Annotated in this window: 46 protein-coding genes (1 of these 46 only partly in view); 17 read left to right on the forward strand and 29 right to left on the reverse strand. The window is 66.2% G+C overall.

The genetic code is table 11. From position 1 onward, the window contains the following. Positions 1–490 carry the 5' end (the start) of a CehA/McbA family metallohydrolase gene (locus GTP41_RS14770; RefSeq protein ID WP_229502869.1) on the reverse strand. 1,175 nt of this gene lie to the left of the window's left edge, so only the first 490 of its 1,665 coding nucleotides appear in the window; the start codon lies at positions 488–490; the stop codon falls past the left edge of the window. Positions 491–572: 82 nt separating this feature from the next. Here GTP41_RS14770 and GTP41_RS14775 point away from each other — a divergent pair, with 82 nt between their 5' ends. The 4 genes from GTP41_RS14775 to recD are packed head-to-tail and all read left to right on the forward strand — an operon-like array spanning position 573 to position 12,708. After that, the gene (locus GTP41_RS14775; RefSeq protein ID WP_229502871.1) at positions 573–3,668 is read left to right on the forward strand and encodes a CHASE domain-containing protein; all 3,096 of its coding nucleotides are present in this window, start codon (positions 573–575) and stop codon (positions 3,666–3,668) included. A 60-nt stretch (positions 3,669–3,728) separates the two neighbouring features. Further along, the gene (gene recC / locus GTP41_RS14780) at positions 3,729–7,145 is read left to right on the forward strand and encodes an exodeoxyribonuclease V subunit gamma (protein WP_161026326.1); all 3,417 of its coding nucleotides are present in this window, start codon (positions 3,729–3,731) and stop codon (positions 7,143–7,145) included. Further along, the gene (recB, locus tag GTP41_RS14785; RefSeq protein WP_161026327.1) at positions 7,142–10,780 is read left to right on the forward strand and encodes an exodeoxyribonuclease V subunit beta; all 3,639 of its coding nucleotides are present in this window, start codon (positions 7,142–7,144) and stop codon (positions 10,778–10,780) included. The genes recC and recB overlap by 4 nt, the downstream gene beginning before the upstream one ends. Next, entirely contained in the window at positions 10,777–12,708 is a 1,932-nt protein-coding gene (gene recD / locus GTP41_RS14790) for an exodeoxyribonuclease V subunit alpha (protein ID WP_161026328.1), read from the forward strand. The genes recB and recD overlap by 4 nt, the downstream gene beginning before the upstream one ends. A gap of 4 nt (positions 12,709–12,712) precedes the next feature. Here the strand turns inward: recD and GTP41_RS14795 are convergent, their stop codons facing one another. The 3 genes from GTP41_RS14795 to GTP41_RS14805 all read right to left on the reverse strand — a co-directional run bounded on the left by GTP41_RS14795 (position 12,713) and on the right by GTP41_RS14805 (position 17,133). Beyond that, complete coding sequence (locus GTP41_RS14795; protein ID WP_161026329.1) at positions 12,713–15,067, reverse strand: histidine kinase dimerization/phospho-acceptor domain-containing protein; 2,355 nt, start codon at positions 15,065–15,067, stop codon at positions 12,713–12,715. A gap of 30 nt (positions 15,068–15,097) precedes the next feature. Beyond that, a complete protein-coding gene (locus tag GTP41_RS14800; RefSeq protein WP_161026330.1) occupies positions 15,098–15,967 on the reverse strand; it encodes a serine hydrolase in 870 nt (289 codons plus the stop codon). A gap of 155 nt (positions 15,968–16,122) precedes the next feature. Then, entirely contained in the window at positions 16,123–17,133 is a 1,011-nt protein-coding gene (locus GTP41_RS14805; protein ID WP_161026331.1) for a sulfate ABC transporter substrate-binding protein, read from the reverse strand. A gap of 164 nt (positions 17,134–17,297) precedes the next feature. Here GTP41_RS14805 and GTP41_RS14810 point away from each other — a divergent pair, with 164 nt between their 5' ends. The 3 genes from GTP41_RS14810 (at position 17,298) to GTP41_RS14820 (ending at position 20,924) form a co-directional block, all read left to right on the forward strand. Beyond that, a complete protein-coding gene (locus tag GTP41_RS14810; protein WP_161026332.1) occupies positions 17,298–17,816 on the forward strand; it encodes a GNAT family N-acetyltransferase in 519 nt (172 codons plus the stop codon). An 83-nt stretch (positions 17,817–17,899) separates the two neighbouring features. Further along, positions 17,900–19,393, forward strand: coding sequence for an ATPase domain-containing protein (locus GTP41_RS14815; RefSeq protein WP_161026333.1), 1,494 nt, complete (start codon positions 17,900–17,902; stop codon positions 19,391–19,393). After that, positions 19,386–20,924, forward strand: coding sequence for a hybrid sensor histidine kinase/response regulator (locus tag GTP41_RS14820; RefSeq protein WP_161026334.1), 1,539 nt, complete (start codon positions 19,386–19,388; stop codon positions 20,922–20,924). The genes GTP41_RS14815 and GTP41_RS14820 overlap by 8 nt, the downstream gene beginning before the upstream one ends. Here the strand turns inward: GTP41_RS14820 and GTP41_RS14825 are convergent. After that, a complete protein-coding gene (locus tag GTP41_RS14825; protein WP_161026335.1) occupies positions 20,921–21,142 on the reverse strand; it encodes a 2-hydroxymuconate tautomerase family protein in 222 nt (73 codons plus the stop codon). The genes GTP41_RS14820 and GTP41_RS14825 overlap by 4 nt on opposite strands. After that, positions 21,130–22,524, reverse strand: a complete 1,395-nt coding sequence (locus GTP41_RS14830; protein WP_161026336.1) for an MFS transporter — start codon at positions 22,522–22,524, stop codon at positions 21,130–21,132. Before GTP41_RS14830 ends, GTP41_RS14825 begins: the two co-directional genes overlap by 13 nt. 93 nt (positions 22,525–22,617) lie before the next feature. On the opposite strand from GTP41_RS14830, the gene GTP41_RS14835 reads away from it, so the two are divergent. Beyond that, entirely contained in the window at positions 22,618–23,472 is an 855-nt protein-coding gene (locus GTP41_RS14835) for a LysR family transcriptional regulator (RefSeq protein ID WP_161026337.1), read from the forward strand. 97 nt (positions 23,473–23,569) lie between these two features. On the opposite strand, the gene GTP41_RS14840 is transcribed toward GTP41_RS14835, so the two are convergent. Continuing rightward, positions 23,570–25,798, reverse strand: a complete 2,229-nt coding sequence (locus GTP41_RS14840) for an NADP-dependent isocitrate dehydrogenase (protein ID WP_161026338.1) — start codon at positions 25,796–25,798, stop codon at positions 23,570–23,572. 161 nt (positions 25,799–25,959) lie between these two features. Beyond that, positions 25,960–26,475 carry a DUF1697 domain-containing protein gene (locus tag GTP41_RS14845; RefSeq protein WP_161026339.1) on the reverse strand — a complete coding sequence of 172 codons (516 nt, stop codon included), beginning with the start codon at positions 26,473–26,475 and terminating at the stop codon, positions 25,960–25,962. Positions 26,476–26,485: 10 nt separating this feature from the next. On the opposite strand from GTP41_RS14845, the gene GTP41_RS14850 reads away from it, so the two are divergent. From GTP41_RS14850 to GTP41_RS14860, 3 genes are all read left to right on the forward strand, one after another. Beyond that, positions 26,486–26,761: a 2Fe-2S iron-sulfur cluster-binding protein gene (locus GTP41_RS14850; RefSeq protein ID WP_161026379.1), complete on the forward strand. Its 276-nt coding sequence runs from the start codon at positions 26,486–26,488 to the stop codon at positions 26,759–26,761. Positions 26,762–26,782: 21 nt separating this feature from the next. Beyond that, positions 26,783–27,244, forward strand: a complete 462-nt coding sequence (locus GTP41_RS14855; RefSeq protein ID WP_161026340.1) for a hypothetical protein — start codon at positions 26,783–26,785, stop codon at positions 27,242–27,244. Between the two features lie 82 nt (positions 27,245–27,326). Then, a complete protein-coding gene (locus tag GTP41_RS14860) occupies positions 27,327–27,938 on the forward strand; it encodes a YcbK family protein (protein ID WP_161026341.1) in 612 nt (203 codons plus the stop codon). Positions 27,939–28,001: 63 nt separating this feature from the next. On the opposite strand, the gene GTP41_RS14865 is transcribed toward GTP41_RS14860, so the two are convergent. After that, entirely contained in the window at positions 28,002–28,187 is a 186-nt protein-coding gene (locus GTP41_RS14865; protein WP_161026342.1) for a DUF3460 family protein, read from the reverse strand. A 35-nt stretch (positions 28,188–28,222) separates the two neighbouring features. Between GTP41_RS14865 and GTP41_RS14870 the strand changes: the two genes are divergently transcribed. The 5 genes from GTP41_RS14870 to GTP41_RS14890 all read left to right on the forward strand — a co-directional run bounded on the left by GTP41_RS14870 (position 28,223) and on the right by GTP41_RS14890 (position 33,267). Continuing rightward, entirely contained in the window at positions 28,223–28,627 is a 405-nt protein-coding gene (locus tag GTP41_RS14870) for a hypothetical protein (RefSeq protein ID WP_161026343.1), read from the forward strand. A 10-nt stretch (positions 28,628–28,637) separates the two neighbouring features. Beyond that, positions 28,638–29,408 carry a transporter substrate-binding domain-containing protein gene (locus tag GTP41_RS14875; protein WP_161026344.1) on the forward strand — a complete coding sequence of 257 codons (771 nt, stop codon included), beginning with the start codon at positions 28,638–28,640 and terminating at the stop codon, positions 29,406–29,408. Positions 29,409–29,410: 2 nt separating this feature from the next. Continuing rightward, entirely contained in the window at positions 29,411–30,073 is a 663-nt protein-coding gene (locus GTP41_RS14880) for an amino acid ABC transporter permease (protein WP_161026345.1), read from the forward strand. A 39-nt stretch (positions 30,074–30,112) separates the two neighbouring features. Beyond that, positions 30,113–32,314 carry a putative bifunctional diguanylate cyclase/phosphodiesterase gene (locus GTP41_RS14885; protein ID WP_229502875.1) on the forward strand — a complete coding sequence of 734 codons (2,202 nt, stop codon included), beginning with the start codon at positions 30,113–30,115 and terminating at the stop codon, positions 32,312–32,314. 86 nt (positions 32,315–32,400) lie between these two features. Further along, positions 32,401–33,267, forward strand: coding sequence for a transposase (locus GTP41_RS14890; RefSeq protein WP_161026346.1), 867 nt, complete (start codon positions 32,401–32,403; stop codon positions 33,265–33,267). A gap of 45 nt (positions 33,268–33,312) precedes the next feature. On the opposite strand, the gene GTP41_RS14895 is transcribed toward GTP41_RS14890, so the two are convergent. The 12 genes from GTP41_RS14895 to flgB form a co-directional block, all read right to left on the reverse strand. Beyond that, positions 33,313–34,350, reverse strand: a complete 1,038-nt coding sequence (locus GTP41_RS14895) for a hypothetical protein (RefSeq protein WP_229502877.1) — start codon at positions 34,348–34,350, stop codon at positions 33,313–33,315. Between the two features lie 5 nt (positions 34,351–34,355). After that, on the reverse strand, positions 34,356–35,270 hold the full coding sequence (gene flgL, locus GTP41_RS14900) for a flagellar hook-associated protein FlgL (protein ID WP_202419739.1): 915 nt from the start codon (positions 35,268–35,270) through the stop codon (positions 34,356–34,358). 11 nt (positions 35,271–35,281) lie between these two features. Then, positions 35,282–36,652: a flagellar hook-associated protein FlgK gene (gene flgK, locus GTP41_RS14905; RefSeq protein WP_161026347.1), complete on the reverse strand. Its 1,371-nt coding sequence runs from the start codon at positions 36,650–36,652 to the stop codon at positions 35,282–35,284. An 86-nt stretch (positions 36,653–36,738) separates the two neighbouring features. Further along, the gene (locus GTP41_RS14910) at positions 36,739–37,137 is read right to left on the reverse strand and encodes a rod-binding protein (protein ID WP_161026348.1); all 399 of its coding nucleotides are present in this window, start codon (positions 37,135–37,137) and stop codon (positions 36,739–36,741) included. Then, positions 37,137–38,243 (reverse strand): flagellar basal body P-ring protein FlgI, encoded by a 1,107-nt coding sequence (locus GTP41_RS14915; protein ID WP_229502878.1) that lies wholly within the window; start codon positions 38,241–38,243, stop codon positions 37,137–37,139. The genes GTP41_RS14910 and GTP41_RS14915 overlap by 1 nt, the downstream gene beginning before the upstream one ends. A 97-nt stretch (positions 38,244–38,340) precedes the next feature. Further along, complete coding sequence (gene flgH, locus GTP41_RS14920) at positions 38,341–39,000, reverse strand: flagellar basal body L-ring protein FlgH (protein ID WP_161026350.1); 660 nt, start codon at positions 38,998–39,000, stop codon at positions 38,341–38,343. Further along, positions 39,000–39,791 (reverse strand): flagellar basal-body rod protein FlgG, encoded by a 792-nt coding sequence (gene flgG / locus GTP41_RS14925; protein ID WP_202419740.1) that lies wholly within the window; start codon positions 39,789–39,791, stop codon positions 39,000–39,002. The genes flgH and flgG overlap by 1 nt, the downstream gene beginning before the upstream one ends. Positions 39,792–39,804: 13 nt before the next feature. Beyond that, positions 39,805–40,533: a flagellar basal body rod protein FlgF gene (locus tag GTP41_RS14930; RefSeq protein ID WP_161026351.1), complete on the reverse strand. Its 729-nt coding sequence runs from the start codon at positions 40,531–40,533 to the stop codon at positions 39,805–39,807. A 12-nt stretch (positions 40,534–40,545) separates the two neighbouring features. Further along, positions 40,546–41,802 (reverse strand): flagellar hook protein FlgE, encoded by a 1,257-nt coding sequence (locus tag GTP41_RS14935; RefSeq protein WP_161026352.1) that lies wholly within the window; start codon positions 41,800–41,802, stop codon positions 40,546–40,548. A 15-nt stretch (positions 41,803–41,817) separates the two neighbouring features. Beyond that, on the reverse strand, positions 41,818–42,486 hold the full coding sequence (locus GTP41_RS14940) for a flagellar hook assembly protein FlgD (RefSeq protein WP_161026353.1): 669 nt from the start codon (positions 42,484–42,486) through the stop codon (positions 41,818–41,820). Next, a complete protein-coding gene (gene flgC, locus GTP41_RS14945) occupies positions 42,486–42,902 on the reverse strand; it encodes a flagellar basal body rod protein FlgC (RefSeq protein WP_161026354.1) in 417 nt (138 codons plus the stop codon). The genes GTP41_RS14940 and flgC overlap by 1 nt, the downstream gene beginning before the upstream one ends. A gap of 34 nt (positions 42,903–42,936) precedes the next feature. Continuing rightward, positions 42,937–43,299 carry a flagellar basal body rod protein FlgB gene (flgB, locus tag GTP41_RS14950; protein ID WP_161026355.1) on the reverse strand — a complete coding sequence of 121 codons (363 nt, stop codon included), beginning with the start codon at positions 43,297–43,299 and terminating at the stop codon, positions 42,937–42,939. Between the two features lie 54 nt (positions 43,300–43,353). Here flgB and flgA point away from each other — a divergent pair, with 54 nt between their 5' ends. Continuing rightward, positions 43,354–44,070, forward strand: coding sequence for a flagellar basal body P-ring formation chaperone FlgA (gene flgA, locus GTP41_RS14955; protein ID WP_202419741.1), 717 nt, complete (start codon positions 43,354–43,356; stop codon positions 44,068–44,070). On the opposite strand, the gene GTP41_RS14960 is transcribed toward flgA, so the two are convergent. The 8 genes from GTP41_RS14960 to GTP41_RS14995 all read right to left on the reverse strand — a co-directional run. Then, the gene (locus GTP41_RS14960; protein WP_161026356.1) at positions 44,030–44,791 is read right to left on the reverse strand and encodes a glycoside hydrolase family 73 protein; all 762 of its coding nucleotides are present in this window, start codon (positions 44,789–44,791) and stop codon (positions 44,030–44,032) included. The two genes, flgA and GTP41_RS14960, sit on opposite strands and share 41 nt — an antisense overlap. Then, complete coding sequence (gene flgN / locus GTP41_RS14965) at positions 44,778–45,221, reverse strand: flagellar export chaperone FlgN (protein WP_371867359.1); 444 nt, start codon at positions 45,219–45,221, stop codon at positions 44,778–44,780. The genes GTP41_RS14960 and flgN overlap by 14 nt, the downstream gene beginning before the upstream one ends. After that, positions 45,218–45,490, reverse strand: coding sequence for a flagellar biosynthesis anti-sigma factor FlgM (gene flgM / locus GTP41_RS14970; RefSeq protein ID WP_161026357.1), 273 nt, complete (start codon positions 45,488–45,490; stop codon positions 45,218–45,220). Before flgM ends, flgN begins: the two co-directional genes overlap by 4 nt. A 22-nt stretch (positions 45,491–45,512) precedes the next feature. Beyond that, positions 45,513–46,499, reverse strand: coding sequence for a flagellar motor protein MotB (locus GTP41_RS14975; protein WP_161026358.1), 987 nt, complete (start codon positions 46,497–46,499; stop codon positions 45,513–45,515). Then, positions 46,483–47,397, reverse strand: a complete 915-nt coding sequence (gene motA, locus GTP41_RS14980) for a flagellar motor stator protein MotA (protein ID WP_161026359.1) — start codon at positions 47,395–47,397, stop codon at positions 46,483–46,485. Before motA ends, GTP41_RS14975 begins: the two co-directional genes overlap by 17 nt. 42 nt (positions 47,398–47,439) lie before the next feature. Then, on the reverse strand, positions 47,440–48,159 hold the full coding sequence (locus tag GTP41_RS14985) for a FliA/WhiG family RNA polymerase sigma factor (protein WP_161026360.1): 720 nt from the start codon (positions 48,157–48,159) through the stop codon (positions 47,440–47,442). 10 nt (positions 48,160–48,169) lie between these two features. Then, entirely contained in the window at positions 48,170–48,631 is a 462-nt protein-coding gene (locus GTP41_RS14990) for a flagellar basal body-associated FliL family protein (RefSeq protein WP_161026361.1), read from the reverse strand. A gap of 7 nt (positions 48,632–48,638) precedes the next feature. Continuing rightward, the coding region (locus tag GTP41_RS14995; RefSeq protein WP_161026362.1) for a flagellar hook-length control protein FliK at positions 48,639–49,280 on the reverse strand (642 nt) is incomplete at its 5' end.

Raw genomic sequence — 49,280 nt, forward strand, 5'->3', positions numbered from 1 at the left:
GCGGGACGCGGGTGGCGGTGCTTGCCAGCAGCGTTGTCGGGCCGATGGCGAGCGGGCGGCGCTGGCGGATCTCGCCGGCCTGCAGGCGCAACTCGTAGATGCCGTTGGGCATCGCCGCGGTGGCGCGCCAGGGCACTTGCACGCGGCCATGGCCATGCTGCAGGACGTGGCGCCCGCGCCACTGGCGCACGAGCCGGCCATCCGGCCGGTGCAGGCTCAGTTGCCAGCGGACGGCGCGCGCCGCCTGGACGCCCGGCCGAGTAAAGTGCAAAATGAAAGTTCGCGCCTGGCCGGCCGCCGGGGGCTGGAATGCAGCCTCCAGCATGGCGTCGAACTCGCGGTGCTCCAGTGCTGGCGCCGCCACCGGCCGCGCTGGCGGTGCGGCCGCCGCGCCTGCCATGTGGAGCAGGCTGGTGGCCAAAGCTTGCGTGCAGGCCACAAAAACACCGCGCAGCCGGGATGCCGTTAAGATGTGGGATTCGTTTTTCATGATTTGCCCTCCTGTGGTGCTTTGGATCAGGGGGGCAAGGATTTGGTTCCGTTCCGGGCTGCTTTAATAGTATGCTGCTCAAATGCAAGACTTTTCTCAATGGATGCGGCGCAAGCTGAGGACCCTGACCGGCGGTCGGGTCTTGTTGTGGCTGCTTGGCCTGTCGCTGGCGGGGGCGGTGGGCACCACCTTGTACGCCACGGCCGCCCACACGGTGGAAGAGGAGGCGCACCAGCGCTTCGATAATATGAACCGCGCCACGCAGTACAGCATTTCGGCGCGGGTGAAGGCGTATTCGGACGTGGTGCGCGGCCTGGTGGCGCTGTTCCAGACGTCCGACCATGTGAGCCGGCTGCAGTTCCGCCAGTACGTGGCGGCGCTCGACGTGGGCAAGCATTTTCCCGCCATCGAGGCCATCAACTTCGCCCCCAATGTGCCGCAGGAGCAGCGCGAAGCCTTTGTGGCGGGGGTGCGGGCCGATACCAGCCTGGCGCCGGACGGCTATCCTAAATTCGACATCCGCCCGCCCGGCCAGCGCTCGCACTATTCGCCGCTGACCTACCTGGAGCCGATGGGGCAGTTGATGGAGAAGTTCGGTGTCGACATCACCGCCAATCCGAACATCGACCGCGCCATGCAGCTGTCGCGCGACACGGGCCAGATCAGCGCCTCGGGCCAGCCGGTGGTGGTCAAACAGCCGGTGCCGCATATCGGACTGGGCATGCGCCTGCCGGTGTACAAGCGCGGCATGCCGGTGCACGACGTGAGCAGCCGGCGCGCGGCCTTCCTGGGTTCGGTCGGCATCGGCTTCTCGGTCTCAAAGCTGATCCAGGGCGCCATTGATGAAATGGCGGACCGCCAGGTGCACATGATCCTGTATTCCGACGCGTCCACCGATCCGGAGAAGCGCAGCCTGATCATCGAGAACGACGACCGCCTGCTGTTCAACGATAACGGCTCGATCGACAAGCCGGCCGCGCTGCCGGGCAATCCGGAGGACTATTTCGTTTCCGTGCTGCCGATCGATTTCAACGGCAGCCTGTGGAAGGCCCAGTTCTACGCCCGCAAGGCCGATATGATCGTGGGCTTCGACCGCACCTTCCCGTTCCTCGCGCTGGTGACCGGTTTTGCCGGCACGCTGCTGATTTACGGCTATTTCTTCACCATGTACTCGCAGCGGCGCAACGCGCTGGAGCAGCGCCGCCTGCTGGACAGCGTGCTGGATAACGTGGACGCCCACGTGTATATGAAGGACCAGGACCGGCGCTATGTGTACGTGAACGCCAAGATGGCGGAGATGATCGGCCTGCCGGTGGACGGTATTATCGGCAAGCTCGATCGCGAGGTGATGCCGGCGCGCGAGGCCGACGAGGCCTGGCGCGAAGACCGCGTGGTGCTGGCGGACGGCCAGAAGCGCTCCGGCGAGGAAAGCTATACCGACCACCACGGCGTGGTGCATCACTTGTGGACGGTGAAGGCGCCGGTGCGGCTGGACAAGGAGGTGTCGGTGGTGATCGCCCTGTCGACCGATGTGACCGAGCTGCACATGCTGAAAGAGCAGGCGCGCGCGGCCAACCAGGCCAAGAGCGATTTCTTGTCGAATATGAGCCACGAGATCCGCACGCCGATGAATTCCGTGATCGGCATGGCGCACCTGGCGCTGAAGGGCGCCACCAATCCGAAGCAGAAGGATTACCTGCAAAAGATCTATCATTCGGGCCAGCACCTGCTGGGCATCATCAACGATATCCTCGACTTTTCCAAGATCGAGGCCGGCAAGCTCGACCTGGAAGTGCTGGATTTTGCGCTGGAGTCGCTGCTGACCAATATCTCCAGCCAGCTGGGCGACGCGGCGGCGCGCAAGCAGCTGGAGCTGGTGTTCGAGATCTGGCCCGGCCTGGCGCACCAGCTGCGCGGCGATCCGCTGCGGCTGGAGCAGGTGCTGCTGAACTTCACCAGCAACGCCATCAAGTTCTCGGAGAACGGCAAAATCTTCATCCGCGCCCGTCCGGTCGAGGACCGCGACAACTACACCGTGGTGCGCTTCGAGGTGCAGGACAACGGCATCGGCATGACGCCGGCCCAGGTCTCCAGCCTGTTCCAGTCCTTCCACCAGGGCGACACGTCGACCACCCGCAAATACGGCGGCACCGGCCTGGGGCTGGTGATCAGCAAGCAGTTGGCGGAGCTGATGGGCGGCACCGTGGGCGTGGAGTCGGAGCCGGGCCACGGCTCGACCTTCTGGTTCACGGCCAAGCTGCAAAAGGGCACGCACCTGCTGCAGGCCACCGACAGCAACGCGCTGCAGCCGGACTTGCTGGCGCCGATCCACGGCGCCTCCATCCTGCTGGTGGAAGACAATATCTTCAGCCAGCAGGTGGGCCAGGAACTGCTGGAGGATGCCGGCGCCACCGTGGTGGTGGCCAACAACGGCAAGGAAGCCATCGACCTGCTGATGAAAGAGCATTTCGACTGCGTGCTGATGGACGTGCAGATGCCGGTGATGGACGGTTACGAGGCGACGCGCCTGATCCGCGCCCATCCGAAACTGGCCGGCACCCTGATCATCGCCATGACGGCCAACGCCGGCAAAGAGGACCAGGCGCGCTGCCTGTCGGCCGGCATGGACGAATTCGTGACCAAGCCGATCGCGCCGAACCTGCTGTTCTCGGTGCTCTCGAAGTGGATGAGCCAGCGCGCGGCGGAAGGCCGCCTGGCCCAGGTGCGCAGCACGACCACGCCGGGCCAGGGCGCTGCCGTGGCGGCGCCGGTGCCGGCACCGGCGCACGCCGCCGCGCCGGCGGCGGTGGCCGAGCCGCCGGGCGAAGCCGAGCTGTTCGACCTGCGCGCCCTGGCCCAGACCTTCGGCAACAAGCCGGAGAAGATGCGCAAGTACGCCAACATGTTCATCGACTCGGCGCAGGACGGCCTGCGCGAGGTCGATGCGGCGCTGGCGGCGGGGGATATGGTGCGCCTGTCCGAGCTGGGCCACCGCATCAAATCCTCGGCGCGCGCGGTGGGGGCCATGAGCTTTGCCGACTTGTGCCTGGCGCTGGAGAAGCTGGCGCCGGCCGACGGCATTGAACGCGCCCGCGCCATCGTGCTGCAGATGCAGCCTTTGCTGGACCGCCTGCGCGAGCATATTGCGCAGGAAATGAACGCGAATATTCCGGGTTAGCGACACACTTTGTCGCAGGAGCGGCGATAATAGCAATCCTTGCTCATTCGCTGCTCTTACATGGCCCCAAGCATCCAACCCGGACTTCTTATCCTGCACGGCAACCAGCTGGAACAGCTGCGTAGCGCGGTTTTCCAGTGGCTGCGCAGCCATCCGCTGGCGCCGCTGGAGCAGGAGATCTTCCTGGTGCAGTCGAACGGCGTGGCCGAATGGCTGAAAATCGCCCTGGCCGAGGAAACGGGCCTGTGCGGCGCCACCCGCGTGGCGCTGCCGGCGCGCCTGTTGTGGGAGATCTATCGCGGCATGCTGGGCCACGCCAGCGTGCCGCCCATCTCCGCCTTCGACAAGGGCCCCCTGACCTGGCGCCTGATGCGCCTGTTGCCGCAGCTGCTGGCGCAGGACGTGTTCGCGCCGCTGCGCCATTTCCTGCGCGACGGCGACCCGGAGCGCCGCCTGCAGCTGGCCGAGCGCCTGGCCGACCTGTTCGACCAATACCAGGTGTACCGCGCCGACTGGCTGGAGGATTGGGCGGCCGGGCGCGACCAGCTGCGCAATGCGCGCGGCGAGCCGGTGCCGCTGGCGCCGGAGCAGCGCTGGCAGGCCGAGTTGTGGCGCGCGGTGGCGGCCAGCGTGCCGGAGCAGGAGCGCGGCCTGGGCCGCGCCAGCGTGCACGCCGCCTTTGTCGAGGCGGTGCAGCGCGGCGATGAGCCGCTGGGCCGCCTGCCGCGCCGCATCGTGCTGTTCGGCGTGTCGGCGCTGCCGTACCAGACCTTGCAGGCCATGGCCTCGCTGGCGCGCTTCACCCAGGTGGTGATCGCGGTGCCCAACCCGTGCCGCTACTACTGGGGCGACATTATCGAAGGGCGCGACCTGCTGCGCGCGGCGCGCCACCGCCACGCGGCGCGCAAGGAGATCGACCTGTCGGCGCTGCCGCTGGAGGCGCTGCACGCGCACAGCCATCCCTTGCTGGCGAGCTGGGGCCGGCAGGGGCGCGACTACATCCGCATGCTGGACGAGTTCGACACCGCCGCCGACCTGGCCGGGCGCGACGACAAGCTGCGCATCGACCTGTTCAGCGACGACGCGGGCGAAACCCTGCTGGCGCAGGTGCAGGCGGCCGTGCGCGATATGCTGCCGCTGGCCGAGCATCCGGCGGCGCAGGGCGCCGCGCCGCCCGCCGCGCACGACCGCTCGATCGAGTTCCACGTGGCGCACAGCGTGCAGCGCGAGGTGGAAGTGCTGCACGACCAGCTGCTGGCCATGTTCGCCGCCGACCCGGGCCTGCGCCCGCGCGACGTGGTGGTGATGGTACCGGATATCGACGTCTTCACCGCCTCGATCCGCGCCGTGTTCGGCCAGCACCGGCGCCATGACCCGCGCTTCATCCCGCATGAAATCGGCGACGTGAACGACCGCAGCGTGAACCCGCTGCTGGTGGCGCTGCAATGGCTGCTGCGCTTGCCGCAGCAGCGCTGCCGCCAGAGCGAGGTGCGCGACCTGCTGGACGTGCCTGCGCTGGCGCGCCGTTTCGGCCTGGCCGAGGACGACTTGCCGACCTTGGGCCAGTGGATCGAGGGCGCGGGCGTGCGCTGGGGCCTGGATGGTGGCCACCGCGCCGGGCTTGGCCTGGCGCCGGCCGGCGAGCAGAATGCCTGGATGTTCGGCGTGCGGCGCATGCTGCTCGGCTATGCGGCCGGCAACGGCGGCGCCTTCAGCGGCATCGAACCGTATGCGGAAGTGGGCGGGCTGGATGCCGCGCTGGCAGGTTCGCTGGCGCAACTGATCGAGGCCTTGCTGGCCTGGCGCGAGCGCCTGGGTGTGGCGCGCCGTCCGCTGGAATGGGCGGCCCAGGCGCGCCTGCTGCTGGCCGGCTTCTTCAGCGACCGCGACGAGGCCGACCGCCTGACCCTGGCGCGCCTGGACGATGCGCTCGACAAGTGGCTGGAAACCTGCGAGGACGCCGGCTTTGACGAGGAGGTGCCGTTGGCCACCCTGCGCGACGCGTGGATGGGCGGCCTGGACGAGCCGTCGCTGGAGCACCAGTTCGTCTCCGGCGGCGTCACCTTCTGCACCCTGATGCCGATGCGCGCGGTGCCGTTCCGCGTGGTCTGCCTGCTGGGCATGAACGACGGCGACTTCCCGCGCCGCGCCAGCCGCGCCGATTTCGACTTGCTGGTGCTGCCGGGCATGGCGCGTCCGGGCGACCGCTCGCGCCGCGACGACGACCGCTACCTGATGCTGGAGGCGCTGCTGGCGGCGCGCGACAAGCTGTATATCAGCTGGGTCGGGCGCAATGTGCGCGACAACAGCGAACAGCCGCCGTCGGTGCTGGTGGCGCAGCTGCGCGACTACCTGCGGGACGGCTGGCGGCTCGACCTCGATGCGCGCACCACGGCGCACGCGCTGCAGCCGTTCAGCCGCGCGTACTTCGAGCGCGGCGGCCTGCTGACCTATGCCGGCGAATGGCGCGCGGCGCACGATGCGGGCGAAGGTGGCGATGCGGCCGCCGCGCCGGCGCTGGCGCGGTACGAGCTGGAAGACGGCTTCCGCCTGCGGCTGTCGACCCTGGCGGCCTTCCTGCGCCAGCCGGTGCGGCATTTCTTCCGCCAGCGCCTGGGCGTGTTCTTCGGCGAATCGGCGGTGGTGGGCGAGGACGAGGAACCGTTCCAGCTGAATGGCCTGCAGCGCTACACGCTGGAAGACGCCATGCTGGCCGACAGCGGCGAGCTGGAAGCGCTGGACGATGTGCGCGCCAGCCTGCGGCAGCGCGGCCTGCGCCTGCGGCGCCAGGGCATGCTGCCGATCGGCCTGATCGGCGAGCGCGTGCTGGACGAGCTGGTGGAGGAGCTGGTGCCGGTGCGCACCGCCTGGCTGGCCTTGTGCGGCACCTATTGGGAGGCGGCGCCAAAACTGGCGATCCACCTCGACCTGGACGGCTTGCCGCTGGAGGACTGGATCGACCAGTTGCGGCGCGCGGGCGAGGCAACGGCCTGGCTGGCGCAGATGTCGTCGCGCGTGTGCGACAAGTCGGGCGCGCCGCGCGGCGAGAAGCTGATCCCGATGTGGCTGCGCCAGCTGGCGGCAGCGGCCCAGGGGCAGTCGGTGACCGGTTTCCTGGTGGCGCGCGACGCCATCGTGATCATGGAGCCTTTGGCGCAGGACGAGGCGCTGGCGACCTTGCGCGCGCTGGCCGCCCTGTGGCGCGCCGGCATGGACCAGCCCTTGCCCGTGGCCTGCAAGACCGGCCTGGCGCTGGTGATGGAGGGCGATCCGCGCAGTACTTATGATGGAGGTTTCGAACTGTCCGGCGAAAACGATGACCCCTGCCTGGCCCGCCTGTGGCCGGACTTTGCCGCGCTGTCGGCGCAGGATGGCTTTGCGGCCAACAGCCGCGCCCTGTACCAGCCGCTGGCCGACTGGCTGGCGCAATCCGTGACCGTGCAGCCGATTGCCGGCGAAGGGGAGGGCGAGCAATGAGCATCGCACTGAACCCGCTCGACTTCCCGCTGCACGGCTCGCGCCTGATCGAGGCCAGCGCCGGCACCGGCAAGACCTGGACCATCGCGGCCTTGTATGTGCGCCTGGTGCTGGGGCACGGCAGGGAGAACGCTTTCGCGCGTCCGCTGATGCCGTCCGAAATCCTGGTCATGACCTTCACCCGCGCCGCTACGCGCGAGCTGTCCAACCGCGTGCGCGAACGCCTGGTGGAGGCTGCGGCCTACTTCCGCGCTGAAGGCGGGCATGAGCCGGACTCCTACCTGGACGCCTTGCTGGAAGAACTGCCCGACGCGGGCGCGCGCCTGCAGGCGGCGCACCGCCTGCAACTGGCGGCGGAGACGATGGACGAAGCGGCCATCTTCACCATCGACGCCTGGTGCCAGCGCATGCTGCGCGAGCACGCCTTCGACAGCGGCAACCTGTTCGACGAGGAGTTGCTGAGCGACGAGGGCGCGCTGTATGAAGACGCGGCCCACGACTATTGGCGCCAGCAGGTCTACCCGCTGGGCGAAGACGCGCTGCAGGTGCTGCTGTCGGCCTGCCGCGACGTCGAAGCGCTTAAACGCAGCGTGCGCGAGCTGGCGCGCCGGCCCGACGCCGCCGCATGCGCTGGACCGTCCGCCATGGAAACGCTGGGCGCCATGATCGCCCGCGTGCGGCGCGAGCAGATGTCGGCACTGGCCGCGCTGAAAGACGGCTGGGCCGAGCGCGCCGACCGCATGGAGGGCTGGATCGCCGCCCAGCGCGAAGACAATCCCAAGTGCTTCAACGGCACCAAGCTGCGCGCCGATTCCGTAGTCAAATGGTTCGCCGCCCTGCGCGACTGGGCCAGCGACCCGGCGCAGCACGCGCCGGACATGAACGACACGCCCTGGTTCCGCCTGACCCCGGCCGGCATGGTGGACGCCTGCGCCAAGAATTTCGTCCCCGAGATCCCGGACGACTTCGAGGCCATCGCGCCGCTGCGGCGCGCGCTGGACGCCATCGAGCCGCTGCGCCACCACGTCTTGCGCCACGCCGCCGCCACCATCGCCGCGCGCATGCAGGCGCTGAAAGCGCAGCAGCGCCAGTTCGGCTTCGCCGACATGCTGGAACGGCTGCGCGGCGCGCTGGAGGGCGGCAACGGCGCCGCGCTGCGCCAGCGCATCATCAGCCAGTACCCGGTGGCGATGGTGGACGAATTCCAGGACACCGCGCCCAGCCAGTACCGCATCTTCAACCTCTTGTACCGCGTGGCCGACAACGCCCGCGAGCTGGGCCTGTTCCTGATCGGCGACCCGAAACAGTCGATTTACGGCTTCCGCGGCGCCGACATCCACAGCTACCTGGACGCCCGGCGCGCTACCGCGGGCCGCCATTACCAGCTGGGCACCAACTTCCGCTCCACGGCGCAGGTGGTGGCTGCGGTCAACCAGGTCTTCCTGCATGCCGAAGGCGTGGCCGGGCAGGGCGGCTTCGCGCGCGGCGCCTTCCGCTTCCGCACCGGCGAAGGCAACCCGCTGCCGTTCGACGCGGTGGGGGCGCGCGGCCGCGAAGAACGCCTGGTCGGGCCGGACGGCGACATCCAGGCCCTGACCGCCGGCTGCACCCTGGAGCAGTTGGGCGCCGACGCTTACCGCGAGTATTTCGCCGAGCAGTGCGCCGAGCATATCGCCTGCCTGCTTAACGACGAAGCGACCGGCTTCCAGTCGCCGGCGGGCTTCAAGCGCCTGCAACCGGCCGATATCGCCATCCTGGTGCGCGACCGGCGCGAGGCGGCGGCCGTGCGCAAGGCCCTGCAGCGGCGCGTGGTGCCGAGCGTCTACCTGTCCGACAAGGACTCGGTGCTGTCCAGCGAGGAAGCGGCCGACATGCTGCGCTGGCTGTCCGCCGTGGCCAACCCGCTGGATGGCCAGCTGGCGCGCACCGCCTTCGCCACCCGCAGCGCCAACCTGCCGCTGGCCGAGCTGGCGCAGTTCTCGGCCGATGAACTGGCGTGGGAGCGGCGCGTCGAGCAGCTCAAGGAATGGCATGTGGTGTGGCAGCGCCAGGGCGTGCTGGCCATGCTGCGCCGCTTCATCCACGACCTGGGCCTGCCGGCGCAGTTGCTGGCGCGCCCGGGCGGCGAACGCAGCCTGACCAATATGCTGCACCTGGCCGAACTGCTGCAGCAGGCCAGCCGCCAGCTGGAAGGCGAGCAAGCCCTGATCCGCTGGCTGGCCGAGCAGATCGAAGACGAAACCGATGGCGGCGATGAGCGCGTGCTGCGCCTGGAATCGGACGCGGAGCTGGTCAAGGTGGTGACCGTGCACAAGTCGAAAGGCCTGGAGTATCCGCTGGTCTACCTGCCGTTCGCGGTCTCGGTGCGCAAGGTCGATAAGCGCAACCGCATTTTCTTCGAATACACCGATGCCAGCGGCGCGCGCCGCATCGATATGCAGTTGTCCGACGCAGGCCAGGAGGCCGCCGAGGCGGCCCGCCTCGAAGAAGACCTGCGCCTGCTCTACGTGGCCTTGACGCGTGCGCGCCACTTCCTGTGGCTGGGGGTGGCGGCCCTGCCGGCCCGCAAGAAGGATGAAAACACCCTGCACGAATCGGCGCTCGGCTACCTGCTGACCGGCGGCGAAGCGCTGCCGGCCGGGCAGTTGCTGGAAACCTGGCAGCGGCTGCGCGGCGCATGCGACGCCATCGCCGTCGCCACGCTGGCGCCCAGCGTGCCGGTAACGCGCCTGGCGCGCGCCGTGCAGCGCCCGCCGCTGGAAGCGCCGCTGGCCTACCACGGCGATTTTGAGCGCGACTGGTCGGTCGGCAGTTTCAGCTCGCTGGCGCGGCGCAGCGGCGAGGCCCTGCCGGCGCCGATGCGCGCCGCCCAGGAAACCCTGATGGAGGGCGAGGACGCCGCCAGCAGCCTGCGCATCGAGGACGCGGTGTGGCACCGTTTCCCGCGCGGTTCGATGCCGGGCAATTTCCTGCACGAGCAGCTGGAGGCGCTGGCGCGCGAAGGGTTTGCCGCCATCCACCAGGAGCACTACGCCGAACGCGCCGCCCGCCAGATCAAACGCTCCGGCTGGGGCAACCGGGAAGCGGAAACGCTGGAATGGCTGCGGGTGATTGCCAGCACCGCGCTGCCGCCCCTGGGCAGCGCGCTGGACGGCATCACCCGCTTGCTGCCCGAGATGGAGTTCTGGTTTCCCAGCGAACGCCTGGATACGGCGCAGCTGGACCGCCTGTGCCGCCAGCACCTGCTGGAGGGCATCGCGCGCCCGGCGCTGCCGCAGCGCGAGCTGCACGGCATGCTGAAAGGCTTCTGCGACCTGGTGTTCGAGCACGACGGGCGCTATTGGGTGCTGGACTACAAATCGAACGCCCTGGGCGGCGGCGACGCGGCCTACCACAAGGCCGCGCTGTCGCACGGCATGGCGGCCCACCGCTACGACGTGCAGGGCGCCATCTACATGCTGGCCCTGCACCGCCTGCTGCGCACGCGCCTGGGCCAGGCCTACGACCCGGCCACGCAACTGGGCGGCGCCATCTTCTACTTCCTGCGCGGGGTGGGCAATGCACAGACGCGCGGCTGCTATGTGCTGCCGCCGGAGGCGCAACTGCTGGACGGACTGGACGGACTTTGCACATGAGTTTTTACGAACATATCGATATGCTGGCCGAAGGCGGCATGCTGCGCCGCCTGGGCCCCGTGTTCGCGCGCTTCGTCACATCACTGGCGGCGCAGGGCAGCGATGCGGCCGGCACGCCGCTGGCCCTGGCCTGCCTGCTGCTGTCCGAGCTGGAAGGCCGCGGCCACAGCTGCCTGCAGCTGGCGGCGCTGGCCGACGACCCCTCGCCCATGCTGGGCTGGAGCGACGACGACTGGCCCGCGCTGTGCGCCGAAGCGGGCGCGCTGCCGCAAGGCGCCGCCGCCTGGCAAGCCTACCTGCAAGCCTGCCCGCAAGTGCTGTCCTGGCCCGGCGGCGCCGACCACGGCCAGCCGCTGGTGCTGGCCGGCGGCCGCCTCTACCTGCGCCGCTACTGGTCGGACGAGAACACGGTGGCCGATGCGGTGCGCGGGCGCACCGGCGCCGGCAGCGCCGGGCCGGCGCCGGCGCTGCTGCGGCAATGGCTGGACCGCCTGTTCACCCACGCCACGCGCGAAGGCGGTGTCGATTGGCAGAAGATCGCCTGCGCCGTGGCGGCGCGCGGCGGGCTGGCGGTGATCACCGGCGGTCCCGGCACCGGCAAGACCTATACCGTGGCGCGCCTGCTGGCACTTTTATTCGCGGTGGAGGGCGAGCAGGCCGGCAACCTGCGCGTGGCGCTGGCCGCGCCGACCGGCAAGGCTGCCGCGCGCCTGAAGCAAGCCATCGACGATGCATTGGAAAAACTGGAGGTGGGGCTGGACGGCGCCTTGCCCCTGCGCGCCCTGGCCGAGCGCATGGGCGGTGCGCGCACCCTGCATTCGCTGCTGGGGGCGCGGCCCGATACGCGCGCCTTCCGCCACAACGCCGCCAACCCGCTCGACGTGGACGTGCTGATTGTCGACGAGGCCTCGATGGTGCACCTGGAAATGATGGCGGCCCTGCTGGAAGCCCTGCCGCCCACGGCGCGCCTGATCCTGCTGGGCGACAAGGACCAGCTGGCATCGGTGGAAGCCGGCTCCGTGCTGGGCGACTTGTGCCACGACGCGCAAGCCGGCGGCTACGACGCCGCCACCGCCGCCTTCGTGCAGGCCGCGACCGGCCAGGACATCGGGCCCGAGTACCTGGGCCACGCGGGCGCTTTGGCGCAACAGACCGTGATGCTGCGCCAGAGCCGCCGCTTCGGCGGCCCGATCGGCCAGCTGGCCCTGGCCGTCAACCAGGGCGATGCGGAAGCGGCGCGCGCCGTGCTGCGCGCCGACAGCGCGGGACAGCTGCACTGGAACGAGGCGGCGCAGCAGGAGGACATGCTGCGCCTGGCGGCGGAAGGCTACCGCCCCTTCCTGCAACTGGTGCAGCAAGGCAGCGGCGGCCACGAGCACGACGCCTGGGCCGCCGGCGTGCTGCAGGCTTTCGAAAGCTTCCGCCTGTTGTGCGCGGTGCGCGAAGGGGAGTGGGGCGTGACGGGACTGAACGACAGCATCGCCCAGCGCCTGGAGTCGCTAGGCTTGCTGAAGCGGCGCGGCGAATGGTATGTGGGACGGCCGGTCATGGTCACGCGCAATGACTACGCCACCGGCGTGTACAACGGCGATATCGGCCTGGTGCTGCCCGACCCTGAGCGGGCCGGCTCGCTGCGCGTCTATTTCTCCGACGCCGGCAAGGTGCGCAGCGTGCTGGCGACGCGCCTGCGCAATGTGGATACCGCCTTCGCCATGACGGTGCATAAATCGCAGGGTTCGGAGTTCAGCCACACGGTGCTGGTGCTGCCGCGCGAGGCTTCCAGCGTGCTGGCGCGCGAGCTGGTCTACACCGGCATCACGCGCGCGCGCCAGCGCTTCACCTTGCTGACGCCGAATCCCGGCGTGCTGCCGGACGCGATCCGGCGCCGCACCGAGCGCACCAGCGGCTTGCACAGCCTGCTCGCCTAGGCCGTCAAGCGGCCTGCTCGCCCGAGCCCTCGGCCGCCTGCAGGTCGGCGTGGATGGCCTGCAGCACCGCGTCCAGCATCGGCGCCAGGCGCGCCAGTTCGGGCGCCGCGTCGGCGCCGCCGCGCAGGGCGTTCAGCACTTCCGCCGCCGCCTGGCGCAAGCCTTCCATGCCCAGCTGCGCCGCCATGCCGGCCAGCGTGTGGGCCAGCCGTTGCGCGCGCGCGCGGTTGCCGTGCGCCAGCGCGTCGCCGATGGTGGCGTGCAGCGCGGCCTGGCTTTGCAGGAACTGGCCCAGCGCTTTGTGCAGCTGCGCGCCATTGCCCTGCGCGCGCGCCAGCGCCCCGGCCATGTCGATGCCGCAGGCGCTCAGGGCCGGCCAGGCCGCCCGCGCCGCCGCCTGTGCCTCGGCGCTGGCCGACGCGGCCGGCAGGGCATGCCGGAAAAGGGCGGTGAAGATGAAGCGGTTGCCTTGCACCGGGTCGCTTTCCAGCAGCAGGTGGCCGCCCATCATGGCCGCCAGCTGGCGCGCCACCGACAGGCCCAGGCCGGCCGCGCAGTCGCCCTGCGACACCGGCTCGAACAGCTGGATGGCGGCGTCGCGCGCCACGCCGGTGTCGCGCACTTCGCAGCGCAGCACCGTGGCGCCCTGCTGCGCCGGCGCGCCTTGCGCGCCTTGGCCGCCGTCCTCGCGCTGCAGCACCAGCAGCACCTTGCCTTGCTCGGTGAAGCGCACCGCATGTGCTAAAAGGTGCTGCAGCAATTGCTGCAAGCGCGCCGCGTCGCCCACCAGCTCGGACGGCACCGCGGCATCGACCGCGCATTCCAGCTGCAAGCCCTTGACCTGGGCCGGCGCCTGCCATGCCGCGCAAGCCTGTTCGGCGGCCTGGCGCACGCTGAACACGCATTCCTCCATCTGGAACTTGCCAGCCTCGATGCGCGAGAAATCGAGGATATCGTTGAACATGGCCTGCAGGTTGGTCGCCGCCCCGTCCACCTGCTGCAGGTAGCTGCGCTGGCGCGCGTCGAGCTGGCCCTGCAGCACCAGCTGCGTCAGGCCGATGATGGCGTTCAGCGGCGTGCGGATCTCGTGGCTCATATTGGCCAGGAAGGAGCTCTTGCTGCGGTTGGCCATATCGGCCGTTTCCTGCGCCGCCGCAATGGCGCGTTCGGCCTGGCGCAGTTCCGTCACATCCAGCCCAAAGGAGAGCAGGGCGATATCGCCTTCCTCCAGCACCGTGTGGCGCCAGGCGATGCGCCGCTCGTCGCCGGAAGCGGTGGTCAGCATGTGCTCCTGCGCCGCCGGCATGGCGCGCAGCTGCTCCGGCTGGCCGCCGGCCGGCCATAGCGCGATGGCGGACATGGGCAGCAGCGGCAGGTCGCGCCAGACGCGGCCCAGCACAGCATGGCGCGCGCAGCCGGTCAGGCGCACCGCCGTGTCGTTAAACAGCAGCACTTCGCCGTCGCGCCCCAGGCCCAGCACCAGCAGGTCGGTATTGTTGGTCAGCTGATCCAGCAGGCGGCGCGTGCGGCGCAGCTTTTCGCCCGCCGCGTCGCGTGCCGCCGCCGCACCGACCAGGTCCTGCTGCAAGGCGTGCAGCGACAGCAGCAGCTCGCCCGTCTCGTCGTGGTAGGGTTGCGGCGCCGGCGAGGACAGGTCGCCCTGGCGCATGCGCTGCGCCACCGCCAGCGCCTCGGCCAGCGGCCGGGTGATGCTGCGGCTGATCAGCCAGGCCAGGGCCACCGCCATGGCCAGCGACGCTGCCAGGATGGCCAGCAGCAGCAGGCTGTCGCGCTCCACGCGGTCAGCCGCCTGGCCCTCGGTAAAGCGCGCGCGGCTCGCTGCCAGTTGCACCAGGTTGTCGACCACGCGCCGGTGCTGTTCGTAGCTGCGCTTCATTGCCAGCAAGGCATGCGCGGCGCGCGCGCGCTCGCCCAGGTCGAGCGCCGGCACCAGCTGGCCGAAGGCGTCGCGGTAAAAGGCGGCGGCGTGCAGATTGCTTTGCTTGAGGGTCTCGGCCAGGCTGGGGTCGAGCGGGCGGCTTTTCCAGTACTGCTCGCGCGCCAGCTGCTGCGCGTGCAGGGTGCGCAGGCGCTGCGCCAGCTGGTCGCGTTCCAGCTGGTTGCCGGCGGCGGCCAGCTGCTGCGCCACCAGGAAGGACTCGATGATGTAGAGCGGTGGCGGCAGCACGTCCGCGATCAGGTCCTTGCCCTGCACGACGTCGCCGTACAGCGGGCCGTTGACGCGCAATTTATCCAGCGTGCGGAACGACCAAAGCCCGTACAGCAGGAAGCCGCAGGCGAAGATCCCCACGAGGAGCGCCAGGCGGCGCGCGAAGCGCAGATTGCGCAGCAGGTCCATGGTGCCTCTCGGCAGAGAACCCCGTCGGGATCAGGTGCGGCGGCGACGGCGTTCGGATGAAGTGCGCGCAGCTTTCTTGCGCGGGCCGGATGCTTTCATCACCTTGGGCGCAGTGTCGCCCGCGAGCAGGCGGCGAATATTGAGCGCGTCCATCAGGCGCGCCGAATTGCCGCTGGCGTTGAGCAGTACCAGGGTGGCGTTGCGGCCGGCCTCGCTGATCCGCATGATGAGGCAGCGGCCCGCTTCTTCGGTGTAGCCGGTCTTCGACAGGCCGATGTCCCAGCCCTTGGCGCCGACCAGGCGGTTGGTGTTGTGGTACTCGACCTTGCGCCCCTTCATGGTCATGACTTCCTCGGTATCGGTCGACATGCGGCGGATTTCCGGGTATTTGGCGGCGGCGGCGGCCATCTTCACCAGGTCGGCGGCGTTCGAGGTGTTGTGCGGCGACAGGCCGGTCGGCTCGTCGATGCGGGTGCTGTGCATGCCGAGCTGCTTGATCTTGGCATCAACCGCTGCCTTGAAGGCGGCCGGGCCGCCCGGGAAGGTGCGCGAGAGCGAGGCGGCGGCGCGGTTGTCGGACGACATCAGGGCCAGCTGCAGCGCTTCGCCGCGCGAAATGGTGGCGCCCACCGGCACGCGCGAGGTGCTGTGCTTGAGGGTGTCGACATCGTCGCGGTCAATGCTGATCTGCTCCTGCATATCGAGCTTGGAGTCCAGCACGACCATGGCGGTCATCAATTTGGTGAGGGAAGCGATCGGGACCACGGCGGTGGCGTTTTTTTCGACCAGCACTTTGCCGGTCTCATCCTCAACGACCAGCACGGATTGCGAGCTCATAGGCGCGGCAAACACGGCGGCGGAGATCGACATCAGCAGGGCTGCGGTGATTTTCTTTAGCATGTTCGGAATTAGGGGATCAGTCGGGGGGGAATATTGCTGTATTAGGGGCAATATTCTAAATTCCGAAGATATCACTTATGGGTTAACTCGTCCAGCCAACGTCAATTATGCGCAACTTAAAGCGAAAAAAAAGCCGGCTAAGCCGGCTTTAAAATTCATTTAGACGAATAAATCTTGTCAAACTCCCCGCCGTCATCGAAGTGCTTCTTCTGCGCCGCGCGCCAGCCGCCAAACACCTCATCCACGGTGAAGAGCGTGATCGGCTTGAAATTGGCGGCATATTTCTTGAATACCGCTTCCGAACGCGGACGCAAATAATGCTTGGCGATAATTTCCTGGCCGGCGTCGGAATACAGGAAATTCAGGTAAGCGGTGGCTTCCTTGCGGATATTCTTTTTGTCGACAACTTTATCGACCACGGCCACCGGCGACTCCGCCAGGATCGACGTGGACGGATAAACCACCTCGAAGTTATCGCCGAATTCAGCGCGCACCATGCCGACCTCGTTTTCAAACGTCACCAGCACGTCGCCGATCTGGCGCTGGGTGAAGGTGGTGGTGGCCGCGCGGCCGCCGGCATCGAGGATCGGCACGTTCTTGAAAATCTTGCCCACCAGCTCGCGCGCGCCGGCTTCGTTGCCGCCTTTTTTCAGCACCGAGCCCCAGGCCGCCAGGTAGGTATAGCGGCCATTGCCGGCCGTTTTCGGGTTGGGGATGATCACTTGCACGCCCGGCTTGGCCAGGTCGCCCCAGTCCTTGATCGCCTTCGGGTTGCCCTTGCGCACCAGGTAGACCATGGTGGAGTAGGCTGGCGCGGCATTGTGCGGGAACTTCTTGGCCCAGTCCTGCACCACCAGGCCGCGATCGGCCAGCATGTCGATGTCATTGGCCTGGTTCATGGTCACGACCGACGCCTCCAGGCCGTCGGCCACGGCGCGCGCCTGCTTGGACGAGCCGCCGTGCGACTGCTTGATGGTGACCGCGACGCCGGTGCTCTTCTTATAGGCGGCGGCGAAGGCCGGGTTGACGTCCTTATACAGTTCACGCGCCACGTCATAGGACACGTTCAGCAGGGTCACTTCCTGGGCCGCGGCGAGCGGCGCCACCGCGACGGAAGCCGCGGCCAGGGCGGCACCCAGTGCAAATGCGAATTTGTTATAAGTCATGGCATTCTCTATTGTGAAAACAGATAAGCATGGTCTAGAATTCGGCGCCGAAAAGAAACTACTTATTCGTTATAAGCTTAGACAGGGTAGCGCAAAGCGGTGGCCGACGGGGATTTTGCCACTGGTGTATATTCCGCCTGTAAATTGCTTATCTGAGAGCATGCATGAGTTTTGAAATACGCCGCGCGGAAGCCAACGACGCCACGGCTGCCTGTGAGGTACTGCGACGCTCGATTACCGAGTGTTGTGTGCTTGACCATAAAAACGATCCCGCCATCCTGGCTGCCTGGCTCGGCAACAAGACCCCGGAGACGGTTGCGTCCTGGTTCGCCTCGCCCACCAATTTCGCCCTGGTGGCCACCGAGCAGGGCGCGGTGGTCGGCGTCGCCCTGTTGACGGCGGCCGGCAAGCTCGCCCTATGCTACCTGCTGCCGGAAGCGCGCCTGCGCGGCGCCGGCAAGGCCCTGCTGGCGTGCGTCGAAGCGCAGGCGTGCAGCTGGGGCGTCAAGGCCCTGCAGCTGCACAGCACCGCCAGCGGCGAGGCATTCTTTGCGCAGCAAGGCTACCTGCGTGCCGGCAATGTCCGCTCGCCCTATGGCGTGGAAACCGTCTTCTTCTGGAAGCAGCTGGACGGCAGCATCTGTGACGCCAGCAAACCCAAGCGCTTCTGCGGCTGCAGTTGAGCATTGCCCCGATTCAACCGTACCGTGCAATTTGGACACCACTGCTATAGTGTCTTATCGACAATCTCCGCGCGGGGTTCACCATGCTCCAACCGCAGAACAAGCACACCGAAACTTTTATCTCAACCGGTATCCCCGGCCTCGACGCCATCCTGGCAGGCGGGCTGACCAAGGACCGGCTGTACCTGCTGGAAGGCGATCCCGGCGCCGGGAAAACCACCATGGCCTTGCAATTCCTGGTGGAGGGCGCGCGCCTGGGCGAACCGGTGCTGTACATCACCCTGGCCGAGAACGAAGTGGAGCTGCGGGCGGTGGCCCGCTCGCACGGCTTCGTGATGGACGGTATCAGCGTGCAGGAAATCATCCCGGCCGAGAGCGTGCTCGATCCGGACGAGCAGTACACGGTGTTCCACCCGTCCGAAGTCGAGCTGGGGGAGACCAACCGCCGCATCCTGTCCTATATCGACCAGCTCAATCCAACCCGCGTGGTGCTCGATTCCCTGTCCGAACTGCAGTTGCTGGCCGGTAGCGCGCTGCGTTACCGGCGCCACGTGCTGGCGCTCAAGCAGTACTTTGCCAAGCGCGCCTGCACCGCGCTGTTCCTGGACGACCGGACTGCTGTCAGCGGCGACCAGCAGGTGCGCAGTATCGCGCACGGCGTGATTTCGCTGCAGCATGCCGAATCCGGCTATGGGGCCGAGCGGCGCATCCTGCGCGTGCTGAAGTACCGCGGCATCGATTACCGGCGCGGCCCGCACGACTACATCATTCAGCGCGGCGGCGTGGTGGCCTATCCGCGCATCGTGCCTTCCGAGTCGCGCGAGCGGCTGGCCCAGGAGCAGGTCTCCAGCGGGCGCGCGGAACTCGATACGCTGCTGGGCGGCGGTATCGAAGCGGGCTCCAGCACCCTGATTTCGGGGCCACCGGGCACCGGCAAGTCCAGCCTCGCCGCGCAGTTCGTCAAGACCGCGACCGAGCAGGGGCACATGGCGGCCATGTTTGTGTTCGAGGAGTCGCTCAACACCCTGCTGAACCGGGCCGACGGCATCGGCATGGACTTGCGCACCCCGCTGGCCAAGGGCTTGCTCAAAGTGCACCAGATCAACCCGGCCGAATTGTCGCCCGGCCAGTTCTCGCACCTGGTGTGCCAGGTGGCGGATGAGGGCGCGCGGGTGGTGGTGATCGACAGCCTGAACGGCTATATGAACGCGATGCCGGAAGCGCGCTTCCTCATCACCCATTTGCGCGAAGTGCTGACCTACCTGGGACAGCGCGGCGTGCTCACCTTCCTGGTCGGGGTGCAGCAGGGCGTGATCGGGCCGATGGGGTCGAGCGTGGACGTCAGCTACCTGGCCGACAATGTGCTGCTGCTGCGTTACTACGAAGCGTTCGGTGCGGTGCACAAGGCCTTGTCCGTGTTCAAGAAGCGCGGCAGCGCGCACGAGACGACGCTGCGCTCGTTCCAGGTCACCCGGCAGGGTATCCAGGTCGGGCCGGTGCTGGCCGGCTTCCGCGGCATCCTGACCGGGGTGCCGACCCCGGAGGGCAAGGCCGGCGGCGAGGCGGCGCATGGATAAAGTCGAACAGCGTATTGTGGTCTACGCGCCGGTGGGCAAGGACGCCCGCCTGATCGAGGATGTGTTGCGCTACGCGCAGCTGGAATGTGAAATCTGCTCGGCCCTGCCCCAGGTGGTGCCGCAGCTGGGGCACGGCGCTGCCGCCTTGTTTGTCATTGAGGAGGCGTTCAATGCCGACTTCCTGGCCGAGCTGACAAGCTTCCTGTCCGGCCAGCCGGCCTGGTCCGACTTGCCGGTACTGGTGCTGAGCAAGCAGGGGCTCGATTCCTCGGCCGTGCGCACGGTTTTCGAGCAGGTCGGCAATGTGACCCTGCTCGAACGCCCGGTGCGGCGCGCCACCTTGCTCAGCGCGGCGTTGTCGGCGCGCCGGGCGCGCCAGCGCCAGTATCAAATGCGCGAAGTCGACCGGCGCAAGGATGAATTCCTGGCCATCCTCGGCCACGAGCTGCGCAACCCGCTGGCGCCGATCCGCACCGCCATGGATGTGCTGAACACCATCCCCGACAGTTCGCCGCGCCTGCGCCACATCACCCAGGTGGTCGAGCGCCAGGTCAAGCACCTGACGCGCCTGGTCGATGATTTGCTCGACGTGGCGCGCATCACCAATGACAAGGTGGCGCTGAAATGCGAATGGGTCAGCCTGGACACGGTGCTGGAGCACGCGGTCGAGCTGTGCCGGCCGCAGCTGCTAGCCGGCGGCCAGCGGCTCGACGTGCGCCAGCCGCCGGGCAGCGTGCTGCTGTCCGGCGACCGCGCGCGCCTGGTGCAGAGCCTGGCCAATGTACTGGGCAACGCGATCAAATTTTCGCCGCCCGGCGCGCCGGTGGAATTGCGGGCCGAGGTCGATGGCGGCGATATCGTGCTGTCCGTGCGCGACCACGGCCCCGGCCTGGAGCCGGAAGCGCGCGCCCGCATCTTCGAATTGTTCGTGCAGGGCCAGGCCGGCCGCGTGCACGCCCTGGGTGGCCTGGGCATCGGCCTGAGCCTGGCGCAGCGCTTTACGCGCATGCATGGCGGCACGGTGCAGGTGCATAGCGGCGGCCAGGGCCAGGGCTGCGAGTTCGTGCTGCGCATGCCGATCGTGGTGGCGGATCGGCGCCGCCGGCCGCGCCCGGAACGGCGCGCCGCTGCCGACGATGCCGAGGGCCCGCTGCGCGTGATGGTGGTGGACGACAATGTCGATGGCGCCGAAATGCTGCAGGTGATGCTGGAAATGGACGGCTACCTGGTCGGCAAGGCGCATGACGGGCAGGGCGCGATCGCCCTGGCCGAGCGCTTCCATCCGCATGTGGCGCTGATGGATATCGGCCTGCCCGACATGCAGGGCTATGAGGCGGCGCGCCGCATCCACGCGCTGCGCGCGGATGACGACACGGTGTTCATCGCCATGACCGGCTGGGGCCATGAGGAGGCGCGCCGCTTGGCGGCGGAGGCCGGCATCCAGCATTACCTGGTCAAGCCGGTCGACCTGAATATGCTGCGCCAGCAGTTGTCCGATATCCGCAGCCGCGTCGCGCCGCAGGCCGGCTAGGCTTTCTGGGCCTGGGCGGCGGCCTGGGCGCGCAGGCTGGTCACGTTCTCATAGCCGATGCCCCAGTTGTCGGTCTCGACCTCGTCGATGATGACGAAGGTGGTGGCCGGATTCTTGTTCAGCACGCGCTGCAAGAGCTCGGTGGCGCCCTGGATCAGTGCCAGTTTCTGCTCGGCGGTGACGCCTTCCTTGGTGACGCGGAAATTTACGTACGGCATGGTGTTTCTCCTTGGTTGAAAAATGGTTGGGCCACGCAGCGCCAGGCCAGCATGGCGGCCAGCAAGAGCAGGGCGCTCGACACCCCAAGCGCCAGCCGGGTGCCGTGCAGGGCCGCAGCGGCGCCGGGCGCGGCGAGCAGGGCGCCGAACAGCGCCACGCCCATGGCGCCGCCGGCCTGGCGCGCGGTGTTCAGGACCGCCGAGGCGGTGCCCGCCTGGCTGCGCTCGACGGCGGCCAGGATCGACGTGGTCATGGCGGGCACGGCCAGGCCCATGCCGCCCGGGATGAGCAGCAGTCCCGGCAGCATGTCGAGGAAGTCGGCTTCGCTGGAAATGCCGAAGATGCCCAGCAGGGCGTAGCCGGCGGCGCTCATCAGGCCGCCTACGATCATCGGCAGCCGCACGCCCCGGCGCGCCTGCAGCCAGCCGCTGGCGATATTGGAAAAGATGAAGGTGCCGGTGAGCGGCAGGAAGATCAGCCCGGCCTGCAGCGCCGGATAGCCGCGCAACTGCTGCAGGTAGATGCTGAAGACGAAGATCACGCCGTAGTAGGCAAAGTTGACCAGCACGCCGAACAGCACCGCGCCGGAGAAGGCGCGCGCGGCGAACAGCCCGAGCGGCAGCATGGGTGCGGCGGCGCGGCGCTGGCGCCGGATGAAGAGGGCGCCCGCCGCCAGGGCCGCCAGCAGCGCGCCCTGCAGCAGCGGGCTACCCAGGCCGAGCGCGTTGGCTTCGATCACGGCGCCGACCAAAGCGGTCAGGGCCACGATGGCCAGCAGCTGGCTTGGAAGATCGATGCCGCGCGCCTGCGGCTTGGCGCGCACGGCGGGAACGGCGCGCACGGTCAGCCAGAAACCCAGCAGGCAGAGCGGGAGATTGACCCAGAAGATGGCGCGCCAGCCCGCCACGCTCATCAGCAAGCCGCCCAGCACCGGCCCGGCCGCGATCGACACGCCGCCGGCCGCCGTCCACCAGGCGATGGCCTGGGCCAGGCGGGCCCGGTCATCGGCATAGCTCGCGTTCAGGATGGCCAGCGAGCTCGGCACCATGAAGGCCGCGCCCACGCCCTGCGCCGCGCGGGCCAGGTTGAGCGCAAGCGTCCCGGGCGCCAGCGCGCAGGCCAGCGACGCCAGCGTGAACAGGGCAATGCCGGCGAGGAAGACGCGGCGCGCCCCCAAGCGGTCGCCCAGCACACCCGCCGACAGCAGGAAGACCGCGAAGCCCAGGGTGTACGCATCCACCACCCACTGCAGCGCCCCCACGCCGGCGCCCAGCTCGCGCCCGATGGCGGGCAGCGCCACGTTGACGATGGTCACGTCGAGCTGGACGATGATAAAGGCGAAACTGGCGGCAAGCAGGATGGCGGGTGATGGTCGGTGCATGGCAAAGCTCCTCGTTTGCCTGAACTATAGACTGCTTCCCGTATCAATAAAAATGAATAATAATGAAGCGATCAATCTCTCCTGGAGAATCGAATGGAACTCTCATCGCTGCGCATTTTCAAGACCGTGGCCGAAGAAGGCAGCGTGACCCTGGCCGCCGCCCGCCTGCACCGGGTGCAGTCGAACGTCTCGGCCCGCCTGACCCAGCTGGAGGAATCGCTCGGCGTGACCCTGTTTCACCGCGCGGGGCGGCGCCTGCTGATCACGCCGGAAGGCACGCGCCTGCTGGAATACGCCGACCGCCTGCTGCGGCTGGCGGACGAGGCGCAGATGGCGCTGCGCGGCGAGCAGGAACCGTCCGGCCAGTTGCGCATCGGCTCGATGGAAACCACCGCCGCCGCCCGCCTGCCGCGCGTGCTGGGCGCCTTCCACCGCCAATACCCGCAAGTGGACCTGGTGCTGGAGACCGGCCCCACCGACCACTTGGTGCAAGCCGTGCTGAACCACAAAGTGGATTTGGCGCTGGTGGCGGCGCCGATCGAACGCCCCGAGCTGGCGCAGGTGCCCGTGTTTGTGGAAGAGTTGGTGCTGCTGACCGACGCCCTGCAAGGCCCGGTGCAGGAACCGGCCGACGTGGCGCGCCGCACCCTGCTTGGGTTCCGCAGCGGCTGCTCCTACCGTCGCCGCCTCGAATGGTGGTTTGCCGACGCCGGCATCACCCCCACCCGTATCGCCGAGTTCGGTACGTTCGAAGCGATTATCGGCTGCGTCGCCGCCGGCATGGGGGTCGCCATGATGCCGCGCGAAGTGCTCAAGCAGCGCAGTCTGGGCCGCACCGTGCAATGCCACGACCTGCCCCCCGAAGTGGCCGCAGTCGAAACCCTGCTGGTCTGGCGCCGTGACATCCCGCACCACCCCGCGCGCGACGCCTTCGCCGCCAGCTTTTAAAAGAAAAACCGGTGCCAGGTCTGTCATTCGGACACGGGCTCTGCCGCAAGGCGGCAGAGCCCGTGTCCGAATGTCAGACCTGGCACCGGGGCGGGAATTACAGCGAAGCCAGCACGCTGTTGAAGGTGGCGCTTGGGCGCATCACGGCGGAGGTCTTGGCGGCGTCCGGCTTGTAGTAGCCGCCGATGTCCATGGCCTTGCCTTGCACCGAGTTCAGCTCTTCCACGATCTTCGCTTCGTTCTCGCTCAGGGCTTTGGCCACCGGGGTGAACTTGGCCTTCAGCTCGGCGTCGTCGTTCTGCGCTGCCAGGGCCTGGGCCCAGTACATCGACAGGTAGAAGTGCGAACCACGGTTGTCCAGCTCGCCGGTGCGGGTCGATGGCGACTTGTTGTTGTCCAGCAGCTTGCCGGTGGCTTCGTCCAGGGTCTTGGCCAGGATCTTGGCTTTGGCGTTGCCGGACTTGATGCCCAGTTCTTCGAACGACACGGCCAGGGCCAGGAATTCGCCCAGCGAGTCCCAGCGCAGGTGGTTTTCTTCCACCAGCTGCTTGACGTGCTTCGGTGCCGAGCCGCCGGCGCCGGTTTCGTACATGCCGCCGCCCGCCATCAGCGGAACGATGGACAGCATCTTGGCCGAGGTGCCCAGTTCCAGGATCGGGAACAGGTCGGTCAGGTAGTCGCGCAGGATGTTGCCGGTCACCGAGATGGTGTCCAGGCCGCGCGAGACGCGCTCCAGGGTGTAGCGCATGGCGCGGGTCTGCGACATGATCTGGATGTCGAGGCCGGTCAGGTCGTGCTCTTTCAGGTACACCTGCACCTTCTTGATCACTTCCGCTTCGTGCGGACGGTAGGTGTCGAGCCAGAACACGGCCGGCATGCCGGAGTTGCGGGCGCGGTTGACGGCCAGCTTGACCCAGTCACGGATCGGCGCGTCTTTCACCTGGCACATGCGCCAGATGTCGCCTTCTTCCACGTTCTGGGTCAGCAGCACTTCGCCGGTGGCCAGGTCGGTGATGTTGGCGATGCCGGCTTCCGGCACTTCAAAGGTTTTGTCGTGCGAGCCGTATTCTTCTGCTTGCTGCGCCATCAGGCCCACGTTCGGCACGGTGCCCATGGTCTTCGGATCGAAGTTGCCATGCCATTTGCAGAAGTTGATCATCTCCTGGTAAATGCGGGCGAAGGTCGATTCAGGCATGACTGCCTTGACGTCGGCGGTGCGGCCGTCGGCGCCCCACATCTTGCCGCCAATACGGATCATGGCCGGCATCGAGGCGTCGACGATCACGTCGTTTGGCGAGTGGAAGTTGGTGATGCCTTTGGCCGAATCGACCATGGCCAGCTTCGGACGGTTTTCCAGGCAGGCGTGCAGGTCTTTCAGGACTTCGTCCTTTTGCGACGCTGGCAGCTTTTCAATCTTCTCGTACAGGTTGGCCATGCCGTTGTTGACGTTTACGCCCAGTTCTTCGAACAGCTTGGCGTGCTTCTCGAACGCCTGCTTGTAGAAGATGCGCACGCAGTGGCCGAACACGATCGGGTGCGAGACCTTCATCATGGTCGCTTTCACGTGCAGCGAGAACATCACGCCGGTTTTGTAGGCGTCGTCGATTTCTTTTTCGTAGAACTCGAGCAGGGCTTTCTTCGACATGAACATGGAGTCGATGATTTCGCCCGCTTGCAGCGCGACCTTCGGTTTCAGGACGATGGTTTTGCCGGACTTGGTCAGCAGTTCCATCTTCACTTCACGCGCTTTGTCCAGGGTCATGGATTTTTCGCCGTGGTAGAAATCGCCGCCATGCATGTGCGACACGTGGGTACGCGAAGCCTGGCTCCATTCGCCCATCGAGTGCGGGTTCTTGCGTGCGTATTCCTTCACTGCCTTCGGCGCGCGGCGGTCGGAGTTGCCTTCGCGCAGGACCGGGTTCACGGCGGAGCCGATGCACTTGCCGTAGCGGGCTTTCAGTGCTTTTTCTTCTTCGGTCTTGGCATCTTCCGGATAGTCCGGCAGCTTGTAGCCGGCGGCCTGCAGTTCGCGGATGCAGGCGATCAGCTGGGAGACCGAGGCCGAGATGTTCGGCAGCTTGATGATGTTGGTGTCCGGGTTCTGGGTCAGTGCGCCCAGGGTGGCCAGGTTGTCAGGGACTTTCTGTTCGTCGGTCAGGCATTCCGGGAAGGCTGCCAGCACGCGGGCGGCGACAGAAATATCGCTGGTGACGACGTCAACGCCTGCAGGTGCCGCGAATTTTTGCACGATCGGCAGCAGGGAGTAGGTCGCCAGCAGAGGCGCCTCGTCGGTCAGGGTGTAAATGATTTTGGACTTTTCAGACATATTGATTCCCTCAAATGCGGATGATGTCCGCTTGGTATTCTTCCTGAGCGCGCCGGGTTCCGGCGCGCTGCGGGCGGGTGGCAGGTAGGCGATCGCCTACGGGCTAAGTCGCATATTGTACTGCAACAGATGCATAACGGAATGGTCGATTCGGCAGCATTTCATGCTGCACTGCACTTGCGAACCGTGTCCCAGGTACGGGTCGTGATCTCTTTGCCAAAAGTTTTTTCGATCAGGCGCATGAAGGCGGGGCCGTCGGCGTGGGGCGCGTATTCTGAGAAGATATCGTGGCCGACGATCCCGAGCAGGCAGGCCCCGTCCTGCGACTGCGGCAGCGGCGCCTTGGGCTGCGGCGTGCTGCGCATGAAGCTGACCACGCGCTTGGGCAGGCCGCTGGCGCCGAGGGCGGGGTAGGGGTCGTTGGCCAGCAGCGCCTGCAGGTGCTGCTGGGAGCGCACGATGGTCATGAAACTGCGGCCGAGCGCCTGTTCCATGGCGGCTTCGCATTTGCGTTCGATGCTGGCTTCGGGGGCTTTGCGGGTGTCGAAGGCGACATTGCCGCTTGATAGGAGGGTCTTAACGTTGGAAAATCCAGCACTTTCGAGGGCGGCTTTCAGTTCCGGCATTTTGCAGTTCATGGGGCTGACTCCGCGCAGCAGGGCGACATAGCGAGGCATTGTGTTTCAGATAAGAGTTGAGCCGAAGGGATTATCCTTCGAAACAGACGGCGAAGCCAGCCTGCTGGACGCTGCGGCGCGGGGCGGGGTGGTGTTGCCCAGTTCTTGCCGCAATGGCACCTGCCGCACCTGCGTCTGCCGGGTGCACAGCGGCAGCGCACGCCACCTGATCGAGTGGCCGGGCCTGAGCCTGGATGAGAAGCGCGAGGGTTATATATTGCCGTGCGTGGCGGTGGCGACATCGGACCTGGTGCTGGAGGCGCCCGCCGCCCGCCGCAGCGGGTGAAATTGCGTAAAATTGCTGCCCATGGCATACCACCTGACAATACTGCGCAGCGCCAACAGCCTGCAACAGCCCATTTCCCGCAGCGAGGCGCTGGCCGGCGCGCGCCAAACCGCTGGCTGGCGCGTGACTGGCGAAGCTGAAGTCACTTTCTCCGATGGGCGCGGCAGCTGCACGCTGTGGCATAGCGATGGCGAATTGTGGACCCGCCTGGACGAGCCGTGGGTGATCGAGCCCATGCTGGCGCTGGCCCGGGCGCTGAATGCGCGCGTGCGCGGGGATGAGTTCGAGACGTATTCGTCGCCGCAGGAGAGTTATGCGCATCCGGACGACAAGCGCCTGGCGCAGGTGGCGCGGGCCGATTCCGCCCAGTTGCTGGCCCAGCACATGGCCGAGCAGAGGCGCATCCGGAATGGCATTTTCGCCTTCTTTGCGGTGCTCGGCGTGCTGGGGTTTCTGATCGGAAAGTGGTTCGAGGGCCGCTAAGTTTACGACAAACTCTTAAAGGGGTTTCTCAATTCCCCCGGCTATTGCTATAGTAACCCTATTGCAATACAAAGACTTTACCATGGCGACACGTCGAGACTTCCTACATACCCTGGCGGGCACCGCGTTGGCGGGGCTGCCGCTGATCGGCCGCACGGCGCAAGAGCCGGAGCCGCCCCCCGATATTTTCGACGCCCAGATGCTCGACCTCGACTTTTGGGTGAAACCACGCACCATCAGCGTGATCCGTCCGCAAAGTGGCGAAAAGGCCCGGCTGACGTACTGGAAGGATGGCGAGATCATTGATGCCGCCTACCAGGAACTGTGCCATTTGCTGCGCGATGTGAATGGCAAGGAGACGGCGGCGATTGATCCCAAGCTGTTTGAGACCTTGTGGGGCGCGCAGGCGTTTGTGCAGCGCTTCGGCATCGAGAGCCCGGTGGAGATTTTGTCGGGCTACCGCACGCCGGCGTCGAACAAGCGGCTGATCGAGCAGGGCATTCCGGCGGCGCGCCAGTCGCTGCATATGACCGGGCGCGCGGCGGATATCCGGATTCCCAACCTGAATGCGGAGGTGCTGGGCAGCCTGGTGCGCAGCTTCAGGCAGGGCGGGGTGGGCTTCTACTACCGCCAGGGGCCGCGCGGGGGGTGGATTCACGCGGATACCGGCTTGCAGCGGACTTGGAAGGGGTAAAACCGGAAAACCGGGGGGGCGGCCCGTAGGGGCGTACCCTGGTCTTCCGGTTTGCGCGCACTTCTAGTGGTAGTAGTAGGCCGGCGTCGGCACCGCATCAGTGCGCGCCACCCGCTCTGCTTCCAGGTCCACCTTGTGATCCCACCAGATATTCCACCCCTTGCGCTGGTCTTCCACCAGTTCCGGATGCTCCCGCAGCAGTTCGCCGAAGAAGCACTCAAACTCAGATACATATTCGTTTACTTTCATACGACCTCCCGGGGATTCGGTTACACTCCTGAGCCATGTTGAACGATGATAACGATGCGGCCAAGCCGCGCTTTCGCCCGGTGCCGTGGACGGCACTGGAAACACCCCAGGATGTGGAGCTGTGGATTGCCGAGCATGACCTGGCATTGAAGGAGCACGTCGGTAAGCAGGAAACCGGCTATGGCGTGTGCTTCAGCCTGGCCGAGGGCGGCGAGATCTATATGCAGACCACCGAGGGTGCCGTTATCCTCGATGTTACGCCAGAAGCCGATTGGGTGGAGCCGCTCTTGTGCGCGGTCGCCGGCATGGAGCCGCCCAAGGGCAGCCTGTGGGCTTTGCCGGAGGATAAGCTGGTCCAGCTGATCCTCGGCCTGTCGACCCTGGTCGCCAGCACCACCCTGGTCGTCGGCCACCAATTCGGCCGCCGCCGTTCTTACTAGAAGGATTTCAATGCGCAAACCACTCCTCGCTCTCCTGCTGGCCGTTGCCGCGCTGCATGCCAATGCGGCCGACCTGCTGCAAACCGTCAAGGCGCGCGGCACGCTGAAAGTGGCCATGGAAGGCGTTTATCCGCCCTTCAACTTCAAGGAAAAGAACGGCGAGCTGGCGGGCTACGATGTCGACGTGGCGCGCCTGGTGGCTGGCAAACTGGGCCTGAAACCGGAGTTTGTTACCACGGAATGGGCCTCGATCCTGGCCGGCCTGGCCAGCAATAAGTACGACGTAATCATTTCCCAGGTCGGCATCAACCCCAAGCGCGAACAGGTGTTCGATTTCAGCACGCCATACATCTACTCCTCGCCGATGCTGATCGTGCGCAAGGATGACAAGAACAACTGGACGTCGCTTGAGCAGCTGAAGGGCAAGCGCGTCGGCGCCGGCCAGGGCAGCGTGTACGAGATGCAGCTGAAGGCGGTGCCGGGCATCGACGTCAAAGGCTACCCGGCGGCACCGGAAAACCTGCAGGACCTGGCGCTGGGCCGCATCGATGCCGCCCTCAACGACAGCCTGATGACGGCCTACCTGCTGAAAACCACCAAGCTGCCGATCAAGCAAGGCGCGCGCGTGGGCAATGTCGAGCGCATGGGCATCCCGTTCCAGAAAGGGAACCCGCAGTTCAAGGCGGCCATCAACAAGGCGCTGGCGGACGCGGCGGCCGACGGCAGCCTGAAAGCCATTTCCCTCAAATGGTTCGGCACTGACGTCAGCAAGGCGCCGTAAGCATGGAGTTGCTGGAGCTGCTGCGCGAAGCGGCGCCCGTGATGCTGAAGGGCGCCGGCTACACCCTGGTGTTCGCGGTGGCGGCCATGGTGGGTGGGCTGGCGATCGGCTTCCCGACGGCGGTCATGCGCATCCTGCCCTGGAAGTGGCTGCGCTGGCCGGCCAATGTGTACGTCAGCCTGATGCGCGGCACGCCCCTGCTGGTGCAGATGTTCGTGATTTACTATGGTCTGCCCTCGGTCGGCATTGAATTCACCCCGGTCACGGCCGGCATCCTGGCGCTCAGCCTGAACTCGGGCGCCTACCTGTCGGAAAGCCTGCGCGGCGCGCTGTTGTCGATCCCGAAGGGGCAGTGGGCAGCCAGCTACAGCCTGGGCATGGGCTATGGCCAGACCCTGCGCTATGTCGTCATGCCGCAGGCGCTGCGGGTCGCGGTGCCGTCGATGAGCAACACCCTGATCAGCCTGATCAAGGATACCTCCCTGGTCTCCGTCATCACCATGACCGAATTGATGCTGGCCACCAAGGAAGTGATCGCCACCACCTTCCAGCCCCTGCCGCTCTACCTGGCAGCGGCCGTCATCTACTGGATTCTCAGCCTGGCGTTCGAGCAATTACAACGGTTTGCCGAGCAGCGGCTGAACCGCTCGCATCGCCAAAGTTAGCTGCTCGACATTGACACATAGGCATGCTAGGCTGGATGCATGGAAAAAGACCAGCGTGCCATCGCGGCGGAGCAGTCCACCGCCGTCCGGCCTGCCGTCCCCGGCGCGGCGGGCCTGGACCACCTCTTGCCCGGCGAAGCCATGCTGGCGGCCATGGGCGGCACGCCGCCGGCGCATTACACCAGCGGCAACGGCGCGCCAGCGATGGTGCGCGAGCAGGACTATTTCAACGACCTTTATCTGCTGGCCCCGGTGGGCTACTTCGTGCTGGCCGGCGACAGCACCGTGTTGCAGATGAACCTGGTTGGCGCCGACTTGCTCGGCCTGCCACGCAGCAATCCTGAGCGCGCTCCGTTCCGCCAGTTCATCGCCCAGCGCTTCATGGCCGATTTCGATGCCTTCGTCAGCAATTGCCTGTCCAGCAGCGAGCCGCAGCGCCTGTCGCTGCAAATGACGCGCGGGCGGGGCGACCGCGGTTTCGCCGTCACCCTGCTCGGCAGCGGGGCGGTGGGCGACGCGGAGCGCTTGCGCGTGGTGCTGGAACTGGCCGAGGGGAAGCTGGCGGCCCTGGAAAAAAGCGAGGAGCGTTTCCGCCGCATCGTGCACAGCGCGGAAGAAGGCATCTGGGAAATCGATGCCAGCGCGCGCACCAGCTTCGTCAATCCCAAGATGGCGGCGCTGCTCGGCTACTCGATCGAAGAAATGCTGGAGCAGCCGCTGGTCGCCTTCATGGACGACGAGGGGCGCTCCCTGCTGGAACGCAATATCGCGCGCCGCCAGCAGGGCGTGGCCGAGCGCCACGAGTTCAAATTCATCCGCAAGAACGGCAGCGAGATGTGGGCCACCCTGGCCACCAACCCGATCTTTGACGCCGATGGCAGCTACCTCGGCGCGCTGGCCCTGGTCAGCGACATCACCGAACGGCGCCAGTCGACCGAGCTGATCTGGCACCAGGCCAATTACGACACGCTCACGGCACTGCCGAACCGGAATATGTTCCAGGACCGGCTGTCGCAGGAGATGAAAAAGGCGCGGCGCGACGGCCTGTTCCTGGCGCTGCTGTTCATCGACCTCGACCAGTTCAAGGAAATCAACGACCGCCTCGGCCATGAGATGGGCGACCTGCTGCTGGTGGAAGCGGCCTCGCGCATTGCCGCCTGCGTGCGCGCCTCCGACACGCTGGCCCGCCTGGGTGGGGACGAGTTCGTGGTGATCCTGCCCGGCCTGGACCATGTCACCAGCGCCGAGCGCGTGGCGCAGCAAATCATCGCCACCCTGAACCGGCCTTTCGCGCTGGGCGACAGCAGCGGCGTCGTCTCCGCCAGCATCGGCATCGCCCTGCACCCCTCCGACGCCAGCGACCCCGAGCAATTGCTGCGCAACGCCGACCAGGCCATGTATGCCGCCAAAAACGCCGGCCGCAACCGCTACAGCTATTTCACGTCCGACATGCAAGCCGCGGCCCAGCAGCGCCTGCGCCTGACGCGCGACTTGCAGATGGCGGTGGCGAACGAACAGTTCGAGCTGCACTACCAGCCCATCGTCAACCTGCGCACGGGCGGCATTGAACGCGCCGAGGCGCTGCTGCGCTGGCGCCACCCCGAGCGCGGATTATTGGCGCCGGGCGATTTCATCGGCAGCGCCGAGGCGAGCGGCGTCATTCTCGAGATTGGCGACTGGGTGTTCCGCCACGCCGCCGACCAGGCCAAGCGCTGGCAGGAAGAGCTGGGGCGACCGTTCCAGATCAGCGTCAACCAATCGCCGGCGCAGTTCCGCGGCGGCCAACAAGTCTTTGAGGAATGGGGACGCTACGTCGAGCGCCTGCAGCTGGCGCCGCGCAGCATCGTCATCGAAATCACCGAACGCCTGCTGCTCGATCACAGCGGCCCGGTGGTGGAACGGCTCGGCCAGTTCAAGTCCATGGGCTTGCAGGTCGCGCTGGACGACTTCGGCACCGGCCACTCGGTGCTGGCCCACCTCAAGAAATTCGACATCGACTACCTGAAGATCGACCGCAGTTTCGTGATGGACCTGGCCGGCGACAGCGGCGACCTCGCCTTATGCGAAGGCATCATCGTCATGGCCCACAAGCTCGGCCTGAAAGTAGTGGCCGAAGGCGTCGAAACCGAGACCCAGCTCGCCCTGCTCAAAGCCGCCGGCTGCGACTACGCCCAAGGCTACGTCTACGCCCACCCCATGCCCCCCGCCGAACTCCAGGCCCAACTTCGGGGTCAGGTCTGACAATCGGACAAATTCGGGCACAAATTTCCAACTCGCAATTGCGCTAGCGCAAAACGTAGCGAGGGGCTCGTGCGCAAACTAGTCGCATGAGCCGACCATTGCGATTCGAGTACCCCGGGGCGCTGTACCACGTAACCTCACGTGGCGAGCGGCGCGAGAATATTTTCCTTTCGGATGCGGACCGCCTGGTCTGGCTGGCCTTGCTGGCCGAGACTTGCAAGCGTTTCCAGTTCGTGGTGCATGCCTACTGTCTGATGGGGAACCATTACCATCTGGTGCTGACCACAGCAAACGGGCGGCTGGCGCAGGGTATGCGCTACCTGAACGCGACCTACTCGCAATACTTCAATCGCCAGCACCGGCTGGTCGGGCATGTGTTCCAGGGGCGCTACAAAGCCATACTCTGCCAGCGCGAAACTTACCTGCAGGAGCTGGCGCGCTATGTCGTGCTGAATCCGGTGCGCGCCGGCCTGGTGCTGCATCCCTTGGATTGGGCGTGGAGCAGCTACCGTGCCACGGCCGGCGTGGATGATGCGCCGGCCTGGCTGGATATCGCCACCGTGCTGGCCTTGTTTGGCGCGGCAACGGATGGTGCCAGCGTGGAGTACAAGGCCTTCGTCATGGCGGGTATTGGCGGCCAGAGCCCGCTCAGGAATGTGAACTGCCAACTCCTGCTGGGGGATGAGGCGTTTTGCCAACGCATGAGCGAGCAGCGTGAGGAAGTGATCCTGTTTGAGATCAGTCGGATTCAGCGCCAGGCCGTGGTGCCGCCCTTGCATGCGTTCTTTGCAAATGGCGTCAGTCCGAAGCAGGCTATGGCGCAGGCCTACTTTTCCCTTGGCTACTCCATGGCCGAGATTGCGCGCCATCAAAAAGTGTCAGTGAAAACGGTAAGCCGCGCGATAGAAGCACACCTAAAACAGGCCGGCCGTATTGATCCAGATCAAAGCTAGTGCGTCGGTGTCCGAATGTCAGACCTGACCCCGAATTTCCGGATTTTAGCTGAGGCGGAGGAGGGAGACGACGCGGTCGCGGTTGATGCCGACCAGGGCGGAGGTGAGGGAGACCAGGGCGCCGTAGCCGGGCTCGTTGGCGACGTTGGCGAACACTTCGGCCATCTGGCCCATGCCGGCCACTTCGATCTCGGGCAGGTCGATCTTGGCGCGCTGGGCGGCCATGGCGAGCTCTTGCCGCACTTTCGACAGGGCGGCTTCGACGTGGGCCAGCGCTTGCGTCACTTGCTGCAGGGTGGCGCGCATGGCTTCGATGTCGCTGGCGCCCCAGTTCTCCGGCATCACGACCGGGGTTTCGGCTTCGGCTTTCAGGCGGTTCAACTGGCCGGCGGGGAAGCGGATGCCGCCGCCTTGCACCGCGAGCGATTCGCGCAGGGCGGGCCAGGCGCTTTCTGGGGCGGAAAAGACCAGCTCGCCGTCTTTGTTGACGCTGACGCGCACGCCGGCCGGGGCCAGCGCCTGGTCGAAGCGGGCCACGATCTCGGCGTCGCTCAGGCCGGGCGCCAGGTGCACCGAGCGCAGGCCATTGGTGCCGCCGCCGAGTGCGATGGCGAGCGTTTCGCGGGCGCCGTTGCGCAGGTTGGCCAGGGTCATGCCGCGCACGCTGAAGCGCTGCACGGCCGGTTCGTTTGAGTAGTTGAGCTGGGCGTCCAGGGTGCCGCCGGAGGCCTGGGGGCGGCTGCGCCAGGTGTCGGTTAACTGGCGCACGCGCTGTTCGATCTGGCCGTCGCGCATCTGGCGCGTGGCGAGCTTGGCGGCAATGTCGCTCTTCAGGGCGCGCAGCTGGGCGGCGCTTTGTTCAAGGAAGTCGATCGCTTGCTGGGCGCCCGAGACGTCGTTTTGCAGCGGCGCATCGATATTGCTCAGGCCGCGGCGCAGGGGCGCGGGGGCGGCGTTGGTGCCGGCGCTTTGCTCCAGCGCGGGGCCCGCGTCGGCCAGCGCCGACTCGGCCGGGTTCGCACCGGGATTAGCGGTGGGACGGGCGGCGTGGCCGGTTGTGCTGGGGCGCTGGGCGATTTCCATGATGTTTACAGGACGTTGAATAGCGACAGGTTATTGACTTTCGAGTACGCCTGGTAAGTGGCTTGCAGGGCGTTATTGTAACCAGTCAGCTGGGTAGCTGCGAGGCCGTAATCCAATTGTGCAATGTCGGTGATCGCCATGCGATTCGACAGGCTGACGCTGGCGTGGTTGTTGGCCAGGGTGTCCATCACGTTTTGCGATCCGCCAAACTGGGCGATCTTGCCGGAAATGAGGTTGAGCGTGGTGTCGGTGCCGTCGAGGGCGGTGCGCAGGGCGGCCTTCAGCGCCGGGTCGCCCGGGTTGACGGTGGGCTGGCCCAGCATGTCAATGGCGATGTCGAGCTGGTTCAGGTAGTCCTGCATGCCGTCCACCGTGACGTTGGCGGGCTGGGTGATGCCGTTGCCGACCACCACTTCCTGCACGCCGTTATTGCCGGTGAAGCTGTAGCGCGAGCCGGGCGGCTGGCCGTTGTCGACGGTCAGGGCCTGGGTCGAGGTCAGGGTGCCGGAGAAGATGTACTTGCCTTCCTGGTCCAGCGTGTTGCTGTTGAAGTAGAGCGAGTCGCGCAGCGAGACCAGGCTGTTGACCATGGCGTTCAGGTCGTCCGGGGTGTTGGAACCGTCCGAGGCCCACACGAACAAGTCGCGCGCGGCGCCCATGTCGTTCACCATAGAGCTGAGGAAGGTTTCGTTCTTCGACAGGCGCACTTTCACGGCGTCGATGTTCTCGACGTATTGGCTGACGATGTTCTCTTCGCGGCGCAGGCGCGACAGGCGCACATTGGCGATCGGTTCGTCGGACGGCACCTGGATCTTGTTGCCGGTGGCCATTTGCTCGGTCAGCTTGGCGATCATGGTCTGGTTGATCGTCAGCGAGCGGTTCATCGACGCTTGGAACTGGCTGGTAGCGATGCGGATCATGGTGCTTTACCTCAGAACAGCGCCAGCGTGGCGTCGAACAATTCGTTGGCCACGGCGATCACTTTCATGTTCGCCTGGTACATATTCTGGAACTCCACCAGGTTGATCGCTTCTTCGTCCTTGTTGACGGAGCTGGTGGCGGCCCAGTCGTCTTCCGACTGTTGGCGGATGGTGGTGGCGGTTTCCAGCAGCGACTGGTTCTGGCCGCTGTCGATGCCGAGCTTGCCCACCAGCTGGGTGTCGGCGTCGCCAATCAGCACCGAGCCGATCGAGCCCAGGGTGATCGATTGGCCCTTGATGCCGATCAGGGCCTGCAGGTTGCCGCTGTTGCCTGGCTCGCCTGCGGCGGCGGAGAAGGCCAGGTCGGACGCGACGATGCCGGGCGTGATGTTGAGGATGCCGCCGGCGCCGGTGGCGTTGAAGGTGAACAGGTCGGTGCCGGCGCTGCCGTCGGGCTTGAAGCCGGCTTGCAGTTGGGTGTTGACCTTGGCCGCCAGCTGGTCGGCCATGTCCACCAGCGATTGCTGCAGCGGGTTCAGGATGTTCTTTTCGTAGTCGCCGATGCCGCCCAGTTGGCCGCCGACCTTGGTGTCGTCCAGGCCGAACACGGATTTGGCGAAGGTCAGTTCCAGCACCGGGGTGCCGCTGGCGCTGTTCATGGCCAGGGTGCCGGACAGGTTGCCGGCCACCAGCGGCTGGCCGCTGCGCAGGGAGACGCTGCGGGTGCCGTCGGGCTGTTCCAGCACTTCAATGGCGACCAGGTTGGCCAGGGCGTCGATGGCCTGGTCGCGCTCGTCCACCAGGCCGGAGGTGTTGGTGCCGAGCGAGCCGGCTTCGGTAATGCGCTGGTTCAGGCGCGCAATATTGGCGCTCAGGGTGTTCAGCTGCGGCAGCATGGCGTCGCGCTGCTGGGAAATCGAGATTTGCTGCTGGCGCGTGACGTTGTAAATGCTGTTGAACGATTGCGCCATGGCGTTGGCGGCGGTCACCACCTGCTGGCGCAGCGGCGACGAGACCGGGTCGACGCCGGCCGCGTTCAGGGCGCGGAAGAATTGGTCGACACCGTTCGACAGGCTGGTCTGCTCGTCGCCCATGACGCGTTCGAGCTGCGTGAAATACGGTTGTGACTGGGTGCGCATGCCAAGGTCGGAATTGGCGCGCCACAGCTGCTGGCTCTTGTAGGAGTCCGAGAAGCGGATCAGCTTGCTGACCTCGACGCCGAAGCCGGCGCCATAGGTGCCCGAGGCCGGTGCGACGGCGGTCAGGATCACGCCTTGGCGGGTGTAGCCTTTGGTTTGCAAGTTTGCAATGTTCTGGCTGGTCGTGTTCAGGGCCGCCTGGGCAGCCAACGAACCGGACAGTGCATTGTTAATTATCGACATGGTGGATCTCTTCTCTGTGGTTGGGCCGTTGCTCTATGGCATTTTTGACCCGTTAACGTGTAAAGGCGACCGCGCCATGCGCTGGATTAAGCGTCGGTCGGCTTTTTCTTAGAAATAACTGAATTTTCCGGTGGGGAAACCGGAGCGGGGGGCAGGAGCTGGCGCAAAATGGCGTCGGCGACGCCGAAAGCGCGTCGGTTGGCCAATTGGTCGGCGACCAGGTTGTCGGCCATGTCCAGCATGTCGCTGTTGACCGAGTCCTTATAGAAGCTGTCGTCGGCGGCCATGGCCTTGGTGGCGTCGCGCATCTTGTGCAAGGCCTGGGCGATGAAGAAGCTTTCGAACTTGACGGCCGCTTCGGTGGCTTTGGCGCGGTAGCGCGCTTCGTCGGTGTGCGGGGCGGGCGCGGCCTGGCCCGGCTTCGGCTCGGCCGGCGAGCCGATGTCGAGCTGGCGCACTGGCAGGGGGGCGAATCGGCTATCCATCAGATCACCACCAGTTCGCCTTCGATGGCGCCGGCCTGGTCCAGCGCCTGCAGGATGGCCATGATGTCGTCCGGCGTCGCGCCCAGGCTGTTGACCACGTCGATAATCGCTTGCAGCTTGGCGCCGGCTGGCCACTTGAACATTTGCGGCTTGGCTTCGTCGACCGACACCGCCGATTGCGGGGTGGCGGTGGTCTGGCCCTGGCTGAACGGCTGCGGCTGGCTGACCTTGGTGCTTTCGGAAATCACCACCTTGAGCGAGCCGTGCGTGACGGCGGCCGCTTTCACGCGCAGGCCGTCGGCGATCACCACGGTGCCGGTGCGCGAGTTGAACACCACGCGCGGGGTTTCCGCGCCGGTTTCGATCGGCAGCGCTTCCAGCTTGGCCATGAAGGCCACGCGCTGGGTCGGGTTTTCCGGGGCCAGCACGTCGATGCCGGTGCCGTCGGCGGTGCTGGCGATGTCGCCGAACTTGCGGTTGATCGCGTCCACGATATTGGTGGCGGTCTGGAAGTTCGGCTGTTTCAGCGACAGGTGCACGCTCGGCTTGCTGGCGAAGTCGCTGGCAATCTCGCGTTCGATCACGGCGCCGTTGGGGATGCGGCCAGCGGTCGGGGTGTTGACGGTGACGGAGGAGCCGCTCTTGCCGGAGGCCGATAAGCCGCCCACCACCACATTGCCTTGCGCCAGGGCGTAGACTTCATTGTCGGCGGCTTTGAGCGGCGTCAGCAGCAGGGCGCCGCCGCGCAGGCTTTTGGCGTCGCCCAGGGAGGAGACCGTGACGTCGATCGGCTGGCCGCGGCGGTAGCCGGGCGGGAACACGGCGGAGACCATGACGGCGGCCACGTTCTTGCTCTTGGAGTCGGCGCCGTCGGGCAGCTTGACGCCGAATTGCTTGAGCATATTCACCACCGACTGGCTGGCGAACTTGACCTGGGTCGAGTCGCCGGAACCGTTCAGGCCGACCACCAGGCCGTAACCGACCAGCGGGTTGTCGCGCACGCCTTCGATGGCGACCAGGTTGCGCAGCTGGGGCGCGGCGGTCGCGGGCAGGGCGAGGGCCAGCAGCAGGGCGGCCAGGACCCGGTAAACCCGGGTCAGGCCCAAGGGCCAGACCCTTGGCCTGCGGCTGTCGCGTACTAAGGGTCCGACCCTTGGGTCGGACCCAGGCTTACCGGGGTAAAAGCCAAACATAAACATCACCTCAGAAAGGCATGAACGGGCCGAGGAAGAAGCGTGTCAGCCAGCCCGGGGTATTGGTTTCCGCCAGCGAACCCTGGGCGCCGTACGCGATGCGCGCATTGGCAATGCGCTGCGAGGACACTTGGTTGTTGGCATCGATGTCGGCCGCGCGCAGGAAGCCGCGCAGGCGCACGAATTCTTCGCCCTGGTTCAGGGTCAGCACCTTCTCACCCGCCACTTTCAGCAAGCCGTTCGGCATTACTTCCTGCACGATGACGGTGATGGCGCCGCTCAGGGCGTTCTGCTGGGTGCTCGAGGCGTCGCCCTGGAAGGCGCGCTGGGCGGAAATATCCACCCCGGCTTTGGGGAAGGTCTTGCCCAGCAGGCTGGGCGGGGCAATGCCGACGCTGGAGTCCTTGGCCATGGTGGTGCCGGCGCTCTTGGATGCCTGCGTGGTTTCCTGCAGGATGACGGTGACGATATCGCCGACGCGGAAGGCGCGGCTGTCCGAGGTCAGCGACATGCCGCTGTCCGGATTGAAGACGCCGCCCGAGGTGCCGCGCGGCAAGCCGCTGCGCGCCAGGGCGGGGGCGTCGTCGAAGGGCGCCGGGCGCACCGTCGGCTGGAGGGCATTGCAGCCCGCCAGCAACAACAGCGCCAGCGCGGGCAGGGCGATTTTCATCAGCGTGCAGCCTGGGCCAGGTATTGCAGCATATTATCCGCTGCTGTCAGAACTTTGGTGTTCATTTCGTAGGTCCGCTGGGCGGCGATCATGTCCACCATCTCTTCCACCACCTGCACGTTGGAGCCTTCCAGCGCGCCTTGCTTGACCTTGCCGAACTGGGCGTCGCCGGGGCGGCCTTCGGTCGGGGCGCCGGAGGCCGGGGTTTCCGCGAACAGGTTTTCGCCCAGCGCTTGCAGGCCGGTCGGGTTGATGAAGGAGGTCAGGGTCAATTGGCCCAGTTCGGTCGGCGCGGTATTGCCCGGGATGCTGGCCGAAACCGTGCCGTTTTCGCCGATGGTGATGGCGGTGGCGTTGGCCGGTACGGTGATCTGCGGCACCAGCGGCAGGCCGGAAGCGTTGACCAGCACGCCGTTGGCGTCGATCTGCAGCTGGCCGGCGCGGGTATAGGCCGGTTCGCCGCTCGGGCGGCGCACTTGCAGGAAGCCGTTGCCCATCACCGCCACGTCGAGCGCGTTGTTGGTGGTTTGCAGGTTGCCGGTGGTGAAGATCTTCTGGGTGCCGACCAGGTGGGTGCCGTTACCCATCTGCACGCCGGACGGCGCCAGGGTGTTGTTGTCGGCGCGCTGGGCGCCCGGCTGCTGGTCGATCGAGTAGAACAGGTCCTCGAACACCACGCGGTCGCGCTTGAAGCCGACGGTGTTGGCGTTGGCCAGGTTGTTGGCGATGGCTTGCAGTTTGGCGTCTTGCGCCTGCACGCCGGTCTTGCTGATCCACATTGCTGGGTTCATATGTTTCTCCTGGTTAGCCGCTGATCAGCTTGTTGCCGATCTCGTTCATCGAGTCGGCGGCTTTAAACAATTTCATCTGGATTTCGAAGGTGCGGTTCAGGCTCATGGTGGCCACCATTTCCTCAATGGCGGACACGTTGGCGCCCTCCAGGTGGCCGGCTTTCACCAGCACCGTGGCGTCGGTATTCAGCGGCTGGCCGTCACGCGCCACCAGCAGGCCCGCTTCGTTCTTGGTCAGCTCGGACGCTTCGGCGCGCACCAGGCGCAGCTTGTCGATCACCTGCAGCTGGGCGTCGGCGCCCGGGCCCAGGATGGAGACGGTGCCGTCCTGGCCGATTTCCACCTTGCGGTGGATGGGCAGGGTGATCGGGCCGCCTTCGCCCAGCAGCTGCATGCCGTTCACTGTCATGGTGCCGTCGGCGTCGAGCGTGATGGCGCCGGCGCGGGTGTAGCCCTCGCCGGTCGGGCCCTGCACGGCAAAGTAGCCGGGCCCGGAAATGGCCACATCCAGCTCGCGCCCGGTGGCGCGCAGGGCACCCTGGCGGTCGGTGATGGCGTTGGCCTGCAGTTGCGACATGTGGCGGTCGTCGTAGCCGTAGCCGGGCAGCTTGGCCGACTGCGCCAGTTCCAGGTTGGCGCGGAAGCCGTTGGTGTCGAGGTTGGCGAGGTTGTTGGCGTGCACCTGCTGGCCCCGCATGGCCCGCTCGGCACCGCTCATCGCCGTATAAATCAGCGCATCCATTCAGTCCGCCTTTTACAGGGCCTGCATCAGCGATTGCAGCATCTGGTTCTCCGCCGTGATCACCTTGGAGTTGGCCTGGTAGTTGCGCTGCGCGGTCATCAGGCCTACCAGTTCGGCGGTGATGTCGACGTTGGAGGTCTCCAGCGAGGCGACGGTGAGCGCGCCGGCCACGCCTTTGCCCGGTTCCGAATAGTTCGGGCTGCCCGATTGCACATTGGCCTGCCACGAGGTCTCGTTGACCGGTGTGAGCGCGTCTTCGTTAGGGAAGGTGGCCAGGGTCACGCGGGCGATAGCTTGTTTCTCGCCGTTCGAATACTTGGCGACCACATTGCCCTGCTGGTCCAGTTCCACGCCCACGTAGCTGCCGGCCGCATAGCCGTCGGCGCTGTTGGTCGAGGTGGTGGATTCGCCTTTCTGGAAGGTGGTGCCGGTGTAATCGACCTTGATCGTCTGTGGCGTGGTGGCCGGCGGGACGGACAGGTCAATCGAGGCGATGTAAGGCGTGTTGGCGCCGGCCGGGTTGTTGGCTTCGTCCAACTGGCCGTTGGTGTCGAACACCAGGGTGGCGGCGACAGCGCCCGTCAGGTCAGTACCGTCGGCGGCGACGTAGACCAGCACGCCGCGCGGGTTGGCCGGGTCGGAGTCGCGCACGAAGTACTGGGTAACGGTGTGTTCATTGCCCAGGGAGTCGTGCACCACGGTGACCTTCGACATATTGTAGGAGGCGGGATCCGGAATGGTCGGTGGCACGGTGCCGGCATCGGCGGGCGTGAACGGCGTAGTTGGCACGGTCCAGTCGGCCGACATATTGGCGACGAAGTCCATGTTCGCCGTTGACTTGGCGCCCAGCAGCTTGGTGGGCACCGTGATGTCGCCCATCGGGCCGGCCACCAGGCTTGGCGGGGTCAGGGCAAAACCCTGCACGCGCTGGCCGGCGCTGTTGACCAGGAAGTCAGTGGCGTCCTTGGTGAAAATGCCGACGCGGGTGTAGTTGGTCTGGCCGGTCAGGTCCTTGGTGACAAAGAAGCCGCGGCCGTTGATCAGGGCGTCCAGGCCGCGGTTGGTGGCCTGGATGCCGCCATTCTGGCCGATCGACTGGGTGGTCGAGCCGATGTGCACGCCGGTTGGCTGTGCGCCGGCATGCAGCGAAGCGAAGTTGGCGCGGCTGGACTTGAAGCCGTAGGTCCCGGCGTTGGCGATATTGTTGGAAATCGTGCCCAGTTGTTGGTTGATGGCCTGGATGCCGGACAAAGCGATATCGAAACTCATGGCGGGGACCTTTCGTTAAATAACAGAAGTCGGGCTTTTGGCCCGGAATGCGGTAATGGCCGCAGGCGGTACTTCGCCCACGGTATCGATCAGGAGCGACATGGTGCCGCCGGTGCCGAGCTGGACGCTCTCCAGGCGGCCCTGCACGGCCAGCGGCACGGTCGGGTTGGCTTCGCTGGCGACACGCATGGTGTAGCTGCCTTTGGGCAGGCCGAGCTTGACCGGGTCGATCACGAATTCATGGGTGCCGGCGGGCAGGGTGCCGAGTGCGATCTCGTACTGCTGGCCGCCGACGCCGGTCAGCACCAGGGTGGTCTTGGCGGAAGCGCTGCCCAGGGTGGCGGCGCCGTGCACCTTGGCGCCGTCCAGATTCACGCTAGTGGTTTGCACCATGACGTCGGAGCCGACTTGCGCGCCCATCGCCAGCACCTGCATCGACTGCAGCACGGAGGCGTTGGCCGAGGTCAGGTTGGCCAGATTCTGCAGCGCTTCGGTCTGCGACAGCTGGGTCAATTGCTGGACGAACTGGGCCGGGTCTTGCGGCGACAGCGGGTCCTGGTTGCGGATCTGCGCCACCAGCAGTTTGGTGAACATGTCGCGCCCCTCGTTGGAGGCGCCGTTGAGGGCGACGCCGGTGGCGTTGGCGCCTTGCCCGGCCGCGTTGGTGAACAGGTTGGTTTCCATTAGCTTTCACCCAGCTTGAGCAGGGAAGCCTGCATGCCGCGAATGCGGCCCAGCACTTCCACATTGGTTTCAAAAGCGCGCGAGGCCGACATCATGTCGGTCATCTCGGCCACCTGGTTGACGTTCGGGTAGAACACCATGCCGTCGGCATTGGCCAGCGGGTTGCCCGGGTCGTAGACCTTGCGCAGCGGCTCGGCCGATTCGACCACGTCCAGCACTTGCACGCGGCCGCCGGCGGAGGCATCAAGGTTATCGTTCATCACGGCCGCGAACACCGGCTTGCGGGCGCGGTAGGTTTCGTTCTCGCTGCCGGCCACCGAGTCGGCATTGGCCAGGTTGGAGGCGACGGTATTCAGGCGCACAGTCTGCGCTGCCATCGCCGAACCGGCAATTTGCGCAATGTCTTTAAAACTCATGGGTCTCCCCTTGGATTGCAGGTCGTTACTGCCGTTATTGGCCGTTGATGGCCCTGGCCAGCCCGCGCAGCTTCATGTTGATGAAGGTCAGGCTGGTGGCGAAATCGGTCGCGTTCTGCGAAAAGGCGGCTTGCTCCACGCCGATCTCGACGGTGTTGCCGTCGCCGGTCGGGTGGTAGGGCACGCGGAACTTGGTCTCGCCGTCGCCGTCCAGGACGGGCTCGCCGGCGGCTTCCGCTTCAACGCGCGCCAGCGACTCTTTGAAGTCAATATCCTGGGCGGCGAAGCCGGGTGTGTTCTCGTTGGCGATGTTGGACGCCAGGATGCGGGTACGCTGCGCACGTAAGTCCAATGCGTCGGCATGCACGCCCAGCGCGTCTTTGAAATTAATGGCCATTGTTACTCCCCTCTGGTAATGTCCCAGCGAATTTACATACTAAAGGTATTGCCCATGTCCAACAATCCCATTGTACAGCTTTTCCGCACATTGTTGCTTGTGGGAATTACAATTAGTCCGCAAGCAAGCGCTTCACAAGTGGAAGATCTGTTAAAAAGGGTGCAAGAAGCTGCGAAAAATCAATTGCAAAGCCATGCAGAAAGCCAGCGCTGGCAGGAGCCGCGGTTCGAAGTCGACGTGGTGCGCAATAACCGTGTTATCCCCCCTTGTCCCTCTGGCGCGCGGGTCGACAGCCTGGATCCGCGCGGCATCGGGCGCATGCGTTTCGTTGTTGTTTGCCCAAGCTTGCAAGGCTGGCGTTATGAGTTCCTGGTGCGCGCCAAGGTGTCGGCAAAGGTTGCTGTAGCGGCTAATGATTTAACGGCTGGAAAAATTTTGTCGCCTTTAGACTTGTTGCAGGTGCGCCACGACATAACGCTAATTCCTGACACGTTTGGCAATTTGAACGAGGTCGACGGCATGGCGGCGCGGCGCACTATCCGCACTGGCGAAATCCTGCGCCAGAACATGCTGGCGGCGCCGCAGCTGGTGAAGCGCGGCGACCAGGTGCGCATCGTGGCGCGCCACGAAAACATTGAGGTGACGATGACGGGCGAGGCGCTGGATAACGGCGTGCGCGGCGCCCAGATCCGCGTCAAGAACAGCAGCGGCACCGTGATCCGGGCGCGCGTTACCGAGGCAGGGACGGTGGAGCCGGCCGACCTGCCTTGATGCCGGCGGCGACACGGCTGAGTTTGTCGGCATAGGCGGGGTCGGTGGCGTAGCCGCCGGCCTGCAGGGCGCGCGCAAAGGCGTGCGCGTCGCTGCCGGTGTTGAGGGCGCGCTGGTAGCGCGGATTGTCCAGCAGCAGGCCGGCATAGTCGTTGAACGAGCCGGCCAGGTCGCCGTAGCCGCGGAAGCGCTCCGTGCGGGCGACCGTGGCGCCGTCTTCCACTTCCAGCGTGGCCAGGGCCTGCACCGCGCCTTGCCAGTTGCCGCCGGCCTTGATGCCGAACATATTGTTGCCCGGGGCGTGACGGCCCCAGCCCGATTCCAGGGCCGCATGGGCGGCCACCAGTTCGGGTGCCACGCCGAGGCGGGCGGCGGCGGCTTCGGCATGCGGGCGGATGGCTTGCAGGAAAGCTTGCTGCGCCTCTTCACTCACACTATTGCTCTCTTCGCTGCCGCCGATGGCGCGTGCGGCCAGGCGGGCGCGCAGGGCGGCGCCGTCGGCGGTCAGGGCGCTGCCGGCGCTGGGTGCTTCCGCCGTGGGCGCGTCGGCGGCGGCGATGTAGCGCGCGATGTCGGCGTGCACCTGGCGGAAGGTGGCGGCGTTGCTGCGGACGGCGAACGCGGCGGCGGTGGCCGTGGTGGCGGCCGTGGCCCGGGTCGGGGCGGTGGCCTCGGTGTGCGCTGTGCGCGGCGTAAACGCCGTGAAATCAGAGCGGCTCATAAGTTTGGTCGTCGCCGTGCAGCACGCGCTGCATGATGGTGTATTGCTCCGCCAGCAGCTCGGCGTTGCGGCGGCCCATTTCGCGTGCCACCTGCACCATGCCTTCCAGCTGGGCCCAGTCGGCTTCCAGGCGGGCGCGCGGCTCCGGCTTGAGCAGGGTGAATACTTGCGCCATCGACGGCTGCGGGCCGACCAGGCGCGTGGCCAGTTCCACGCGCTGGGCGCGGCGCGCCTGCAGCACATCGACCAGGGCGCTGATGTCCTGCGCGATCTGGCCCAGGCGTTCGCTCTGGTGCCGCACGGCCGCTTCGAATTGCTGGGCAATCAGGTCGAGCATGCGCTGGTAGTCCTGCAGGTCGGCGGCAATGCCGTCCAGCAGCTGGCGCATGGCGTCCTGGCGCGAAATCGAGACTGTTGCCGCGTCGCTCACTGCTCGCCCTTGTGGAAGCGTTGGATCAGGCCGGCCAGCTTGCCGGCGTCGAAGCGCAGTTCACCCTTGGCCAGGGCGTCGCGCAGCTGGGCCACCCGTTCATGGTCGATTTCGCCCATTTCCTTCAGGGCCTGCAGGGCCGGTTGCAGCACGGCCGATTCCAGCTCGCGCTGGGCGGCCGGGGCGGCGGTCGGGCGCGCGTGGTCGGTCGGGGTGGCGTCGGCCACGGTCTGCACCGGGGCGCCGGGAGTGGAGTTGGAAATCCTCATCCGGTTTCCTCTTGTCTTAACATTAATTGCCATCGCTCTTCCCCTTGCCAGGCAACATTTGCTGGCGCAACTGTTGCAGGAGGCCGGGTTCGGGCAAATCCGATTCCCGGATGATAGCAGTCTTGCTGCTCGGCATGCCAAACATCTCGGCGATGTTTTGCGCCTGCGAGGTGGTCAGGATCAGCAATTCGATCCGGCGGTTTTCGCCAGCATCGGCCTTTTTGGCATTGACCGGCGCACGGTCGGCCATGCCCACCACCTGCAGCACGCTGTCAGCCGGCATGCTGCCGGCCAGCAGCTGGGCGCGCGCGGCCATGGCGCGGTTACTCGACAGGTTCCAGTTGGAGAAGGCCTGGTAGCTGGTGTCGGCATACTGCGAGGAGTCGGTGTGGCCCACGATCAGCATCTGGTTTTCCATGCGGGCGAAGAGCGGGCCCATGCCGCGCAGCAGCTTGGTGAATTTGTCGGTCGGCACCGCCGAGCCGCGCACGAACATGCCCTGACTGTCGGTATCGTGCAACATCACGCGCAGGCCGTAGGGCGTGATCATCGATTCCAGGTTCTTGGCCAGGCCGTTTTCTTCGCTCAGTTTGGCCAGGGTCTGCGACAGCAGCTTCAGGTCTTCCGGTTTCTCGTACTTGACGCGCTGTTCGGCAGTCTGGGTCGGGCTCTTGTTATAGCCCTGGGTGGCCTGGCCGTCGACGTCGGTATTGCCGGTGCGCGGCATCGGGAAACGCTCGATCAGGCTGCCGCGCGGGCCGCCCACCTGTTCCGGCATCACGCCCTTGCCGACGTCGGTCTTGCTGCCGTCGGCCTGGGTCATGACGTGTTCCAGGGTTTCCGTATTGCGCACCGCCATCAGCCACAGCACGAGGAACAGGCACATCAGCGCCAGGCAGAAGTCGGCGAACGCGACCTTCCAGGCGCCGCCGTGGTCGTCGTGCTTGTGCTTGCCGCCACCGCGCTTGACGATGGTTTGCTCGTGGTGCTTATCATGCGGCTTTAGCACGGCCACCTCCTCGGCGCGAGTTCGATTCCGGCTCGTCGCCGCCTTCCATGGCGTTGATCCAGCTTTCCAGCTGGGCGAAGCTTGGCTTGATGTTCAGCTGCACCAGGCGGCGCCCGGCGTCGATCGCCAGCAGCGGCGGCTTGCCGGCGACGTGCGTCACCAGCACCACTTTCACGCATTCCATGGTCGAGGCTTCCTGCGCGATCAGCTGCTTCATCATGTTGGAAATCGGGTCCAGCACGCCGTAGCAGAAGAAGATACCGATGAAGGTGCCGACCATGGCCGCGCCCACGTGCTCGGCGATCTCGGCCGAGGTGGCGCCTTCGCCCACCGTGCCCATGGTGATCACGATGCCCAGCACCGCCGCCAGAATACCGAAGCCCGGCATCGCCTCGCCGATCTTGGCCAGCGACTTGGCCGGCTGCGTCAACTCCTCATGGATGGCTTCCAGTTCCTGCTCCAGCACGCCTTCCAGCTCGTGGGAGTTGATCTTGCCCATCGCCATCAGGCGGAAATTGTCGACGATGAAGGCCAGCAGCTTCTGGTCGTCCAGGATCAGCGGGTAGCGCTGGAACAGCGGGCTTTCCTTGGGCGCTTCGACGTGCGCGTCAAGTGCTTTCAGGCCGCCGGCGGCCAGCTGCAGCAGTTCGTACATCAGCAACAGCAGCTGGCGCTGGAATTCGGAGTCGTACTTCTTGCTCGACATCAGGTGCTTGAGCTGTACATTGGTTTCCGTCAGCACGTGGCGCGGGTTGCCGATGATGAAGGCGCCAATGCCGGCGCCGGCAATGACGAGCAGCTCCAGTGGCTGCCAGATCGCATGAAACTTGCCGCCCATCATGGCGTAACCACCAAAGACGGAGCCGAAAACGATCATGATGCCGAGGAGTTGCTGCATGGTTTATGCCTTTCGAATGGTCTTGTCAGTGCGGCGCCGGCTTCAGGAAGTCAGCACCGCCTTCATCTTGTTCAGGGCCGCCTTGTTCAGCTGGCAGACACGGGCGTCGGTCAGGTCCAGCACGGCGGCGATTTCTTTGTAGCTGAGCTCGAATTCGTAGTACATCTGCACCACGCGCTGTTCGCGCTCGTCGAGGCCGTTCAGCGCCTGCTCCAGGCTGCGCCGTATCATCAGCTGTTCCTCCGGGCCGGCCACGCTGCTGCTGTCGGCCAGCGTGTCCTGCAGGATTTCATCGAAGCTGGCAATGGTCTCGGCGTTCTCGTCCAGCAGGTAGGCCTGGTACGCCTCGGGCGACAGGCCGAGCGCGCCCATGGTTTCCTGTTCGGTCGGCTCGCGCCCCAGCTTGCGCGTCAGCTCGCGCACCGCATCGCGCATCTTGTGGCTGTGCTGGCGCACCGCGCGCGGGCGCCAGTCCTGGCGCCGCAGCTCGTCGAGGATGGCGCCGCGCACGCGCAGCCCGGCATAGCTGCCGAAGGCCGCGTCCGGCTCGCCGTAGCGGCGCAGGGCTTCCAGCAGGCCCATCAGGCCGATCTGTTCCATATCGTCGCGGTCGATCGCGCCCTGCACCTGGGAGTTGAGCTGGCGCACGATGCGCTTGACCAGGGGGGCGTAGGCGAGCAGGTGCTTCTGCTCGTCGGCCACGCTCACCGCCGAATAGCTCTCGGCGTAGGGCTCTGCAACGCTGTCCACTACCAAACCCATGGCAGCCTCTTTACTCGAGGATCAATTTGCCGATCATCACCTGCTGGAAGGGGCGCTCGCGCTGTTCCTTCGCATAGGTTTCGTCGTAAGCCTTGTTCAGCTCTTCCACATACTGGTCGATGGTCATCATGGCCGCCTTTTCCATCGGCAGCGCCGACAGGGCGCGCACGGCCACACTGCGCAGCATCGGCAGGGCTTCCTTGGCTTCCTTTTCCTGCTTGATCGTGGTCGAGATGACGAGGTCGCACGACATATAGTGCGGCACCGTGTCGCCTGGCTGGCGGCGCAGCATGACGATGACTTTCTCGATGGTCAGGTACTTGAGCGGTTCCGCGTTTTTCTTTTCCTCGACGGGGGCGCCCTTGGCGCCGGCCGGGGCCGCGCTGCCTTTCAGATACCAGACGGCGCCACCGGCGGCGCCCGCGCCGAGCAAGAGCACGGCGACCAGGATCAGGACCAGTTTTTTATTCATCTAAGACTTACTCCCGCTCGCTCAACATGGCAAAAGTGGTGGTGCCGGCATCGGCCTCATCCAGGCCGCGGCCCGGCTGGCGCTGCTGCTCGGATTGTTGCTGACGTTGCTGGCCGCCGCCCTCGGCGAAGTTGCGCGCGCCACTCGAAGAAACCGTGACCGCCACCTCGCCCAGTTGGCGCTGCGACAGGTCCTGGCGTACGGCGTCGCCAATGGTGTTCAGCTGGCGCAGCACTTCGGAGTGGCTGGCCGCGATATTCACATGCAGCGCGCCGCCGCTCTGGCGCACCGAAATTTCAACGCTGCCCATATTCGGCGGTTCCAGGCGGATTACCGCTTGCTGGTCGTTGCGCGCCAGCTGCAGCTGCAGGCGGTCGCCCAGGGCGGCGCGCAGCGGCTGCTGCCATTGCTCCGGGCTGCCGCTCAGGCGCAGCACGTCGGCCTGGGCGGCCTGGCCGACGCTGTTGGCCAGTACGCTGCGGAAGCCGGGCAGGGTGCCGGCCTCGCTGTGCTGGCGCTGGCTGTCGGCCAGCAGGCTGGCGCCATCCTTGGCGGTAATCGGGGCGGCACTGCCGTCGGCCGCCTGTGCCTGCAGGGCGCCCAGGGCGGCCGACAGGGCGTCCATGGCGCCGGACTGGCGGCTGGACGG

Origin of the sequence: Pseudoduganella guangdongensis, assembly GCF_009857475.1 — a bacterium.
Taxonomy (GTDB): Bacteria; Pseudomonadota; Gammaproteobacteria; order Burkholderiales; family Burkholderiaceae_D; genus Rugamonas; species Rugamonas guangdongensis.

What these genes read in the sequence shown, in the direction of transcription:
- GTP41_RS14805 (WP_161026331.1), bottom strand. Translation starts at nt 17,133, where the DNA reads ATGACTTATAACAAATTCGCATTTGCACTGGGTGCCGCCCTGGCCGCG.
- GTP41_RS14870 (WP_161026343.1), top strand. Translation starts at nt 28,223, where the DNA reads ATGTTGAACGATGATAACGATGCGGCCAAGCCGCGCTTTCGCCCGGTG.
- GTP41_RS14865 (WP_161026342.1), bottom strand. Translation starts at nt 28,187, where the DNA reads ATGAAAGTAAACGAATATGTATCTGAGTTTGAGTGCTTCTTCGGCGAA.
- recC (WP_161026326.1), top strand. Translation starts at nt 3,729, where the DNA reads ATGGCCCCAAGCATCCAACCCGGACTTCTTATCCTGCACGGCAACCAG.
- GTP41_RS14800 (WP_161026330.1), bottom strand. Translation starts at nt 15,967, where the DNA reads ATGCTAAAGAAAATCACCGCAGCCCTGCTGATGTCGATCTCCGCCGCC.
- GTP41_RS14880 (WP_161026345.1), top strand. Translation starts at nt 29,411, where the DNA reads ATGGAGTTGCTGGAGCTGCTGCGCGAAGCGGCGCCCGTGATGCTGAAG.
- GTP41_RS14835 (WP_161026337.1), top strand. Translation starts at nt 22,618, where the DNA reads ATGGAACTCTCATCGCTGCGCATTTTCAAGACCGTGGCCGAAGAAGGC.
- GTP41_RS14815 (WP_161026333.1), top strand. Translation starts at nt 17,900, where the DNA reads ATGCTCCAACCGCAGAACAAGCACACCGAAACTTTTATCTCAACCGGT.
- GTP41_RS14910 (WP_161026348.1), bottom strand. Translation starts at nt 37,137, where the DNA reads ATGGATAGCCGATTCGCCCCCCTGCCAGTGCGCCAGCTCGACATCGGC.
- GTP41_RS14935 (WP_161026352.1), bottom strand. Translation starts at nt 41,802, where the DNA reads ATGAGTTTCGATATCGCTTTGTCCGGCATCCAGGCCATCAACCAACAA.
- GTP41_RS14960 (WP_161026356.1), bottom strand. Translation starts at nt 44,791, where the DNA reads ATGAGCCGCTCTGATTTCACGGCGTTTACGCCGCGCACAGCGCACACC.
- GTP41_RS14810 (WP_161026332.1), top strand. Translation starts at nt 17,298, where the DNA reads ATGAGTTTTGAAATACGCCGCGCGGAAGCCAACGACGCCACGGCTGCC.
- GTP41_RS14990 (WP_161026361.1), bottom strand. Translation starts at nt 48,631, where the DNA reads ATGAATAAAAAACTGGTCCTGATCCTGGTCGCCGTGCTCTTGCTCGGC.
- flgG (WP_202419740.1), bottom strand. Translation starts at nt 39,791, where the DNA reads ATGAACCCAGCAATGTGGATCAGCAAGACCGGCGTGCAGGCGCAAGAC.
- motA (WP_161026359.1), bottom strand. Translation starts at nt 47,397, where the DNA reads ATGCAGCAACTCCTCGGCATCATGATCGTTTTCGGCTCCGTCTTTGGT.
- flgH (WP_161026350.1), bottom strand. Translation starts at nt 39,000, where the DNA reads ATGAAAATCGCCCTGCCCGCGCTGGCGCTGTTGTTGCTGGCGGGCTGC.
- GTP41_RS14825 (WP_161026335.1), bottom strand. Translation starts at nt 21,142, where the DNA reads ATGCCGTACGTAAATTTCCGCGTCACCAAGGAAGGCGTCACCGCCGAG.
- GTP41_RS14840 (WP_161026338.1), bottom strand. Translation starts at nt 25,798, where the DNA reads ATGTCTGAAAAGTCCAAAATCATTTACACCCTGACCGACGAGGCGCCT.
- recB (WP_161026327.1), top strand. Translation starts at nt 7,142, where the DNA reads ATGAGCATCGCACTGAACCCGCTCGACTTCCCGCTGCACGGCTCGCGC.
- flgA (WP_202419741.1), top strand. Translation starts at nt 43,354, where the DNA reads ATGTCCAACAATCCCATTGTACAGCTTTTCCGCACATTGTTGCTTGTG.
- GTP41_RS14845 (WP_161026339.1), bottom strand. Translation starts at nt 26,475, where the DNA reads ATGCCTCGCTATGTCGCCCTGCTGCGCGGAGTCAGCCCCATGAACTGC.
- GTP41_RS14930 (WP_161026351.1), bottom strand. Translation starts at nt 40,533, where the DNA reads ATGGATGCGCTGATTTATACGGCGATGAGCGGTGCCGAGCGGGCCATG.
- flgC (WP_161026354.1), bottom strand. Translation starts at nt 42,902, where the DNA reads ATGAGTTTTAAAGACATTGCGCAAATTGCCGGTTCGGCGATGGCAGCG.
- GTP41_RS14940 (WP_161026353.1), bottom strand. Translation starts at nt 42,486, where the DNA reads ATGGAAACCAACCTGTTCACCAACGCGGCCGGGCAAGGCGCCAACGCC.
- GTP41_RS14895 (WP_229502877.1), bottom strand. Translation starts at nt 34,350, where the DNA reads ATGGAAATCGCCCAGCGCCCCAGCACAACCGGCCACGCCGCCCGTCCC.
- flgB (WP_161026355.1), bottom strand. Translation starts at nt 43,299, where the DNA reads ATGGCCATTAATTTCAAAGACGCGCTGGGCGTGCATGCCGACGCATTG.
- GTP41_RS14985 (WP_161026360.1), bottom strand. Translation starts at nt 48,159, where the DNA reads ATGGGTTTGGTAGTGGACAGCGTTGCAGAGCCCTACGCCGAGAGCTAT.
- GTP41_RS14885 (WP_229502875.1), top strand. Translation starts at nt 30,113, where the DNA reads ATGGAAAAAGACCAGCGTGCCATCGCGGCGGAGCAGTCCACCGCCGTC.
- GTP41_RS14855 (WP_161026340.1), top strand. Translation starts at nt 26,783, where the DNA reads ATGGCATACCACCTGACAATACTGCGCAGCGCCAACAGCCTGCAACAG.
- GTP41_RS14875 (WP_161026344.1), top strand. Translation starts at nt 28,638, where the DNA reads ATGCGCAAACCACTCCTCGCTCTCCTGCTGGCCGTTGCCGCGCTGCAT.
- GTP41_RS14820 (WP_161026334.1), top strand. Translation starts at nt 19,386, where the DNA reads ATGGATAAAGTCGAACAGCGTATTGTGGTCTACGCGCCGGTGGGCAAG.
- GTP41_RS14775 (WP_229502871.1), top strand. Translation starts at nt 573, where the DNA reads ATGCAAGACTTTTCTCAATGGATGCGGCGCAAGCTGAGGACCCTGACC.
- flgM (WP_161026357.1), bottom strand. Translation starts at nt 45,490, where the DNA reads ATGAGGATTTCCAACTCCACTCCCGGCGCCCCGGTGCAGACCGTGGCC.
- GTP41_RS14890 (WP_161026346.1), top strand. Translation starts at nt 32,401, where the DNA reads ATGAGCCGACCATTGCGATTCGAGTACCCCGGGGCGCTGTACCACGTA.
- flgK (WP_161026347.1), bottom strand. Translation starts at nt 36,652, where the DNA reads ATGTCGATAATTAACAATGCACTGTCCGGTTCGTTGGCTGCCCAGGCG.
- GTP41_RS14795 (WP_161026329.1), bottom strand. Translation starts at nt 15,067, where the DNA reads ATGGACCTGCTGCGCAATCTGCGCTTCGCGCGCCGCCTGGCGCTCCTC.
- GTP41_RS14860 (WP_161026341.1), top strand. Translation starts at nt 27,327, where the DNA reads ATGGCGACACGTCGAGACTTCCTACATACCCTGGCGGGCACCGCGTTG.
- GTP41_RS14830 (WP_161026336.1), bottom strand. Translation starts at nt 22,524, where the DNA reads ATGCACCGACCATCACCCGCCATCCTGCTTGCCGCCAGTTTCGCCTTT.
- recD (WP_161026328.1), top strand. Translation starts at nt 10,777, where the DNA reads ATGAGTTTTTACGAACATATCGATATGCTGGCCGAAGGCGGCATGCTG.
- flgL (WP_202419739.1), bottom strand. Translation starts at nt 35,270, where the DNA reads ATGATCCGCATCGCTACCAGCCAGTTCCAAGCGTCGATGAACCGCTCG.